The sequence below is a fragment of the Actinomycetospora sp. 2LY8.5 genome, from assembly GCF_057180585.1.
Genome location: NZ_JBXUHE010000039.1, coordinates 1 through 56,913, shown reverse-complemented (window position 1 = coordinate 56,913; position 56,913 = coordinate 1). Strand labels below are relative to the sequence as shown.

Here is a 56,913-nt window from a genome sequence, read left to right as displayed (position 1 = left end):
ACGGGCTCGCCGGCTACGTCGTCGAGAGGGTCAGCGGCACGCCCTACGCCGAGTACCTCCGACGCCACGTACTCGTCCCCGCCGGGATGACCTCGTCGAGCGCCGCGCAGCCGCTCCCGGCGCCGCTGCGGGGCCGCCTGTCGCAGGCGTACCCGACCGTCGACGAGCCCGCCGGCCCCGTCGAGACACTGCGGCCCTCGCCCGCCGGCTCGCTCACCGCGTCCCCCGACGACGTGGCGCGGTTCATGCTGGCCCAACTCGGCGACCCATACCTGCTCTCGCCGGCCGCCCAGGAGCTGATGCGGTCCCCGGCCCTGGGCGCCGAGGCCCTCGGCGCGCTCGCCGAAGGTCCGCGGATGGGGCTGGGGCTGTTCGACGAGAGCCGGAACGGGCGCCGGATCCTCGGCCACGGGGGCGACACACAGTTCTTCCACTCGCACCTGCAGCTCTACCCGGACGAGCGCACCGGGATCTTCGTGACGCTGAACGGCTCGGGCCGCGGCGCCATGGACAGCCACGAGCTGCGGGAGTCCGTGCTCCACGGGTTCACCGACCGGTACTTCCCCGCAACTGCCCCCGCAACCGCCCCCGCAACCGACCCCGCCCCAACCGGCGACGTCGAGCACGCGCGGCTGGCCGCGGGCACCTACGAGTCCGCGCGGGCGCCGTTCACCACGTTCCTGTCCGCGATGAACCTGTCAGGTCAGGTCACGACCGCCGCGCAGCCGGACGGGACCCTCGTGTTCTCGCCCGGGCCCCTGAGCGCCCACCCGGCCGTCTATCGCGAGATCCGGCCGTGGGTCTGGCAGGAGGTCGGCGGCCACCGGGTCGTCGCCATGCGCGTCGAGGACGGGCGGGTCGCCGCGCTCGGCGTCGAGGGCGCCTTCACCATGCTCCCGACCCCGCCGTGGCGCACCGCCGCTCTCGTGCTGCCGGTGCTCCTCGGCGCCGTCGTGGTGCTGCTCGGTGCCCTCGTGGCCTGGCCGGCGGGCGCGGCGATCCGTCGGCGGTACGGCCGGGCGGTCGTGGCCGATGTGGTCCCGCGGGCCGACCGCGTGGCCGTCGCCTCCACCCGTGCGGGCGCCGCGGCCGCGGTCGCCGCGCTCGGGGGGTGGGTCCTGGTCGTCCTCACGCTCACGGGCCTCGGTCAGGTCCCGACGGCCGTGCTCGCCGTGCTCGTCGGGCTGCAGGCCCTCGGCGTCGTGGCCGTGGTGCCGGCCGCGGCGGCGGTCGTGACGGGCCTGCGACGCCGCGTCGGGGCCTTCGGGACGACCGGGCGGGTGCTGGTCCTGCTGGCCCTGGTGGCCGTGGCGGGTGTCGCGGCGACCTATGGGCTGATCTCCCCCGACCTGAGCTACTGAGTCCTACGATCCCCCTGCTCGGCGATCACGAAGGCCCGGTGACCCTGATGACCCCGCCCGGCGATCCGTCGCACCCCGGCGACACCGCGAGCGCCGACGGGGTCGAGACCCGGGTCGACGCGCTGCTCACCCGTCTCGGCCTGACCACGCCCGGGCGCCGCGATGCCGCGCTCGCCCTCGGGATGGCGCTGGTGGCGGTCGTGCTGGTGCTGGTCGCTCGCGTCGACCCGGCGCTCGGCGGAGCGCTGGCCGTCGACCCCGTCACCGCCCCCTCGGTGCTGATCGTGCTCGTGGTCCAGGCCGGCGTGCTCGTGGTGCGCCGGACCCGCCCTGTGCTCTGCCTGGTGGTGACGATCGCCCTGCAGGTGGTGCTGGCCGGGCTGCTGGCACCCGCGGGCTACCTGCGCGGCCCGGCGCCGGTGGTCGCGGTCTACACCTGCGGGGCGTGGCTGCCGGTGCGGCGCGCGCTGGTCCTCGCCGGGGCCGCCGCACTGGTGGAGACGGCCGGATTCGTCGTGTTCGCGGCGGGAGAGACCACCGTCGGCCAGGTGCTCGCGCAGCTCCTGTCGTCCGTCCTGACCTACGTCGCGCTCACGGTCCTCGGCGGCTACGTCCGCACCCGTCGCCACTTCGGGGAGATGGCCCGGCTCCGGGCCGCCGAGGCCGTCGAGGCGCAGCGGGCCCGCGCCGATGCCGCGGTCGGCGCCGAGCGCACCCGCGTGGCGCGCGAGCTCCACGACATCGCGGCCCACCACCTCGCGGCGATGGTCGTCCAGGCCTCGATGGCGGAACGCCTGATCGACCGCGACCCGGAGGCCGCGCGCCGCACGATCGCCGAGGTCCGCAGCCAGGGCCGCTCCACGTTGCACGACCTGCGGTCGGTCGTGAGTGCGTTGCGGGAGCGGTCCGACGGGGTGGGCGACGAGGGGGAGCCCGTTCCCGGGCTGGCGGTGCTCGACCGGCTGGTGGCGAGGACGGCATCGGCCGACCTGGAGGTGGTCGGCACGCCGCGCGAGCTCTCGCCGGTCGCCGACGTCAGCGCCTACCGGGTGGCGCAGGAGGCCCTGTCGAACGCCCGGGACCACGCTCCCGGCGCCCGCGTGACCGTCCGCGTGGAGCACGGGGAGACTGCGACCGTGCTGGAGATCAGCAACGGGCCGGCGGCCGAGCCGCCCGCCGCCGAGCCGCCCGCCGCCGAGCCGGGCCCCGGTCGCGGTCTCGGGTTGCTCGGCATGCGCGAGCGCGCCGAGCTGATCGGCGCCGACCTCGAGGTCGGTCCGCGGTCCGGCGGCGGGTGGCGTGTGCGCCTGGAGCTGCCGCGGGGTGAGTCGTGATCCGTGTCGTGCTGGCCGACGACCAGGGCGTCGTGCGCGCCGGGTTCCGGATGTTCCTCGAGTCGGCCGGCGACATCGAGGTCGTCGGCGAGGCGACGAACGGCCCCGAGGCGGTGCGCCTGACCCGGCTCCTCGCCCCCGACGTCGTCTGCATGGACGTACGGATGCCCGGCGGCGACGGGCTCGCGGCCACCCGGGAGATCGTCGGCGGGCAGGCGCCGGTGCCGGCGGTGCTGGTGGTGACCACGTTCGACCTCGACGAGTACGTCTTCGGCGCGCTCGAGGCCGGGGCCAGCGGCTTCGTGCTCAAGGACACCGAGCCCGACGACCTCGTCGACGCCGTGCGGCACCTCGCCGCCGGGGAGGGGCTCGTGGACCAGACGGTCACCCGGCGGGTGATCGCCGAGTTCGCCCGTCGGCGGCCGGTCGCGTCGTCGGCTTCGGAGGTCGCGGAGGGACTCACCGCGCGCGAGACCGAGATCGTCCGGCTGCTCGCGGACGGGTTGTCGAACGCGGAGATCGCGGCGGAGCTCGTCGTCGAGGTCAGCACGGTGAAGTCGCACCTGGGGCGCGCGATGACCAAGATCGGGACGCGGGACCGCGTGCAGACCGTCGTCTGGGCCTACCGCAACGGAGTCGCGTCGGGGTGAGAGGTCGCCGGCACTCGTCCTCGGGGAGGGAGCCCTGCTCGCGACCGCGCCCCGGAGCACCCGCACGGGCTCGGCGGCGTGCGGGCAGCGCGCCGTGGACGGCGAGCCCCGGATCCGGTCCCGCCCTCGGCGTGTCGCGACACCGAGCGTGTGGCGATCCTGGCGTGTGACGCCAGCGATGCCGCATCGCTCGCACGCGCAGCGTGCGGTCCTACCCCAGCGCGCGGCCCACCTGCCGGCCCGAGAACAGGCAGCCGCCGAGGAACGTGCCCTCCAGCGAGCGGTAGCCGTGCACGCCGCCGCCGCCGAAGCCCGCGGCCTCGCCGGCGGCGTAGAGCCCGGGCAGGGGGGACCCGTCGGCGCCCAGGACGCGCCCGTCGAGGTCGGTCCAGAGCCCGCCGAGGGTCTTGCGCGTGAGGACGTGCAGCTTGACGCCGACCAGCGGGCCGGCGGCGGGGTCGAGGATGCGGTGCGGCGGGGCGACGCGCACCAGGCGGTCGCCGAGGTAGCCGCGTGCCGAGCGGATGGCGGCGAGCTGGCCGTCCTTGCCGTAGGGGTTCGCCAGCTCCGCGTCGCGGGCCAGCACCTCGCGCTCGACGGCCGCCGCGTCCAGCAGCGGTTCGGGGGTGAGGGCGTTCATCCGGCCGACCAGCTCGCCGAGCGAGTCGGCCTGCACGAAGTCCTGGCCCGAGCGCTGGAAGGCGGCCACCGGCTCGGTCGGCCCCGGACGGACGCGCTGGAGGGCGAGGCGGATGTCGCGGCCGGTGAAGTCGGGGTTCTGCTCGGACCCCGAGAGCGCGAACTCCTTCTCGAGGATCCGCTGGTTGAGCACGAACCAGGTGTGGTCGTGGCCGGTGCGGCCGATGTGCTCGAGCGTCGCGAGGGTGTCGAACCCGGGCCACAGGGGAGGGGGCAGACGGCCGCCCTCGGCGTCGAACCACAGCGACGACGGGCCGGGCAGGATGCGGATGCCGTGCAGCGGCCAGACCGGCGAGTGGTTGACGATCCCCTCGGTGTAATGCCACATCCGGTCGCGGTTCACGACGCGCGCGCCGACGGCCTCGCTGATGCCGATCATCCGCCCGTCGACGTGGGCGGGCACCCCGGAGATCATCTCGCGCGGCGGGGGGCCGAGGCGCTCCGGCCAGGCGGCGCGCACGGCGTCGTGGTTCCCGCCGATGCCCCCGGAGGTGACCACGACGCTGTCGGCCGCGAGGGTGAAGGTACCGACGCCCTCCCGCGAGCTCGACTCCCCGCGGGCGACCTCGGAGGGCTGGAGCACGGTGCCTGACACGCCGGTCACGGTGCCCGCGGTGATCTCCAGGGTGTCGACCCGGTGCCGGCAGCGGATGGTGACGCGCCCGTCGGCGACCGCGGCGTGGACCCGCCGCAGGAACGGCTCGAGGATGCCGGGGCCGGTGCCCCAGACGATGTGGAAGCGCGGCACGGAGTTGCCGTGGCCGGTGGCCGATGCGCCGCCGCGCTCGGCCCAGCCGACCACGGGGAAGAAGCGCACGCCCATCGCGTGCAGCCACGGGCGCTTCTCACCCGCCGCCCACTCGACGTAGGCGCGGGCCCACTCGCGGCCCCACCGGTCCTCGTCGGCGCGGTCGAAGCCGGCGCTGGAGGTCCAGTCGGACCAGGCGAGATCGAACGAGTCGTGGACGCGGAGGCGGCGTTGCTCGGGACTGTCCACGAGGAACAGGCCGCCGAACGACCACCACGCCTGCCCGCCGAGCGACGCCTCGGGCTCCTGATCGAGCAGGACCACCCGGCGTCCCGCGTCGGCGAGCTCGGCGGTGGCGACGAGACCGGCGAGACCGGCCCCCACCACGATGACGTCGGCGTCGGGCATACCGGGCATCGTGGCAGGAGCGCTCGCCCGGTGGGTTACTGCAGGCCGAGCTTCTCCGAGCAGGTCGGCCAGGCGTTCCAGCCCTGCTCGTCCTGCACCTTCTTGGCGACCTTGATCTGCTGCTCGCGGCTGGCCTCGTCGGGCGAGGAGGCGTACTGCTCGCCGCCGAACTCGCTCCAGGTCGAGTCCGTGAACTGCAGGCCGCCCTTGAAGCCGTTGCCGGTGTCGGCCTCCCAGTTCTGGGTGCTCTCGCACATCGCGAGGCGGTCCCAGGTGGCGTTCGAGTCCGGCGAGACCGACGGCGCGGCCATCGCGGTGCCGGTGACGGCCAGCGGACCGGTGACGGCGGCCGCGGCGACCACACCGGCCTTGAGCAGCGGACGGGACGGGGCGGACGGCAGGTGATGGCGACCAGACATCGGGGCTCCGGTTCGTCGGTTCGTCTCGGTGGGTGGGCGCCGCCCGGGGGGTGGTGCTGGGGAGCGGAACGGCGCGGTCAGGGACCGTAACCGAACTGAGACCTTTTGTGACAACCGGTGATCGCTACCTCATCGCCTGTCGCGGTGAGTGGTCGTCACCTCGCGTTGGGCGGCGAACGGAGTAGTGATAACCCGATGCGCGTTGGTCCTTTCGGTGCGACCGTGCGGGCGAGGATCGAGGCGAGCGGGGTTTGCGTCGCGCACGTGGCGGTCGCGAACCGGTCAGGCGGGGAGGAACCCGACGGCGGCGCGGTGCCCGCAGCACGGTTCGGCCAGCGGGCCGCGGTGCCGCCGCGGCTCGGGTCGCCACTGCGCGGCGTAGACGAGGCCCGGCTCGACGAGGTCCAGGCCCTCGACCAGCGCCGCGAGCTCACCGGCCGAGCGCGGGGTGGCCCGGCCGCTCGGATAGGCGCGGGTCGGGCCGCAGATCGCGTCCATGTCGATGCGCGGGTCGTCGGCGGTGAGGTGGGAGACGGCCAGCGCGCTGCCGGGCGCGACATGCGTGACGAACCCCGCGACCACCGCGGCCGGGTCGTCGGCGGCGGACACGTGCTGGAGCACGGAGAACATCAGCACCCCGACCGGTCGGGCGAAGTCGATGACGTCGGTGACCGCCGGCGCTGCGAGGACCTTCTCGGGGTCCCGCATGTCGGCGTGGGTGACCGAGACACCCCGGGCGGCCGCGCCGAGCAGCAGCTCGCCGTGGGCCACCGCGACCGGGTCGATGTCGACGTACGCGACCCGGGCGTCGGGGTTCACGCGGCGGGCGATCTCGTGGGTGTTGCCCATCGTGGGGATGCCCGAGCCGAGGTCGAGGAACTGGTCGATCCCCGCGTGCGCGAGGAACGTGACGGCGCGGCGCAGGAACGAGCGGTTCTCGCGCACGATCGACGCGACCAGCGGCTCGGCGCGGGCCATGTCCCGGCCCATCACGCGGTCGACGGCACCGTGGGACGTGCCGCCGAGCAGGAAGTCGTAGACGCGCGCGGAGCTCGGGAGGTCGAAGTTGGCGGCGCCGGGAGGCCCGAGCGGCCAGCGGACGTCGTCGACCACGCGTCCTCCCTCCGTTCGCCGGATGACCGGGGTTGCCGCAGGTCCGTCACACCTGCTGTCCAGTAGCCGACAGCACCACGGCGCTGTCAACACGAAGGAATCCCCCGACACGCGCAGCGGAGCGACCCTTCTCCACCGTCCGTGTCCGACACGCCGATGAAGACGGTCGTGACACGCCGGAACACGCGCGTCGCGCGGGTGCGTTCTGACCGTGGGTGATCTTTGAAGGGATCTTCAGGAGCCGGCCGAACGCAGTGTTGGGTCGGTGTTAGGACGAGGGACACGTCCTTGTCGGCGGAAAGGGCCCCCGAGACGGCCACCGTGCGGACGTGCGCGTCGCCGTCGTGACCGAGTCGTTCCTGCCCGCCGTCAACGGCGTCACCAACTCCGTGCTCCAGGTCGTCGCCCACCTGCAGCGCCGCGGCCACTCCGCGATGGTCATCGCCCCCGGGGCGGGGCCGGACGAGGTGCCGGGTGCGCCGCACGTGCCGGTGGTCCGGGTGCCCGCCGTCGACGTGCCGGGCGTCGACTCGCTGCCCGTCGGCGTCCCGACCCCGGCGGTCCGCGCGGCGCTCGAGGAGTACCGGCCCGACGTGGTGCACCTCGCCTCGCCGTTCGTGCTCGGGGCGCGTGCCCTCACCGTCGCGCGGCGCCTGGGGGTCCCGGCCGTCGCCGTGTACCAGACCGACGTCGCCGGCTTCGCGGCCTCGTACGGCGTCGGGCTCACCGCGCGGGCCGCGTGGCGATGGATCCGTCGGCTGCACAGCGGGGCCTCGCGCACCCTCGCGCCGTCGCGGTGGGCGGTGGACGCGCTGGAGACGCACGGCGTGCCCCGCGTGCACCGCTGGGGCCGTGGCGTCGACACCGACCGCTTCCACCCCGACCGCCGCGACGACGACCTGCGTGCCGAGCTCGCCCCGCACGGGGAGATGCTCGTCGGCTACGTCGGCCGCCTCGCCCCGGAGAAGCAGGTGGAGCGGCTCGCGGCGCTCGAGGGGCTGCCCGGCGTGCGCGTCGTCGTGGTCGGCGACGGGCCCGCGCGGGCGCGGCTGGGCGAGCTGCTGCCCTCGGCCCACTTCCTGGGCTTCCGCGGCGGCACCGAGCTCGCGCAGGCGTACGCGTCGTTCGACGCCTTCGTGCACACCGGCCCGCACGAGACCTTCTGCCAGGCCGTCCAGGAGGCCCAGTCCTCCGGGTTGCCGGTGATCGCTCCCGACGCGGGCGGTGTCGCCGACCTCGTCGACCCGGGCCGCACCGGCTGGCTCTACGACCCGGCCTCGCCGATCGCCGGCGCGGAGATCGTCGGCAGGATCGCCGCCTGGCGCGACGACCCGGCGTCGCGGCGGGCCGTCGGCGCGGCGGGGCGCCGTCGTGTCGCCGGGCGCACGTGGCCCTCGGTGTGCGAGGAGCTCCTCGGTCACTACGCCGCCGTCATCGCCGGCGACCAGACCGGCTCGATCACGCCCGACGTCGCGTCGCCCCCCGCCGCGTGAGGTGCACCGCGCGCACGTGAGTTCACCCGGACCACACCCGTCCGTCACGCCGGGGTGGGCCCCCGGGCGATCTCGGCCCGTAGACAGCGCCCCATGGCCACATCCCAGGTGCTGGCGAGGTCCGCCGGACCCGCCTCCGCGAGCCAGGACGAGCAGGAGGCGGTGGCCGCGGTGCCGCCCACCGGGCCCGTCCCGGTCGTCGACACCTCCGCCGAGACCGCCGACACCGCCGGCTACAGCCTGCTGCTCACCCGCGAGCCCGAGCACGTCGCGGCCGCGCAGCGGCTGCGCCACCGGGTGTTCGCCGGCGAGCAGGGCGCCCGCCCCGCCCCCGACGACGAGATCGCCCTCGCGGCGGCAGCCGAGGGACGCGACGCCGACGCGTTCGACGCCCACTGCGACCACCTCGTCGTGCGCGAGGACGCCACCGGGGCGGTCGTCGGCACGTACCGGATGCTCACTCCGGCGGGCGCCCGCGCCGCCGGCGGCCTCTACTCCGACACCGAGTTCGACCTCTCGGCCCTCGACGACCTGCGCGACGAGATCGTCGAGGTCGGGCGCTCCTGCGTGCACCCCGACCACCGCCACGGCGTCGTGCTCTCGCTGGTCTGGGCCGGGATCGGCCGCTACATGATGCTCACCGGGCACCGATGGGTCGTCGGCTGCGCGAGCGTGCCGCTGACGGGCGACGGCGCGATGCCGGGCGCGGTGTGGTCGCTCGTCGCCTCGAAGCACCTCGCCCCGGTCGCGCGGCGGGTCCGCCCGTGGCACGAGGCCCCGATCGCCGCGCACGACCCCGAGGTCCCCGGCGCGAACAAGGCCGCCCGCGCGGTTCTGCCGGCGCTGCTGCGCGGCTACCTGCGCCTCGGCGCCGAGATCGGCGGCGTGCCGGCGCTCGACCCCGACTTCGGCGTCGCCGACCTGTTCGTCCTCCTCGACCACACCGCGATCGACCCGCGCTGGCGCCGCCACCTCTTCGGGGAGGAGGCGTGAACGCCTGGTCGCCGACCTCCCCGTGCGACCCCGGCTGCCTGCCGGGGCCGCCGTCGGCGGACGCGCGAGCCCGGGTGCTGCGCGCGCTGCGCCTGACCGTGCGGGGCGCGGCGCTCGCCGCCGTGCTCCTCGGGGGCCTGCTCGCGGCGCTGGTGGTGCCGCTGCTCGGGCCCGCCGCGACGGCCTGGGTGCAGCGGCTCTGGGCGGCCGCGGTGCTGTCGGCCTGCGGGGTGCGGGTGCGCCGGACCGGCCCCGCCGCCCCGCCCGGTGCGCTCGTCGTCGCCAACCACGTGTCGTGGCTCGACGTGGTCGCGCTGCACGCCGTGGCGCCGGTCCGGATGCTCGCCAAGACCGAGGTGCGCCGGTGGCCGCTGCTGGGCCTCATGGCGGCGTGCGCGGGCACCCTGTTCCTCGACCGCGACCGGCTGCGCGACCTGCCCGGTGCGGTCGGCGGCCTCGCCGACGCGCTGCGCGCCGGTGTCCCGGTCGGCGTGTTCGCCGAGGGCACCACGCGCTGCGGCCGCGACCTCGGCCGGTTCCGGCCCGCCGCCTTCCAGGCCGCCCACGACGCGGGTGCGCCCGTGGTCCCGGTGGCCCTGCGCTACCGGCGCCGGGAGGACCCGAGCGCGGCTCCCGTCGACCCCACCGCGGCGTTCGTCGGCGACGACACCCTCGCGGCCTCGCTGCTGCGCGTGCTCACCGCGCGCGGGGTCGACGTCGACGTCACCGCGTGCCCGGTGATCGACCCCCGCACGGTCCCCGCCGGACCGGCGCGCGCGACCGCCCGGCGAGCCCTCGCGGCGCGCACCGCCCGGGCGATCGCCGCCGCCCTGCCGGGGCGCGAGCGGCACCCCGCCGTGCCGAGCTCGCTGCCCACCGTCCGGGAGCTCGACCATGCCGCCTGAGCCCCTGTCGCCCGAGCCCCTGTCGCCCGAGCCCCTGCCGCCCGAGCCCCCCTCCGAGGCCTCCCTCGCCGACCGGGCGGTGTTCGCCGCGCAGTTCGTCCGCGCGCCGGTGGCCACGGCCTCGGTGTGGCCCAGCAGCACGGCGCTCGCCCGCGCCATGGCCGACGCCGCGCTGAGCGGCGACCACCCGCATCCCGCGGTGGTCGAGCTCGGCGCCGGCAGCGGCGCGTTCACCGGGCTGCTCGCGCACCGGCTCGCCGGCCGCGGCCGCCAGCTCGCCGTCGAGATCAACCCGGTGCTCGCCCACCGCCTCACCGAGCGCTTTCCCACCGTCGAGGTGGTGCCCGCCGACGTCGCCGAGCTCGGGGCCCTCCTCGCGCTGCGGGGCATCCGCGGGGCGCAGGCCGTCGTCAGCGGCCTGGGCTGGTCGGCGACCCGCCCGGGTCGGGACGACTCCCTGGTCCCGGTCGTGGCGCGCGCCCTGGCCGACGACGGCGTGTTCGTGCAGTTCGCGTACCGGTGGACGGCCTGGGCCGGCCCGGCGCGGGCCCTGCGCACGGAGCTCGGCGAGTGCTTCGCCGAGGTCGAGACGTCCCCGGTGGTCTGGCGCAACCTGCCCCCGGCCGTCGTCTACCGCGCGTCGTCACCGCGGCGTTGACGGCTCCTCCCCTCGGCGGTGCCCAAGGGGCGCACGTGGGTGATCACGGACGCCCGGGTGTCACCACGACGGGTGCTGCGGAGGGCGGTGCGGTGATCCGCCCAGGTCAGGGGCAGGGCGCCCGTCGGGAGGGTGTACGGTCCCGCAACCATCGGCCCGGACGTCCGGATCGCGGCACTGTCGCGGCGTGGCGTTCCGTGTCGACCGACCGTCCGTGTGACCGTCTGTTGTGACCGGTCCGACCGCGTCGTGGTCCCTCCGCGACGAACCCGCACCACAGAGAGGGGAGACACCGCGATGGCCCTCCCGACGTTGACCCCCGAGCAGCGCGAGGCCGCCCAGGCCAAGTCGCGCGAGGCCCGCCAGGCCCGCTCGGCCCTCCTGGCCGGAATCAAGAGCGGCGAGGAGTCGATCCCCGCCGTGCTCGACCGCGGCAAGAGCGACCCGATCGCCGGCAAGACCAAGGTCTCGCAGCTCGTCCGGGCCCTGCCCGGCTACGGCCCGGCGAAGGCCTCCGCGGTCCTCGAGCAGGCCGGGATCCCCGAGGACCGACGCGTCGCCGGCCTCGGCTCCCGCCAGCGTGAGGCACTGGTCAGCGCGCTCGGCTGAGTCCGCGCGCCGCACCCGGCACGTACGACGACGGGGCGGTCGGTGGTCCGGTTCCCCGGACCACCGACCGCCCCGTCGTGTGTCGGGGTGACCGGAAGGGTCAGTAGCCGCCGCCGTACGCCGCGGCGCCGTCATCGGCGCGGTGGCGTCCGCCCTGGTCGTTCTGGCCGTTCTGCCGCTCGCCCTGCTGCTGATCGGCCTGGGGCACCGTCGCGGCCGCCGCCGCGCTCTCGGCGGCGTTCGCCACGTCGCCGACGCGGAGCTCGCCCGTGGTGGGCGTGGGGTCGGCCGTGAGGACGGCGTTCCCGCCGACCACGGCGACACCGCCGCCCGCGAGCGCGCCGACCAGGGCGAGCGCCCCGGCCGTGCGGGTCGGTAGCGGCACGCGCCGACCGGGGTCGCGGCGCCCGACGGCCGGGACCGCGTGCGACGGCGTCACCGGCGCCAGGGCGCTCGGGACGGCCGCGGGGAAGGCCGGGCGCGGCGTCCCGCCGGTCGTGGGGCCGCCCGGGAGCGCCGTGGAGCCGGTGGAGGGACCGGCCGGGCCCGCGCTCGCCGCCGCGAGCGCGATCGCCGCGAGGTCGAGCGCGGCGGTGTCGGCGTCGAGGGCCCGGTCGCGGGAGGTGCTGTCGCGGGAGGTGCTGTCGCGGGAGGTGCTGTCGCGGGAGGTGCTGTCGCGGGAGGTGCTGTCGCGGGAGGCGCTGCGGGCCGCGCGGGGCATCGGCCCCGACGGGTGTGCCTCGGTGGGGCCCTGGCGGGGCAGGGCGGCGGCGAGGTCGATGGCGCGCTGCCCGCCCGTCATCACAGCGGTGCCGGTGGGTGCGGCCGGGGGAGGCGCTGCTGCCGCTCGGGCAGGCGCCGCACGGTGTCGTGCCATGCGAGGTCTCCGTCGCGCCGCCGGTCGACCTGGCGCGAAGGGGAGCGAGCCAGGTGCCGCGTCGCCGGTTGGGGAGCCCGGCGCGTGGCGTTCGGCCTGTCACCGCAGGGGTCGGGGGCCGCGCCCGCCGGACAGGCCCGGGCGGGACGAGCGCGGGTCCGGCACCAGCTGCCACGGGTGACCGGACATCCCCGAGACTAGGTCGCGGGGGAAGACCCGTCACCGGACGGAGCGAGGCCCGGACGCTGGGTGTCCACGCGCGTCGCGGCTGCTCAGGCCGCGGATGTCCGGTCACGACCGCGCCGCGGCCGGGTCTCGGGTTCATCACGAAGTGATGTACATCACAGACAAGTGCGGCTGTTCGGCCCACTCCCTGTTCGCGGGCCGCTCATCCCGGTTGCGCCGAGCGAGGGTTGCGCTACCCAGCGGGTCGACAGCACCCGGACGAAAGGGTTCCATCGGGGCGGTCCCCGACCGCAGCGGCTCCGGGGGCGGGTGCTGCCCCGGCGACCCGCCCGGTCCACCGCCCCGACACGGCGGCCCCGAGCGGGCCGCGGAGAGGCGTCGATGAGCGACCGGGTCACCCCCCAGCCCGATCAGCCCGACCCCCACCGTCCCGGCTCCGACGGCGAGCGCGCCCTGCAGGACGCCCTCGGGACGTCCGCACGGGCCGAGCGCTTCTACGGCGACCAGATGTGCGACCGCCTCGTGCCCGCCATGCAGGACTTCATGGCGCGGATGACCATGGCGTTCGTGGCGACGGCGGACGCCCACGGCGAGTGCGACTCGACGCTGCGAGCCGGGCCGCCCGGGTTCCTGCAGGTCCTCGACGACCGGCACGTGGCGTGGCCGGAGTACCGGGGCAACGGGGTGATGGCGAGCCTCGGCAACATCACCGAGAACCCGCACGTCGGCCTGATGATGATCGACTTCACCGACGAGCTCATCGGGCTGCACGTCAACGGGGCGGCGCGCATCGTCGACGACGCGGTGCTGCGCGCGGAGCACCCCGAGATCCCGGAGGAGACCGCGCCGGGGCGGCGGGCCGACCTGTGGGTGGAGGTCACCGTCGAGGAGGCCTACATCCACTGCCGTAAGCACATCCCGCGGATGGTGCCCGTCGACCGCAGCCGCTCCTGGGGCACCGACGACGTCAAGCGCAAGGGCGGCGACCACTTCGGCGTCGCCGGGGCCCGACGCGCCGAGGCGCGTGAGCGAGCCGACACCCCCGCGAGGGACCCCCGGGCGGCGGAACACGCGGGGGCAGGGGCATCCTCCGGAGAGTGATCTCCGACCGGCATGCGTGGACCAGACCCGAGCTCGAGACCGTCGCTCCCGGCGTCCACCGCCTGCCGCTGCCCCTGCCGAACGACTCCCTGCGCGCGGTCAACGTCTACGCGCTGAGCCCCGAGGGAGACGACGGCGAGCTCACGCTCGTCGACGGCGGCTGGGCGATCGACGAGTCGCGTGACGTCCTGGCGCGGCTGCTCGCCGGCATCGGCGCGGAGATCGGCGACATCCGCCGCTTCCTCGTCACCCACGTCCACCGCGACCACTACAGCCAGGCGATCGCGCTGCGCCGCGCCCACGGCGCGCGGGTGGCCCTCGGCGCGGGTGAGGCCGAGTCGCTCGAGGCCGTGCGCGGTCGCGACACCGGCCTGCAGGCCCAGGTGGTCGGCCTCGAGCGCGCCGGGGCCCCGGAGCTCGCCGGCGAGATCCGCGCCTGGCTGGGCGCGGAGGAGGCGCCGCCGGTCGACGACTTCGCCGACCCCGACGAGTGGCTCGCCGATGGGCAGGAGCTGCGGGCGGGCGGGCGCTCGCTCGTCGCCCGGGAGACGCCGGGCCACACGCGCGGGCACCTCGTGTTCGTCGACGAGTCCGGCCCCGACGGCCCGATGCTCTACGCCGGCGACCACGTCCTGCCGCACATCACGCCCTCGATCGGCTTCGAGCCGGCGGCGCGGCCGGGGGCGCTGATCCGCTACCTGACGTCGCTCGCGGCCCTGCGCGCCGAGCCCGACCGGCTGCTGCTGCCCGCGCACGGGCCGGTCGCGCCGAGCGTGCACGAGCGCGTCGACGAGCTGATCGCCCATCACGACCATCGCCTCGAGGAGATCGCCACGGCGGCCGGGAAGGGCCTGTCGACCGCGGCCGAGATCGCGGGCGCGCTGCGGTGGACGCGCCGTGAGCACCGCCTCGAGGACATGGAGACCTTCAACCGGATGCTCGCGGTGCTCGAGACCGACGCGCACCTGGAGGTCCTCGCCGCGCAGGGGCGGGTGACGCGCACGTCCGGCGAGGACGGCGTCGTCCGGAGCACGCCCGCCTGACCACCCGGCCGACCCGGGACGGACACCTCCCGTGCGCCCAGGATCGCCCCTGCCGGCGGCGCGCGGTCGGTGTGCCGGGCTACCGTGGAGGGTCGTCCCGGCACACCAGGCGCCGGACCGTCCGCTGGAGAAGGCCCGCGTGACCCGTACGTCCCCGTCCGCCGCCGACACCGCGCGCGGCGCGCACGACCCCGACGGCGATCCCGGGGCCGTCGACCCCGTCGCGGCCGAGCAGCCCTACGTGAGCATGCTCTACGGCAAGCTCGACGAGCGCCGGGCCGAGACCGCGGCGCTGCTCGCCCGCGTGCTGCGCGACGAGACCACCGGCACCCCGCAGGCGGTCTCCGAGCGCGACGCCGCCGCCCAGATGTACTCCGAGCAGCTGGCCACGCTCTCCGCGGTCGAGAACGGCCTGTGCTTCGGGCGCCTCGACCTCGACCCGGACCGTCCGCCGCCCCCGCCGATCGACGGCGACCCGGAGCCGGTCGAGGGCGGCGACGGCAGGGATCAGGACGTGCTCTACGTGGGGCGCCTCGGGCTGCTCGACGACCACCACGACTACGAGCCGCTGCTCGTCGACTGGCGCGCGCCCGCGGCCCGCCCGTACTACACCGCGACGGCCGCCTCGCCCGACGGCGTGCGCCGCCGCCGGCACATCCGCTCGCGCAGCCGGCGCGTCACGGCCGTCGACGACGAGATCCTCGACCTCGATGAAGCAGCAGCGGCCGCCTCGACACGCGCCACCCAGCGCACCGGGCTCACCGGCGAGGCGGTGCTTCTCGCCGCGCTCTCGGCCGGGCGCACGGGGCGCATGGGCGACATCGTCGCGACCATCCAGAGCGAGCAGGACCGGGTCATCCGCTCCAGCGCCAACGGCGTGGTCGTCGTCGAGGGCGGGCCCGGGACGGGCAAGACGGCCGTGGCGCTGCACCGCGCGGCGTACCTGCTCTACACCCACCGGCGCCAGCTGGCCCGCCGCGGCGTGCTCGTCGTCGGGCCCAACCCGACGTTCCTGCGCTACATCGAGCAGGTCCTGCCCTCGCTCGGTGAGACCAGCGTGCTGCTCTCCACGGTCGGGGAGCTGTACCCGGGCCTCGCCGCGCATCGGCCCGAGCCGGCGACCGCCGCCGCGCTCAAGGGCCACGTCGACATGAGCAAGATGCTCGCCACGGCCGTCCGTGACCGCCAGGAGCTGCCGCGGCGCCCGATCCGGCTGCACGTCGACGGCGAACCCGTCGTGGTCGACCGCGACACCGTCGCCCAGGCCCGCACGCGCGCCCGGCGCACCCGCCGGCCCCACAACGACGCCAAGCGGACCTTCGTGCGCGAGGTCGTCGACCAGCTCGCCCGCCGCGAGGTCGACCGAGTGGGCCGCGACCTCGACGGGCAGGGCAACCTGCTCGACCGCGGCGACCGCGCCGACGTCCGGGCCGGCCTGCGCGCCGACCCCGACCTGCGCGCCGTGCTCGACGAGCTCTGGCCCACGCTGACGCCCCCGCAGCTGCTCGCCGACCTCTGGACGACCCCGGCGCGCCTCCGGGCGGCCACGCGCGGCTGGTCCGACGCCGACCGCGCCCTGCTGGCCCGCGACGCCCCGCCGACCGACCTGCTCGACGGCGCCTGGTGGAGCCCCGCCGACGCCGTGTTGCTCGACGAGGTCGCCGAGCTGCTCGGCGAGGACGACACCGCCGCCCGCGAGGCCGAGGAGCGCAAGCGCGAGGCCGACGAGGCCTACGCCGCCGGCGTGCTGGAGATCCTCGCGATGGAGGAGGACTGGGACCCCGAGCTCCTGCGCCCCACCGACGTCGTCGACGCCAGCGTGCTCGCCGACCGCACCCGCGAGGCCACCTACGCCTCGGCCGCCGAGCGGGCCGCCGACGACCGGACCTGGACCTTCGGGCACGTCATCGTCGACGAGGCCCAGGAGCTCTCGCCGATGGCGTGGCGCGTCCTGATGCGCCGCTGCCCCAGCCGTTCGATGACGTTGGTCGGCGACGTCGCGCAGACCGGCGCGCGGGGCGGGGCCTCGTCGTGGGGCGAGGTGCTCGCGCCGTACGTGAAGGCGCGCTGGCGCCGCGAGGTCCTCACGGTCAACTACCGCACGCCCGCCGAGATCATGGCGGTGGCGGCCGACGTGCTCGCCGCGATCGACCCCACGGCGACGCCGCCGGAGTCGGTGCGCGCGTCCGGGGTGGCGCCGCGCGCGGTGCCCACCGACGAGTCCGGGCTGGTCGCGGCGGCTGTCGAGCAGGCCCGGCGGGCGCGCGAGGCGGTCGTCGACGCGGAGGGCGCCGGGCGCGTCGCGGTGCTCGCGCCGGGGGCGCGGGTCGACGAGCTCGCCGCCGCCCTGGGCGTCGCGGCCGGGCCGACCGGGGCCGCCGACGGCGGGCGGTCGGGCGATCCGACGGTCGACCTCGGCGCTGAGATCGTCGTGTCCGAGGTCGCCGACGCCAAGGGCCTCGAGTTCGACGCCGTCGTGCTCGTCGACCCCGAGGGCGTGGTGAGCGCCTCACCCCGCGGGCTCAACGACCTCTATGTCGCCCTCACCCGTGCCACCCGGTCGTTGGTGGTCGTGCACCCGGACGTCGTACCGCCCGTTCTCGGTCGCCTGCTCGGGTAACGCGGGCACGCCCGGCATCGAACCACCGGGCAGGGGCCGTCCGTGGAATCGGCCGTGGGCGTCGTCGACCACCGGCCGCTCGCGGCGGGCAACCCGCCGTTCGGGCGACGCGCCGCCCGGGACGTCACGCAGACGAGGGACCCCGTCGTACGGGATGATCGGGTCGACCGCGCACCGGGAGGAGGGCGGGCAGTGAGCACCGAGACCGGTCCGCCCGCGATGGTGGGCGGGCGATACACCCTCGGCGACCTCATCGGGCGCGGCGGCGCCGCCGACGTCTTCCGGGCGCGTGACGAGCTGCTCGGCCGCGACGTGGCGATCAAGATGTTCAACGCGGCCGGCTCCGTGGTGTCCTCCGACGTCGAGCCGGGCGACCCCGCCGACCCGGCCGAGAAGATCGGCGACATCGAGGAGGGCCAGGAGGCCCGCCACCGCCGCGAGGTGCTCACCCTCGCCGGCCTGTCCCACCCCGGGCTCGTCACCGTCTACGACGTCGGCGACGAGGACGGCCGCGCCTACTTCGTCATGCAGCTCATCGAGGGCGACACGCTCGCGCAGCGGGTGCGCGCGGGCCCGCTCCCGGTCGTCGACGTCGTCGCGCTGGGCGCCGCGCTCGCCGACGCGCTGGCCTACGTGCACCGCCGGGGCGTCGTGCACCGCGACGTCAAGCCCGGCAACGTCCTGCTCGACACCGAGGGTCGCGCCCACCTGTCGGACTTCGGCATCGCCGCGGTCCACGACGCCGCGCCCGTCACGGCGGCCGGCATGGTCATCGGGACGGCGTCGTACCTCAGCCCCGAGCAGGTGCGCGGCGAGCCGATCGACGGCGCCGTCGACATCTACGCCCTGGGCCTCGTGCTCATCGAGTGCCTCACCGGACGCCGCGAGTACCCGGGCAACGCGCTCGAGGCGGCCGTCGCCCGCCTGCACCGCCGCCCCGTCGTGCCCACCGGCCTCTCACCCGGCCTCGAGGCGCTGCTCACCGCCATGACCGCGGACGACGCGGCCGACCGGCCGACGGCCGAGGAGGTCGTCGCCGGGCTGCGCGGCGTCTCCCGCGAGGTCGGGATGGACGCCGAGACCGTGCTGTCGCCGGTGCTCATGACCGCGCCCACCAGCGTCGTCGGCCCGGGCGCGTACGCCGTCGGGCCGGCCCCCGAGCCCGAGCCGACGGGAGCCTCGTCGCTGGCGCGGCCCGAGCCTCGCCGGCGCCGCCGCCTCGCCGCCGCCGTGGCCGCCGCGGCCGCGACGCTGCTCGTCGCGGGCTCCGCGGTGGCGTACGCGGTGCTCTCCGACGAGCAGCCGCTGCCGCCGGTGCCGGCCGCGACCCTCGCGCCGCCCCCGCCGCCACTGCCCGTCGCCCCGCAGGTCACCACCACCGACGAGACCGAGGCGGCCACGGCGCCGCGCACCCGGCGCACCACCACCCCGCGCCGCACGACGACCACCACCACGACCACGACGACCACCACCACGACCGTGCGCCCGCGCGTGGTCGTCCCGCCGCCGGTGGTCGAGGAGCCCGAAACGACGACCACGACCGAGGCGCCCCCGCCCGGGCAGCCCGTGCCCAACGCCCAGTAGCGGTCAGCCGCCGCCCGGCAGCGGGTTGAGCGCGGCGGCCACCGAGAGCACCGGCCCGGCGGGCAGCAGGCCCACCACCGCGCCGGGCGCGGGCGGGAACGCCTCGCCCAGCCCCAGCGCCGCCGCCGTCTCCGGGTCGGGCACCGCGGACGCGAGGCCGGACCCCGAGATCACCGTGGGGCTGCCGAGCGCGTCGTCGCGGCCGATCGGGACCGCGCGGACGGCGACGCCGCCGCCGGGCACGGCGACGGCGTCCACCCGGTCGCCGGAGCCGTCGGCCTGGGCGAGGGTCGTCGGCGGTGTGCCGGTGGCCGGCGGGTCCACGCCGACGGTGAGCACGACCGGGCCGCCGCCCTGCGCGCTGGCGCAGGTGGTGGGCGCCTCGGCCATGGGTACGGCGCGAGGCACCGGGTCGGGGTAGGCGGCGACCGCGATCCCGCGGGCGGTCGCGAGCGCGCGCAGCTGGCCCGGCGAGACGATCGGCACCGGAGCGTCGGCGCGCGCCGGGTCGTCGAGGCGGACGAGCCGGGCGACGACCTCGGGCACCTCCTGCACGCCCTCGCGCTGCACGACGTACCAGCGGTCCGGGGTCCCGGGTCCGACGAGGCGCACGACGCCGCCGACCGGCTCGCCCGCGAGCAGCCCCGCCGGTGGCACCTCGCCCCGTCCGGCGATCTCCGGCGCGACGATCGGCGGTCCCTCGGTGAGCGTGTTGAGCAGGCTCGTGCTCACCGGGCGCGGGATCTGGCCCGCGAGGTCGAAGGCGAGGACCACCGCCCGGTCGCCCAGGTCGAGGCGCGAGCGGACGCCGTCGTGCACGAGCCAGGTGCCGTCGAAACGGTCGCGCAGCAGCAGCCCGCGGCCCGGGTCGAGCGGCCGGGCGGGCGGCGCCGGACCCGCGAGCACGGTGGTCCAGACGCGCGGCTGCTCCCACGGACGGGCGGCCCCGGGCTGCGGGCTCCCGGTGTCGCACACCGACCACACCGGCGGGACGGGCGTGCCCGCCGGGGGCAGGGGCGGCGCGTCGACGATGCCCACGCCGCGCTCGCGGGGTGCCGTGGCGATGTCGGCGTCGGCGACCTCGACGGGCTGTGCGTCGCCCGCCCGCCCGCCGGGCTGCCCGCCCGCGGCCGCCAGCCCGGCGAGCACGAGGCGCGCCGAGGCGAGGTTGGCCACCGGCACCAGGCGGTCGGGCTGGTGCACGACGACGTAGAGCGCCCCGGTGCCCTCGGCCACGACGATGTCGGCGCCGCGCCAGTCGGCCGGCTTGTCCAGCAGCCCCCACACCGCCGCGACGCCGAGGGCGAGCGCGGCGATCAGCACCCCGGCGACGGTGGCCCGGTGCTGCGAGCGCAGCGGATCGGCGGCCGGCACGGCCTGCCGCCGGACCAGCGCCGACTGCAGGCGGCGCAGCCCGAAGCGGTACGCGTGGACCTGGTCGGAGGTCGTCGTCGGGGGAGGCATCTCGCCGCGGATCGTGGCACGTCGCGGCGCCGCCGGTGACGCGTTCCGGTCAGGCGGCCACGGGCACCCGCGCGGGGCGCGGGGAGATCCGCAGGGTGATCGTCGCGCGCACGACCTCCTGCCCGCGGGCGTCGGTGATCGTGATGTCGGCGTCGACGTCCTCGCGCTCGTCGGAGAACGCGGGCGGCGCCGGGAACGTCGCGACGGCGAGGAGGTCGGTGTCGGCCTTCGCGAGGTACTGCACGGTCATGCCGCGCGGGATCCAGCGGTGCGTCGAGGGCGTCGTCGCCTCGGCGAGCACACCCATCGCGTACTCGGCGAGGGTGCACGACGCGATGGCGTGGACGGTGCCGAGGTGGTTGTGCACGAGCCACCAGTTGCGCAGCGACACCTCGGCCCGCCCCGGCTCCAGGGTCCGGATCATCGGCGCGGCGGTCAGGAAGTACGGCGCGCGCAGCCACACGGCCGCGCTGACCAGCAGGCGGCCCGGCCACGAGCCGGAGAAGCGGCGCCACGTGCCCAGCACGCTCGGGGTGCTCATGGCAGGTACGTTACCGGGCGGTAGCGGGCTCGTCGTCCCTCCGGGAGCGGACGATCACCGACGCAGGGGTGACGTAGCGGATTCACGAACGGGCGTTCGGGGAATCCGTGGGTCTGCGCGACCAGGCGCTCCTGCTCGGAGGAACCGATGACCGCTCAGTCCGGACGGCCCGTCCCGTCCTCTCCCGGGGCCTCGGGCCTCCCCGACCGGCTCGCCGCGGTGCTCGGCGACCTGTCCCTCCCGGCTCACCGCTGGCAGGTGCTCACCACCGCGGAGATGTACGGGGTCGACACGGTCACGCGCACGATGCTCGAGCGCCTCCCGGAACGCCGCTACCACTCGCTGGGCGAGGTCGTGGCCGTCCTCGCCGCCGTCCTGTCGGGGCGCCCGGTCGCCGCGGTGGGCCGGGCCGGGCCGCCGCGGATCCCGCGCGCGGCGCCGCGGAGTGGCCCCGTGGTCGCGCGTCCGACGCGGCCGGTCGCACACCGGCCCGTGCGCCCCGTCGCGTAGGTGTCCTACCCCTGCTCCTCGAGGTCGAAAGCGTCGTCGCCGACCCAGACCCGCAGGCCGTCGCCGTCGTCGGTGATCGCGCCCTCCTCTTCCTCGGAGAGCTCGCGGGCCGCGCCGAGCGAGCGTTCGTCGTAGCCGACGCGTCCGTGGCCGAGGTCGCGCGGCCGGTACTCCGAGGCGAGGACGGCGGTGCGGCTGCGCGTCGCGAGGAACGCGGCGTTCTCCGGTCCGACCTCGGCGACCCACTGCTGCTTGCGCACGGGTGTGGGTCTACTCGGTCTCTCGCGCGCACGGCAAGGAAGCGGCAAGGAATCGGGTGGACCTCCACCCCGGTCGAGGACCTACCGTCGCGGCTGCCACTCAACATCGTCAGGAGGTCGAGTCCCATGCGCGCCCTGCGCCCGCTGCGCCGGTCCGCCTACCGGCGCCTGGCCGCCGCGCTCGCGCTCTCGGTGCTCGCCGAGGGCCTGTGGACCCTGGCCGTGGTCTGGCAGGTGATCGAGCTCGGCGGCGGCCCGCTGGAGCTCTCGCTGGTGTCGGGCGCGCTCGCGCTGGGCCTGATCGTCACCGCGCTGCTCGGCGGCGTGCTGGCCGACCGGGTGCCGCAGAAGCGGATCCTCGTCGGCGTCATGTCGGTGCTCGCGGTGTCGATCGGCCTCGTCGCGGGGCTCTCGGCGCTGGGCGCGCTGACGGTGGCGCTGCTGGTGGTCGTGGCGGTGGCGATCGGCTTGTCGATGGGCCTGTTCTTCCCGGCGTACTCGGCGCTCGTGCCGGCGATGGTCGACGACGACGAGCTGCTCGCGGTCAACGGGCTCGAGGGCGTCGTGCGCCCGGTACTGCTGCAGGGCGCCGGTCCGGCGCTCGCGGGCGCGCTGGTCGCCGCGTACTCGCCGGCCGCGGCGCTCGGGGCCACGGCGGTGGCGTGCGTCGCGGGGCTCGTCGCGGCGCTGTCGCTGCCCCGGCGGGCGCTGCGCCGCGAGCTCGACGGGGGGAGCAAGGGCGTGTCCGCGGTGGTCCGCGACCTCGTCGAGGGGTTCCGCTACATGGTCGCGACGCGGTGGCTGCTCGTGACGCTGGTGTTCGCGTCGCTGATGGTCCTCATGGTGCTCGGGCCGCTCGAGGTGCTCGTCCCGTTCGCGATCATCGAGCGCGCCGGCGGCGGACCCGGCGGGCACTCGCTCGTGCTCCTCGCGCACGGCGCCGGCGGGGCGATCGCGTCGATCCTCGTCGCCTCGCTGCGCCTCCCGCGCCGGTACCTCACGGTCATGATCGTGATGTGGACGGCGGCCTGCGTCCCGATGGTCGTCTTCGGGCTCGCCGACACGCTGTGGCCCATGATCGTCGCGGGGTTCGTCGTCGGCGGCCTGTTCAGCGCGCCGCAGGTCATCTGGGGAACCCTGCTCCAGCGCCGCGTCCCGCCGGCCCTGCTCGGGCGCGTGACGAGCCTCGACTTCTTCGTCTCGCTCGCCTTCATGCCCGTGTCGATGAGCCTCGCGGGACCGGTCAGCGAGGTGGCCGGTCTGACGCCGGTGTTCCTCGCCGCGGGGCTCGCGCCGCTCGCCTTCGGGGCGCTGGCGCTGATCGCGGGCCGGCTGGGCCCGGACGAGATCGCGCACCCGCTCGACGTCCCGGCGACGGACGACGACGCCGCCAGCGGTGCACCGCGGGCGGCGTGAGGTGCGCCTCCGGCGCATGTGAGCACTTTCCCGTGCTGAAGCACGGGAAAGTGCTCACATGCCCACAGGCACCGGGCTCAGCTCGTGGGCTGGGTGAGGTCGTAGACCGTGGTGCCGCCGACCGTCGTCGCCGTGTAGTGCGCGGCGACCCACTCGCTGATCTGGGTACCCACGCTGTCCTCGCCGCCCGCGGGGCGGCCGCCCTGGCCACCCTGGCCGCCCGATGCGACGAAGTAGTGGATGTCGCCTGCGGCCACGTAGGCCTGGAACTGGGCGAGGCTCGGCGCCGCGTCCGAGCCGGAGAATCCGCCGATCGCCATCACCGCGGTGCCGCTGGCGAGCTCGAGATCCGACGCGCCCTGCGCCGAGACGGTGGCCGCCGACCACCGGGTGTCCGTCGCCGTCAGCAGTGCGGTGAGCTCGGCGGACGTCGTCACCTCACCCGGACCGCCACCCGGACCGCCACCCTGGCCGCCACCCGGGCCACCCTGCCCACCGTCCGGCGGCGCCTGCCCGGTCGGCATCTGCCCGCCACCGGGAGGACCGCCCTGTCCGCCACCGGGCCCGCCACCCGCCTCCTGACCGGTGGACGGCCCGGCGCTGACGATCGAGCCCTGGTGCGCGGTGGCCGCCGTCTGCACCGCGTAGGCCGTCGCCCCGCCGGCACCCGCCAGCAGCGCCCCGAGCAGCGCGACCGGCAGGACCCGCCGGCCGGTGTCACGCCCGATCCGCTGCCACACGGAGGCCGGGACGACCAGCGCGATCGCGGCCACGATCCCGGCGATCGCCACGACCCAGCGCAGCCAGGGCAGGAACTCCGGCGTGCGGCGCAGGAGCACGACGCTCCAGGCAGCGGTCAGGGCGACCATCAGTGCGAGGGTCGCGTCGGCCGCCAGCACGCCGCGGCGTCGCCACACCTCGCGGCCGCCGACGACGAGCGTGCCGACCAGCCCGGGCGCCAGGGCCACGGCGTAGTAGGCGTGGATCGTGCCGCTCATGAAGCTGAACACCAGGCCGGTGACGAGCATCCAGCCGCCCCAGAGCACGAGCGCGGCGCGGGCGCGGTCGGTGCGCGGGGCCCGGCTGGTCAGCCAGAGCCCGGCGACCAGCGCCACGAGCGCGGCGGGGAGCAGCCAGCTGATCTGGCCGCCGAAGGAGCTGTTGAACAGGCGCGTGATGCCGGTGGAGCCGCCGAACCCGATGCCCCCGCCCCCACCACCACCGCCGCCGCCACCACCACCGCCGCCACCACCACCGCCGCCCCCGTTGCCCTCGCCGCCGAGGAGGCGACCGAGGCCGTTGTAGCCGAGGACGAGGTCGAGCAGCGTGTTGTCGGTCGAGCCGCCGACGTAGGGGCGGGAGACGGTGGGCCACAGGTCCACGAGCAGCACGTACCAGGCCACCGACGCGACCAGCGCCAGCGTGCCGGCGCCGAGCAGAACCAGCCGCCGGCGCAGCGGCGCCGCCGAGGCGAGCAGGAGCACCGCGGCCAGCGCGGGCAGCACGAGGAACGCCTGCATCATCTTCGTGAGGAAGCCCAGCCCGATCAGCGCGCCGGCCGCGACCGTCCACCACGTGCCGGCACGCGTCGCCGCGGCGTCCACCGCCCGCACGATCGTGTAGGCCGCCGCCACCAGACAGAGAACGAGCAGCGCGTCCGGGTTGTTGAAGCGGAACATCAGCACCGCCACCGGCGTCAGCGCGAGCGCCGCTCCGGCGAGCAGGCCGGCGCCGGGCCCGGACCAGCGCCGCACGGTCAGGTAGAGCAGCCCGACCGCCGCGACGCCCATGAGTGCCTGCGGCGCGAGCATCGACCAGGAGCTGAACCCGAAGATTCGCCCGGACAGGCCCATCACCCAGAGCGAGGCGGGGGGTTTGTCGACGGTGATGAAGTTCGACGAGTCCATCGACCCGAACAGCCATGCCTTCCACGACTGCGTCCCGGCCTGCACCGCGGCCGCGTAGTAGGTGTTGGCGAAGCCCGAGGCGCCGAGGTTCCACAGGTAGAGCACGGCCGTCGCGACGAGCAGGGCGATCAGCGACGGGCGCGCCCAGCGCGGGTCGTCGGGGCGTCCGGTGAGCAAGGTCGGCAGCCGGCGGGCGGCGGCGTGACGCGCGGTGCCGCGAGTGGGGGCGGGGGCGGGTGCGCGTCGGGGCACCCGCAGCTCGGTCGTCAAACCGTCGTGGACCGTCATGGTGCCGACTGTCCGGCCGCACCGTGTCCGTCCGGTGGGCGACGATTGTGAGCGAGCTGTGAACGCGAGCCGAGATCTCACTCAGCCGGCACATTCGGCTCCGGAGACGACCTCGAAAGCCCCGGACGGGTAACGATCACTGAGACGCCCTGCACGTGTAGGTGACGGGCGCCTCGGAACCGGGAACGCTATTCACGTGATCGGTCCCGTGCTGCGTTCGCGGCGTCTGCGCTTCATCGCGCGCCTCGCCGTGAGCGCCGTGTCGGTAGGGATCTTGGTCCTTTCGGCGGTCGGCTGGACTCAGCTGCGTGCACTGGATCGATCCACGCCCGCGGCGGCGGTGATCGACGGCCCCGAGCCCGCGCCGACCGGCGAGCAGAACATCCTGCTCGTCGGTCTCGACAATCGGACCGACGCCCAGGGCAACCCGCTGCCCGAGAACGTCCTCGCCGCGCTCAACGCGGGCGACAGCGAGTCCGGCGGCGGCACGGCCGACTCGCTGACCGTCGTGCACGTCCCCGCGGGCGGCGGCCGCGCCACGGCGATCTCGGTGCCGCGCGACGCCTACGTCGACCTGGGGTCGGGCCTGGGGCGCCACAAGATCAATTCGGCTTGGTCGCGCGCGGCGGCCCAGGCCACCGAGGCCATGACCGGCTCCGGCCCGACCGGCACCACGAGTCTCTTCGCCGCCGAGTCCCCCGGCCCGCCGTCACCGAACGACCCCGCCGTCGTGCGCGCCGCCGGCGCCGCGGGCGCCCGGGCCACGATCGGCGCGGTCCAGCAGCTCACCGGGCTGCCGATCTCGCACTTCGCCGCGGTCAACCTCGCCGGCTTCGCCGACCTCAGCACCGCGATCGGTGGGGTGCCGGTGTGCGTGCGGGGGCCGGTGCAGGACCCCTACTCCGGGCTCTCGCTGTCCGCCGGCCCGCAGGAGGTCAGCGGCGCCCAGGCGCTCGCGTTCGTGCGGCAGCGCCACGGCCTGCCGGGCGGCGACCTCGATCGGATCGCCCGCCAGCAGGTGTTCCTCGCCGGCGCGACCGAGACCCTGCTGTCGGCGAACACGCTCACCGACCCGTTCGCGGTCGGGCGCATCACCGAGGCGGTGTCGCGGTCGGTGACGCTCGACGCCGGTTGGGACGTGCTCGGCTTCGCGCGACAGATGCAGGGGCTCTCCGCCGGTGCGGTCACGTTCCGCACGATCCCCACCGGCTCCACCGAGCTCAGCACCCCGTACGACGGGACGGCGGTCCAGATCGACGCGGGCGAGGTGCGCTCGTTCGTCGCGACGGCCATCGCCGCCGACGCCGGCAACCCCGCGGCCGTGGCCGCGCTCGCCCCGCCGCCCCCGGTCGGGGCCACCGACGCCTCGGTCAGCGCGGGGCTCGACCGCCTCGACGCGTCCTCGTCCGCACGCGACGAGGACGACGCGAGCTCCTCGGACGACGAGTACGCGTCCTCCGACGACGAATCCTCGTCGGACGACGGGGGAAGCTCCTCGAGCAGTGGCCAGCGGGCCGGCTCGCCGAGCAGCACCCCTCCGGTCTCGCCGACTCCGCCGATCACCGCCGCCGCGCCCGGCTGTGTCAACTGACGAGCCGCCCACGCACGGCGGCACCCCGGTACTCCGGCACCCCGAACCGACGAACGGCGCCTTCGCTGCATCGCGCAAGCAGCGAAGACGCCGTTCGTCCACTCTGCGCACCGGGCCGGCACCCGCGCACCCGCGCACCCGGGTGGCTCAGCTCGAGCGCTCAGAGCCCAGCGTCACCGGGACCTCGCGGGGCTGGCCGCCGGGCGAGGCGACGGTCAGCGTCACCTGCGCGCCGGGCTGCTGCGAGCGGATCGCGGCGACGAGGCTGTCGGCGTCCTGGATCACGCGGTCGTTGACCCGGGTGACGACGTCGCCCTCGTTCAGGCCGGCGGAGGCGGCCGCCCCGCCCGGGGCGATCTGGCCGAGCGTCGCGCCGTCCTGTCCGTCGGCCACGCTCACGCCGAGCACCGCCCGGGTGGCGAAGCCCTGCGTCACCAGCTCGTTGCCGATGCGGGCGGCCTGGTCGATCGGGATCGCGAAGCCCAGGCCGATCGAGCCGGACTGGGACTGCTGGCCGCCGGAGGACTGGCCTCCGAGCGAGGCGATCGCCGAGGTGATGCCGACGACCCGGCCCTGCATGTCGACCAGTGCGCCGCCGGAGTTACCGGGGTTGATCGCGGCGTCGGTCTGGATCGCGTCGAGCACCGTCGCCTGTCCGCCCTGGGCGCCGCCGCTCGCGACGGGACGCTGGAGCGCGCTGACGATGCCGGTGGTGACCGTGCCCGACAGGCCCAGCGGCGACCCGACGGCGACGACGTCCTGGCCGACCTGCAGCTGCGAGGAGTCGCCGAGCGTGGCCGGCTGGAGACCGCCGACACCCTGCGCGCGGACGACCGCGAGGTCGGCGCTCGTGTCGGTGCCGACGACCTCCACGGGCGCGCGGTTGCCGTTCTGGAACACCGCGGTGAGACCCTGCGCCTGCCCGGTGGTCGCGCCTCCCTCGGGGGACTGCTCGAGACCGCCGAGCGGCGACTGCTGCTGCGCGGACCGGCCCGCCTCGAGCACGTGGGCGTTGGTGAGGATGAGGCCGTCGGCCGAGATCACCACGCCGGAACCCTCGCCCGACGGGCCCTCGAGCTGGACGACGCTCGGGAGCACCGTGTTGGCGACCTGCTCGACCGACCCGGCCGGCGCGGCCTCGGCGGGCGCGGAGCCCGAGTTGCCGGGGGCCGAAGAGAGCACGGAGCTCCCGCCGTCGTTCGACGACGCGGCCTCGTAGCCGACCACTCCGCCGACACCGCCGGCGACGAGCACCGCGGCGAGTGCTCCGGCGACCAGGGTGGCCGACCGGCGGCGGCGCGGCGGACCGGGCGGCGGACCGGTCGGCGGGGCCGCGTGGCTGGGTGGCGTGGGAGGGGGACCGGGTGGGGAGCCCGGGACGTCGTGCCGGCTCCAGGGGGCGTTCGGGCCGGCGGGGTGGCCGCCGGCGGGGAGGCCCGAGCCGTACGGCGCGGTGGGGTAGCCGCCGGGACGCTCCCCGGCCGGATGCCCGACGGTCGAGCGCCGCTGCGCTGCGTCTGCGACGGGCAGCGTGCCTGTGCCGGACGATCCGCCCGCGGGACGCGCCGTCGGGTCCGCGGCGTGGGACGGGGAGGTGGGGCTGTTGTCGCTCACGCGAACAAGGGTCGGGCCGTCCCCTGTGCTGAGCCTGCGGCATGTCTACGTGGTTCCTGAGAGACCGCTCTGAACTCCGATCGGAACCGGACGAACAGGTCGGCGCGCCTTCCTCAGGGGCGCGCGTGCAGGTCGAGCAGCCCGTCGACCAGTGCGTCCCACGAGTCCCGCGGCGGAAGCTGATGGCCCATCGCCGGGATCTCGAGCAGGTGGGCGCCCGGGATCGCGGCGGCCAGGGCGCGGCCGTGCTCGGGCGGGAAGAGCGGGTCGGCACCACCGTGCACGACGAGCGTCGGCAGGCCGGCGAGCGCGCCGAGATCGGTCGGCCCCATCGGTCCGGTCTCGATCATGAAGTGATTGGCCGCGGCCGCGACATCCCTGCTGCGGGCGACGACCCGTGTGGCGATCGCGCGCACGCGCGCCTCGTCGAAGGCATCCGGCCCGGCGAAGGGACGCTCACCCTCGACGAGCGCCTCGACGGGGTCGGCAGGGCCCGGGCCCTCGTCGGCGAAGACCCCCGCGATCGCGGGGGTCGGCTCGGGAAGGTCGCCGACGGCGGGGTCGATCGGCGAGGTCGCGATCAGGGTCAGGGCGGCGACGCGGTCGGGGTGGGCAAGCGCGAGCCGCTGGGCGAGCCCGCCGCCCATCGACAGCCCGGCGACGTGGGCGCGCTCGACGCCGCACGCGTCGAGCACGGCGACGGCGTCGGTCATCAGGTCGTGGCCCGTGTAGCCGGGTGACCCGGCGGGCCACGACGTCGAGACCCCGGTGTCGCGGTGGTCGTACCGGATCACCCGCAGCCCGCGGTCGACGAGCTGAGCGCACAGGTCGTCGTCCCACCAGTCCATCGACCAGCCCCCGCCGGCGACGAGCAGCAGCGCCGGGGCGTTCGCGTCACCGAGCGACTCGACGCCGAGCCGCACCTCCCCGTCCACGTCGACCAGCACGGCGGACCCCTTCCGGTGGCGTTCTCGAACCTGGAGCGAAGCGGGCGAACCGAGTGATTGTCAAGTGCAACCGGTTCTCCTGCACAGTTCGCGCACAGGTCGCCTCCAGCCTCGGGACAGCCGGACGGACGAACGTGTTCGATCATGGCGCCCCCCAACCTCGCCGCGTTGCGCTCCCCGCTGCGCCCGTCCGTTCCCGCCGCGCCCCCGACACCGACCCGGGCGCTTGCCCAGGCCGATCGCGGTCCGGGGTGGGCTCGGTGGTGCCTGCTCGCGCTGCTCGCCGGGACCGCGGTGCTCTACCTCTGGGGGCTCGGGGCGTCGGGGTGGGCGAACGCGTACTACTCGGCGGCCGCCCAGGCGGGCGCGACGAGCTGGAAGGCGTGGTTCTTCGGGGCCTCGGACGCGCCGGGCCTGATCATGATCGACAAGCCGCCGGTGTCCGTCTGGGTCATGGGGCTCTCGGCCCGGCTGTTCGGGGTGAACGCCTGGGCGATCCTCGTCCCGCAGGCGCTCATGGGCGTCGCATCGGTCGGGCTGCTGCACGCGACCGTGCGCCGATGGGCCGGTCCCGCCGCGGGCCTGCTCGCCGGGCTCGTGCTCGCGCTGACGCCGGTGGCGACGCTGATGTTCCGGTTCAACAACCCGGACGCGCTGCTCGTTCTTCTGCTGGTCGCGGCGGCCTGGGCGCTGACCCGGGCCGTCGACGCCGGCACGCCGCGCGGGGCGTGGCGGTGGCTCGCGCTCGCCGCGGTGCTCGTCGGCACCGGTTTCCTCACCAAGTCGCTGCAGGCGTTCCTCGTGCTGCCGGGGTTCGCCGCGGTCTGGCTCTTCGCCGGCCCGGGGCGGGTGCGCGGGCGGCTGCTGGCGCTGCTCCCGACGGCGGCGGCGCTCGCGGTCGCGTCCGGCTGGTGGGTGGCGGTCGTCGAGCTGTGGCCGGCCACCTCGCGGCCCTACGTCGGCGGGTCGCAGACGAACTCCGCGCTCGAGCTCGTGCTCGGCTACAACGGCCTCGGGCGCCTGACCGGCGACGAGACGGGCAGCGTCGGTCCCGGCGGCGGGGGAGGCGGCGGGGGACGGTCGAGCGGTTCGATGCTGCAGCTGGTCACCGGGGAGATGGCGAGCCAGGTCAGCTGGCTGCTGCCGGCGGCGCTCCTGCTGCTCGTCGCGGTCCTCGTGCTCACCGCGCGCGCGCCGCGGACCGACCGCACCCGAGCCGCGACGATCCTCTGGGGCGGCACCCTGCTCGTCACCGCGGCGGTGTTCACGCTGTCGCGCGGGATCATCCACAGCTACTACGCGGTCGCGCTCGCCCCGCCGATCGCCGCGCTCGTCGGCATCGGTGCCGTGACGCTGGCGCGCCGCCGCGACCGTCTCGGCCACGTGCTGCTGGCCGTGGCCGTCGCCGTCACGGCCGTGTGGTCGTGGGCGCTGCTGCGGGAGACGCCGACGTTCGTGCCGTGGCTCCGGACAGTGGTGCTGGTGTGCGGGCTGGTCGTCGCGGCCGGGCTGCTGGTGCCGGCGGCGCGGGCGGGCCGTGCGCTCGTCACGGCGCTGCTCGCCGGGGCGGTGCTGGTCGGAGTCGCCGGGCCGGCCGCGTCGTCGGTCGTGACGGCCGCGACGACCCACGAGGGTGCTGTCCCGACCGCGGGCCCGGAGAGCGGGCGCGGGCCGGGCGGCTTCGGTGGGGGGCCCGGCGGCGGCCCGGGCCGCGGCGCGGACGGCCCGGGCGTCCCGGACGGCCCGGGCGTCCCGGACGGCGGGCCGGACGGTGGTCCCGGTGGCGCACCGCCCGGCGTTGCGCCCGCTCGTGACCGCGGTGGTCCCGGCGGAGGTCGGGCCGGCGGCATGATGACGTTGCTGCAGGCCAGCCGGCCGTCGGAGGAGCTGACCGCGCTCCTGCGCGACGGCGCGGCCGGGTACACATGGGTCGCTGCGGCGGTCGGGTCGAACGCGGCCGCGGGCTACCAGCTCGCGTCGGGGGCGCCGGTGATGGCGCTCGGCGGGTTCAACGGCACCGACCCGGCGCCGACGCTCGCCCAGTTCCAGAGCCACGTCGCGGCCGGGGCCGTGCACTACTTCGTCGGCGACGAGAGCTCGGCGTCGATCTCGACGACCGACAGCGGCGGCAGCGACGACGCGGCGCGGATCGCCGCGTGGGTCGCGGCGAACTACCGGGCCACGACCGTCGGCGGGACCACCGTCTACGACCTCACCGCGCCGGTGGCGGCCTCATGAGCGATGACCGACGTCACCCGGGCGAGGGCCGCCCGCACAGCGCCGCCACAGGTTCGGCACACGGCCCGTCCACGAACGGCTCCGACGCTGCGATCATGACCGCAGCGACCCCGCTCCGCTCCTCCCCCTCCGCCGCCCGCGAACCCGTCGAGGCGACCGGAGGCGCCGTGCTCGACGTCGTCGTCCCCGTCCACAACGAGGAGCGTGACCTCGCCCCGTCGGTGCGGGCTCTGCACCGGCACCTGAGCGCCGACTTCCCCTACCCGTTCCGGATCACCGTCGCGGACAACGCCAGCACCGACACCACGCTGGCGGTCGCCGAGGCGCTGGCCGACGAGTTCGCCGAGGTCACCGTCGTGCACCTCGACGAGAAGGGCCGGGGGCGGGCTCTGCGCACGGTGTGGTCGGCCTCGGACGCGCCGGTGCTGGCCTACATGGACGTCGACCTCTCGACCGACCTCAACGCCCTGCTCCCGCTGGTCGCCCCGCTGATCTCCGGACACTCCGGCCTCGCGATCGGCTCCCGGCTCGCCCCGGCCTCGCGGGTCGTGCGCGGGGTGAAGCGGGAGGTGATCTCGCGCTGCTACAACGTGCTGCTGCGCGGCACGCTGCGGGCGCGGTTCTCCGACGCGCAGTGCGGGTTCAAGGCGATCCGCGCCGACGTGGCCCGCCGGCTGCTGCCGCTGGTCGAGGACACCGGCTGGTTCTTCGACACCGAGCTGCTGGTGCTCGCCGAGCGCTCGGGGCTGCGGATCCACGAGGTGCCCGTCGACTGGGTCGACGACCCCGACTCGCGCGTGGACGTCATGTCGACCGCGATCGCCGACCTCAAGGGTGTGGCCCGCGTCGGGCACGCGCTGGCCACCGGCGCGCTGCCGGTGGCCCGGCTGCGCGAGGAGTTCGGTCGCGAGCCCCTCTCGGCGGAGCCGTCGCCGGACGAGATGGCCGGCGTCACCCCGGGCCTGACCGGGCAGATGGTGCGCTTCGCCGCGATCGGCGTGGTCTCCACCCTCGCGTTCCTGCTGCTCTACACGCTCTTCCGGGGCGTGCTCGGGCCGCAGCCGTCGAACCTGCTCGCGCTGGTGATCACCGCGGTGGCGAACACCGCGGCCAACCGGCGGCTGACCTTCGGCATCCGCGGGCGCCGCCACGCCGGGCGCAGCCAGATCGAGGGCCTCGCGGTCTTCGGGCTCGGGCTGGCGCTGACCTCGGGCTCGCTGGCCCTGCTCGGCGTGCTCGCGCCGGCAGCCTCCCACGGGGTGGAGCTCGCCGTGCTGGTCGTGGCCAACCTCGTCGCGACCCTCCTGCGCTTCGTCGCCTACCGCGCCTGGGTCTTCCACCCGCGCCGCCAGCGGAGGTGACCGGAGATGTCAGCGACGTGGCGTCGCTGACACCCAGTGTCCGAAATCTTCCGTCGATCATGAACTCGGAGCACCGATGACCACCGCGACCGACCCCGACGTCGACCCACCCGTCGGCGCGGCCCCGACCGATCCGCCGAGCCCGGCCCCTGGCGGCTCGCGGGTCCGGCGGTTCTGGCGCGGCCGGGCCGAGGACCCGCGGTGGGTGCGCCCGGCGCTGCTCGGCCTGCTCGTCGCGACCGCCGTCGCCTACCTGTGGAACCTCGGCGCGTCGGGGTACGCGAACTCGTTCTACGCAGCGGCGGTGCAGGCGGGCACGCAGTCGTGGAAGGCATGGCTCTTCGGCGCGCTGGACGCCCCCGGTCTGATCACGGTGGACAAGCCGCCGGCCTCGCTGTGGGTCATGGTGCTGTCCGGGCGGATCTTCGGGTTCAGCAGCTGGTCGATGCTCGCGCCACAGGCGCTGATGGGTGTCGCCTCGGTCGGCCTCGTCTACCTCACGGTGCGGCGCTGGTCGGGCCCGCGCACGGCGCTCGCCGCCGGGGCGCTGCTCGCGGCGACGCCGGTCGCGGTGCTGATGTTCCGCTTCAACAACCCTGACGCGATGCTCGTGCTGATCATGGTGGCCGCGACCTGGTCGACGACCCGCGCGATCGACGCCGCGGGTCGCCGGGCCGGCACGGGGTGGCTGGTCGTGACGGGCGCGCTCGTCGGGCTGGGCTTCCTCACCAAGCAGCTGCAGGTGCTGCTCGTCGTGCCGGCGCTCGCGCTCGCGGTGCTCGTCGCCGCGCGGTCGCGTCCGTGGCGCCGGATCGGTGACCTGCTCGCCGGCGGCGCCGCCATGGTCGTCTCGGCGGGCTGGTACGTCGCGCTCGTCGAGCTCTGGCCGGCGTCGTCGCGGCCCTATATCGGTGGGTCGACGAACAACTCGCTGCTCGAGCTCGCGCTCGGCTACAACGGGCTCGGCCGCATCTTCGGCGAGGGTCAGGGACGCGGCGGGGGCGGTACGGGTTCGGGCGGGCCCGGCGGCGGGATGCCGGGAGGTGGCTTCCCCGGCGGCGGGATGCCGGCCGGGGTGGGCCCCGGCGGGATGGGCGGTCCGGGCGGCTTCGGAGGCTCCGCCGGGCTCCATCGGCTGTTCACCGGCCAGTTCGCCGGCCAGGCGTCGTGGCTGCTCCCGGCCGCGCTCGTCCTGCTCGTCGCCGCGCTCTGGGCGCTGCGCCGTGCCCCGCGCACCGACCGCACGCGGGCCCTGCTGATCCTTGCCGGCGGTTGGACGCTCGCGCACGTCCTCGTGTTCAGCTACATGAGCGGGATCATCCACGAGTACTACACGGTCGCCCTCGTGCCCGGGATCGCGATCACCACCGCCGTCGGCGCCTCGGTCCTCTGGCGGCGCCGGGACCAGCTGTGGTCGCGGATCGTGCTCGCGGTCGTCGTGGCCGGCACCGCCGCGTGGAGCGCGGTGGTGCTCACCCAGAACGACTGGTTGCCGTGGGCACGCTGGGTGCTGCTCGTCGTCGGTGTGCTCGGCACGGTCGCGGTGCTCACCCCGCCGGCTCGCTGGGGTCGGGCGGCGACGGTCGGGACCGTCGCGGCGCTCGTCGCCGTCCTCGGTGGGTCCACGGCGTTCGCCGCCCAGACGGTGGTGACGCCGCACCAGGGCTCGATCGTCAGCGCCGGCCCCGGCGGCAGCATGGGTCCCGGCGGGATGCCCGGCGGACGTCGTGACGGCGACGGAGCCCGCGACGGCGGCGGCGCGCGGGGCGGGATGGGCGGTCCCGAAGAACAGACGCCGTCGCCCCAGCTCGTCGCGCTCCTGCAGAACGCGGGGACGCGCTGGGCCGCGGCGACCGACGGCGCCATGAACCAGGCGTCGCTGCAGCTCTACAGCGGCGTGCCGGTGATGGCGATGGGCGGCTTCATGGGCAGCGACCCGGCGCCGACCCTCGCCGAGTTCCAGGCGTACGTCGCGTCCGGACAGGTCCGTTACTACGTCGAGGGCAACGGTCCCGGCGGTGCCGGCGGTCCCGGGGGCATGCCGGGCGGCGACACTGGTCGTGACGGCGGTCCGTTCGCACGGGGGGCGAGCGGTGAGATTCGTACCTGGATCGAGTCGAACTTCACGCCGATCGACGTCGGAGGGCGCACCGTGTACGACCTGAGCGCTCCACGTCCCTGAGCGCTGCGCCACGACCGGCTCCGCCGGTGCGCGCGAGGGCCGCGCGGACTCTCCCCCCGAGTTCGCGCGGCCTTCGCCTGTCGGCGCCACCCGCCGTGATCGAAGGCCTGGTCGGTCTCGCGGGAGGGGTGATCTCCATCGCCCTCCGGCCGGCGGTGGTCGAGCCTCGCATCGCGGCCGCCCTGCTGTTCGCCCGGACCTACGCGCCGCAACGGCTGGTCGCCCGGGAACCGGTTCTTCGACCGGCACCTGCGGCGTCAGTCGGCACGACCCTCGCGGTAGGCGCTCGTGAGGTGGCCGTACACGACGATGTTGTCCTCATAGGTGATCATGCGGTGGTCGAAGACGCCGCCGCAGGTGATCAGGCGGATCTGGCTGTCCGGAGTGGGGGAGTAGACGGCCTCGGTGGGGAAGGCGTCCTTCGCGACCTGTTCGACGCGGTCGACCGTGAAGACCGCGGTGGTCTCGTCGTCGCGGTGCACCGCCACCGTCTCACCGGGCGCCATCAGCCCGATCCGGGCGAACGCGCCGTACTCGCCACGGAGGTTGACGTGCGCCGCGAGCACCGCCGGGCCGATCGCCCCGGGGCTCGCGCTGTCCTCGTACCAGCCCACCGTCGAGGCGCGGCGGGGGACGTCGAGGGAGTTGTCGGCGCGCAGACCGAGGTCGGTGGTGTCCTCGGTCGACAGGCCGATCGACGGGATGTCGACGCCGGTGATGTCGGCGGGCGGGAGCGGCCCGGGCACCTCCACCCGTTGGCCCGGCGCCAGCGCCGGAGCCGGCGGGGCGGCGTCGCTCTCGCCGCCGACGACCGCGACGAGCACGCCGATCGCCAGCACGGCGAGGACGAAGGCGGTCAGGCGGCCGGTCACCCGATCGAGGATGCCCCGGGGACCGGGCCGAGTTCACCTCGGCGCGCGGGGGACGGGCGAGATCGGGCGAGCGGTCACGTCGAGGGAGTTGTCGTCGCGCAGGCCGACGCTGGCAACGCACTCCGGTCGGAGACGCACCGTGATCGACCACCTCGATCCGGTGGCGAGGTCTGCACGCCGCGTTCGAGCAGGCGGGTCGCCTGGAGATCCTCCCGAAACCGCGCGGCGCGATGCGGGTCCGCGCCGAGTGCCCGTGTTCTTCGAGGTCACAGCCGAATAACACAACGTGCTCATGGCGTTCGGGGTTCCGCGACCGCAGCGCGTCCACCGTTCGAGTGGTCTCGCGGCTCGTGGGCGCGGGATCTCCGAGGGCGGGTAACGGCAGTGACTCTCCGTGCGACGTGTGGAGCGAACGGTCGAACGCACTCGGCCGCACACGCTCGAAGGGGAGTACCGATGAGGGGTCGACGGAGCAGCCGCAGCGCCGCGGTCGTGTTGGCCGGCTGCGTGGGACTGGCGGTGATCGCTCCGGGACTCGCGCTCGCGGCTCCGATCCCCGGGCCGACGACGGAGGCCGAGTGCGAGGCGCTCGGCTCCACCTACACCTGGGCCAACGGCGTCTGCGATGACGGCTCGAGCTCGAACCCGACCGTCGGTGACACCGACACGGACACCTCGGGCGGCTCCTCCGGCTCCGGCTCGGGTGACTCCGACTCGGGTGACTCCGGCTCGTCCGGCTCCGACTCGGGTGACTCCGGCTCGGGTGACTCCGGCTCGGGTGACACCGCCTCGGGTGACACCGGCGCGCCGGCCGTCACGCCGTCGATTCCCGCGGTCACCCCGGGCGGATCGACTCCCGATGTCGGCGGCGGCGAGCAGACCGGCGGCGAGCAGACCGGCCGCCAGCAGGGCAACGACGACGCGGTCGTCGACCCGAACGCCGGTCGGCCCGGTGACACCGGCCACGTCGCGCCGGAGGGCAACACCGAGCAGACCCCGGCACCCACCGCCGCCGACGTCGACGAAAAGCTCGACGGCCTCCAGAAGGAGATCGACAAGATCGTCCCCGCCGCCGGTGCGAACCCGGTCAAGCTCCCGGGTCTGCCGGTCAACATCCCGCAGCCCGGTGCGGACGGGAAGTTCGAGAGCGTCAACGACGCCTGCCTCAACGCGCTCTCGCAGCTGGAGTTCCCCGCCGGCACCGACGAGGCCGTCCTCCAGAACATCAGCGGCGAGCTGCAGAGCTTCTGCGCCGGCCTGAACACGACCGACGTCCGCGTCTGCTTCGACCACCTGCGTGACGTCCTGAAGCACCTCTGCCCGACGATCATCGAGCACAACACCACGGTCAACATCGTCAACTGGAACGTCCCCGACGAGTGGTGGGGCGCCTACTGGCACAACCGCTACGACGTGGACTGCGACGAGCTCACCTACGACGAGGCCAACGCCATCCTCGACTGGGACCGCTCGGACCCGTTCCGTCTCGACCGTGACGACGACGGCGAGGCCTGCGAGCGGAACGCCCACGACGAGGAGGTCGACTACGCCAGCTACCCCGAGGGTGGTGTCTCGACCGGCGACGGCAGCACGTCCACCGGTGCCTCGCCCGCCGAGATCGCTCTCGCCGCGGGTGCGCTCGGTGGCCTCGGCGCCACCGGCCTGGTCGTCGTCCGCCGCTACGCGAAGCAGAGCTGATCACCATGGCCGTCACGAACGACAAGAAGCCCGGCACGAGCACCACCACCCGCGCGACCATCGGTGTCCTCGTCGTCCTCGCCCTGCTCGCGGCGGCGGCCTACCTCTCCGGCGACTTCTCGCAGCGCACCGGCCCGGCAGTCGCCGAGCGGCCGGCCGGGCGCACCGAGGTCGCGATGCCGCTCGACGCGGCCGGGACCGCGAACCTGCGGATCCCCTCGATCGGCGTCGACACCCGGCAGCTGACCGAGCTCGGGCAGACGGAGGACCGCCGGCTGGAGGTCCCGCAGGACGCCACGACCGTCGGCCACTACCGCGGCGGCGCGGCGCCCGGCGAGACCGGCCCGGCCGTCTACGCCTCCCACGTGAACTACCACGGTGTCGAGGGCGGCTTCGCCCGCCTCGCGGACGTCGAGGCCGGCGACCAGGTGGTGATCGAGCGCACCGACGGCGTCACCGTGGTCTACGCGGTCGACCGGGTCGACACCGTCTCGAAGGACGCCTTCCCGACGGTGCAGGTCTACGGCCCGACCACGGGCCCGGAGCTGCGGCTGATCACCTGCGGCGGCGAGTTCAACAGCGACGTCCGGAGCTACGAGGACAACGTCGTCGTGTACGGCCACGCCGTGGAGGCCTACCGCGCGTAGCCTCCCGGCTCCCGAGAACGGCCGGACTCCGCACGGTGCGGGGTCCGGCCGTCGTCGTTGACGGGGGTTCTCAGCCTCCCCACAGGCGGCCGTCAGCCCGCCCACACCGCCCGCGCGCAGCGTGGATCGCATGATCCCCCTCGCGGCGGTGAAGACCGGGCCCACGGTCCCGCTCCTCGAGGCGCCGCCCCGGCGCACCGGGTCGCGAGGGCGGATCGCTGCGGTGCTCGCGATCGTCCTCGGGACCGCCACCGTGATCGGCTCCTACGCCCTCGCCGTGCTCGACCCGACCGGCCGGGCGCTCGACGACGCCGTCATGGACGCGGCCACCGGTGTGGGCCTGCGCGGTGAGGGCCTCGACGTCCTCGATCTCGTCGGCATCCCGACGGTCGCGCTGGCGGTGGTCGTGCTGGCCGGCGTGGCGCTCGCCCGCGGGCGGGGTGATCGCGCCGTGGAGGTCGTGGCGTTGGTGCTCGGGGCGCAGCTGGTGACCCAGGTGCTCAAGGCCGGGCTCGTCCGCCCCGACTCGCTCGAGGGCAACTCGCTGCCGAGCGGGCATGTGACGCTGGTGGCCTCGCTGGGTCTGGCGCTCGTGCTCGTGGTGCCCCGCGCGATGCGCCCGCTCGCGGGCCCGGCCGCCGTGGTCGTCACCGGGGTCGCCGGCGTCGCCACGATGGTCGCGGGCTGGCACCGGCCCAGCGACGTGCTCGCCGCGGTCGGCGTCGTCGTCGCGACCGGTGGCGTCGTCACCCTCGCGGGGGCGCTGCTCCGGGGGCGACAGCGTCCACGACCTGCATGACCGAGTCCCACCGCGTCCCGACCCGCACGAACCCGTGCCGCACGAGGGCGTCGGCGAGCTCGCCGCGACGGAACAGCCGCGCCTGTCCGCCGCGCGCCAGCGCCTCGGTGAGCACCCGGAACGGCCCGCGGCCGTGGGCGGGCACGGCGACGGCGATCCGGCCACCGGGGCGCAGGACCCGGCGGATCTGCGCGAGCGCGGTGTCGAGATCGGGGACGAGCTGCAGGAGCAGCGAGCAGCAGACCGCGTCGAGGCACGCGCCCCGCAACGGCAGCGCCATCGCGTCGGCGCGCACGAACACCGTGTTCGGCGCCGTGATCGTCCTCGCGGCACGGGTGAGCATCGCGGGCGAGAGGTCGGCGCCGATCACCAGCCCGTCCGGTCCGACGGCGTCGGCGAGGTGACGCGTGAGGGTCCCGGGTCCGCACGCGAGGTCGAGCACGGTCTCGCCGCCGACGAGGTCGAGGCGCGGCACGACGCCGTAGAAGTCGCGGAACAGCCCGCCGAACGCGAGGTCCGGGACACTGTTGCGGACGCGGTCGCCGGCGCCGACCAGCCGGTCGTAGAACCCGGCGCCGCCCCCGGACTCCCACAGGTCCTGGATGCGCCCACGCGAGCCCGGCAGGCCTTCGACGAGGTCGAACCACGGGGCCGCCGGGTCGTCGGGCAGGGCGACGTCGAGCAGCGGGGCGAGGCGCTCGGCGGCGGTCACGCGCTCGCCTCCACCGCCGACCGCAGCGCCGCGAACTCGGCGGTCATCGCGTCGGCGAGATCGTCGAGGTCCGGCAGGAGCTCGGCGCAGGCCAGCAGGCCGAAGTCCAGCTGGTCGACGTAGCTCTGCACCGTGACGTTGAGCCCGACGCCGTCGGCCACCGCGGAGACCGGCACGTAGTGGGTCATCGCGGCGGGCCCGACGTACAGCGGCTCGGTCGGGCCGGGGACGTTGGAGACGATGAGGTTGAACGGTGCGCGCCCGACGGTGGACCAGCGGGTCACCGCGCGGCTGAACGCCGTGGTCATCAGGGGTGCGCCCAGGTCGGCGGCCTCCGGCGTGAGCTCGCCGGGCAACGCCTTGAACACCTGCTTGGCGAGATCCAGCGCCGCGTGCGCGGCGCGCACCCGCTCCAACGGCCCGTCGACGTCGGTCGGCAGCGCCGCGATCGTCCCCGAGACGCGGTTGGTCCAGCGCTCCTCTTCGTCGCCACTGCGCAGCGACACGGGGATCATCGCCGTGAGCGGCTGGTCGGGCAGCTCGCCGCGGTCGAGCAGCCATCGGCGCAGCCCGCCGCCGCAGAGGGCCACGACGACGTCGTTGATCGTCGCGCCGGACGCCTGGCCGAGCGCCTTGACCTCGGCCAGCGGCACCGACCGGTGGGCGAAGCGCCGGTACCGGCTGATCGGATGGTTGAACGGTGTCGGCGGCGACGTGAGCGGGGGCAGCCGCGGCAGCCGGTCGTCGTCCTCGCGGGCGCGGCCGGTGTTGAGCAGCGAGCCCAGCGGCCCACGCAACGTCCCCCGGACCGCGTCGGCCAGGTCGATCACCGCCGGGTTGCGGGTGGCACGGGCGAGCTTCTGACCGGCGCGGGCGGCGAGGAGCAGGCCGCGACCCGGTCGCCGGACGCCGTTGACCGCGGCGCGGGCGAGCACCTCGGTGGTCGACGGCGGGGTCTCGCCACGCCACCGTCCTGCCTCGGCGGGACGCTCGGCGTCCGGGGTGTCCTCGAGCATGAGCTCGAGCAGCTCCGCGCCCGCGGCCCCGTCGACGGCGCTGTGGTGGATCATCGTGAGGATCGCGAAGCGGTCGCCGGCGAGGCCCTCGATGACGTGCGAGACCCACAGCGGGTGGTCACGGTCCATCGGCGCCGCGACGAGCCGGCCGACCAGCTCGTCGAGCTCCGCGTCCCCGCCGGGCGGCGGCACCGCGCTGCGGCGGACGTGGAAGTCGAGGTCGAAGTCGGGGTCCGCGATCCAGTACGGGTGGTCGAGCCCGAACGGCACCGGCACCAGGCGCCGGCGCAGCGGCTCGAGCTGGTGGATGCGGTCGGCGAGCTGACGACGCCAGGCCGGGAAGGGCTCGACGTCGGGATCCGGCCGTTCGAGGATCAGCAGCTGGCTGATGTGGGTGAACTGGTGCTCGTCCTCGGCGTCCAGGAACACCGAGTCCAGGCCCGACAGCTGCTTCACTCCGGTGGCCTCCTCGCCGACGCCGGTGACGACCGTCGAGTCTGAGGCCGGACGGTCGGCGCGGCCACCTGACCGCGCTACGGCCGGACGATCCCACGTTCACCTCATCGATGGACTCAAGCTCGGATGGCCGATGTCCGTAACCTCCCGTCGTCACGACCGTTGAGCGTTCCGGAGGGCTGCTCACCCGATCGGTGGTGCCTTCCCGAACCGGACCACCTGGCCGGACGAACGGACGGAGAGCCACCGCATGGGCAGGCACCAGATGGCGGCGTCCTCACGGCGCGCTCGGGTCGCGCTCGGGGCGCTCCCGCTGGTCGCCACCGTCGGCGCCATCGGCATCGGGTCCGTGGTGTTGAGCCCCGTCAGCTCCGACGCGCCCCTGGAGCCCCCGAACGTCGGTGCCGGCAGCTTCGGCGGCGGGTTCGCCGCGGCAGCGCCGGCCTCCCGGCCGCTCGGGCCCGGCGTCGCTCCGGCCCCGGCCCAGGTGCTCGACCTCGCCTCGACCGGTGGCTCCGTCACGGCCGACCGGGACACCTCCGGCGGCACGATCGGCACCGCCCGTTCCGGCGGGGGCGACACCGCGCCGACCCGTCGCGCTACCCGGGCGAGCGCCGACGACGACGCCCCCGCGCGTGGCACGACCGCTCGGGCGACCGGCACGTCGTCCTCGGACGGCGGTTCCTACGGCGGCAACTCCGCCGGCGGTGGCGGCGGGAGCACCGGCAGCGGCGGCGGGAGCACCGGCGGTGGCGGCGGGAGCACCGACAGCGGCGGCGGGAGCGCCGACAGCGGCGGCGGCGGGGGCTCCGGCGGCTCGGGCGAGCCCGGAGGATCCGGGAGCTCGGGTGGCTCCGGCGGCGCGAACGGGGGCCTGCTCGGCGGAGTCGTCGGTGGCCTGTCCGACACCGTCTCGGGGACGACGTCCCTGCTCTCGTTCGGTGAGTCGTCCCCGAGCGTGCTCTCCTTCGACTGACGACGCCCACCGCGGGCCTGCGGCGGTCACCACATCGACCGGAAATATAGTTAGGTGATACAACGGTCTGGTGACCGCACGGCCCGACACGCGCCTGGCGACCGCGGCCGCCCTCGACGCCTTCGCGGCGTGGGCGATCCGCTCCACCGCCGACCGTGAGCTGAGCCTGACCACGGCGTCGACGCTCGCCACCCTCGATCGGAGCGGACCGCAGCGGCTCTCCGACCTCGCGGCGAGCGAGGGCGTCACGCAACCGAGTATGACCGCGCTGGTCACGCGCCTCGAGCGCGACGGTTTCGCCACCCGCGGCGACGATCCCACCGACCGGCGTGCCGTGATCGTCACGCTGACCGACGCGGGTCGCGACGTGCTCCTGAGCCGCCGGACCCGGCGGGCCACGCGGCTCGCCGCGCTCCTCGACCACCTCGGCCCGGAGGACCGGGAGGCGGTCGAGGCCGCCGCCGGTGCCCTGGCCCGCCTGACCCTGACCCCTGTCGACCCCTCTCGAGGAGAGTCGTGAGTACGGACACGAAGCGTCCAACGGAGCGCGCCGACAGGCGAGCGGGACCACACGGCAGCGCTCCGGCGAGCCCGTTCCGTCAGCCGAAGGCCGTCTGGGCGGTGGCGTTCGCCTGCGTCATCAGCTTCATGGGCATCGGGTTGGTCGATCCGATCCTGCCCGCCCTGGCCACGCAGCTGCAGGCGTCGCCGGCCCAGGTCTCGCTGCTGTTCACCAGCTACCTGCTGATCACCGCGGTCATGATGCTCGTGACCGGGTGGGTCTCCAGCCGCATCGGCGCGAAGGCCACGCTGCTCACCGGGCTGACGATCATCGTCGTGTTCGCGGCCCTCGCGGGGGCGTCCGGATCGATCGGCGAGATCGTCGGCTTCCGGGCCGGCTGGGGGCTGGGGAACGCGCTGTTCATCGCGACCTCGCTGGCGGTGATCGTCGCGTCGGCCAGCGGCGGCTTCGCGGGCGCGATCATCCTCTACGAGACCGCACTGGGCGTCGGGATCGCGCTCGGGCCGCTGGTCGGCGGCCTGCTCGGCTCGGTGAGCTGGCGTGCCCCGTTCTTCGGCGTCGCCGTGCTCATGGCGATCGCCCTGATCGCGACGCTGGTCCTGCTCGACAAGACACCGAAGCCCGCGAAGAAGATCAGCCTGCTCGACCCGATCAAGGCGCTGCGCCACCGCAGCCTCGCGACGATCGCGCTGACCGCCTTCGCCTACAACTGGGGCTTCTTCACGCTGCTCGCGTACTCGCCGTACTCGATGGGCGGGCTCGACGAGCTCCAGCTCGGCGCCGTGTTCACCGCGTGGGGCGTGCTCGTCGCGATCTTCGCGGTGTTCGTCGCGCCGGCGCTCGAGCGGCGGTTCGGCACGGTCCGGGTGCTGTACTTCGTGCTCGGGCTGCTCGCGGTCGACCTGGCCGTCATCGCCTTCTGGAACGACACCCCCGGCGTCGTCATCGGCGCCGTGATCGTCGCCGGCGCGATGATCGGGCTGAACAACACCCTGGTCACGCAGGCCGTCATGTCCGTGGCGCCGGTCGAGAGGCCGGTCGCGTCGGCGTCCTACAGCTTCGTGCGGTTCCTGGGTGGCGGGCTCGCCCCGTGGATCGCGGGCCTGCTCGCCGAGGCGTTCCTGCCGGACACGCCGTTCTGGGTCGGCGCGGTCGTGGTGGCCGTCGGCATCCTCGTCCTCGCGACCGCCCACCGGCTGCTGAGGCGGGTGGAGACGGGTGAGGTCGAGGTCTCGTCGGTGGCGTCGTCGTCGTCGGAGCCGGACGAGCCGGTCGCCCGCCCGGTCCTCGTCGCGGTGGACGCCGCGCCGCACGCCCCGGCGGTCGCGGCCGCCGGCGGGCGGTTGGCGAGGCTGCTCGACGCCCCGCTGGTCGTGGTGCACGTGCCCGAGAGCGCGGTCGTCGACGCGGCGGCCGCCTCCGACGCCGACGCCGGGCTGGGTCTCGACCGGTCGGCGGCCGCGGCGCGCGAGGCGCTCGGTGCGGAGGCGTCGGTGACGACCGAGACCCTCGCGCCGGCCGGGAGCCACGACGACGTGGGCAGCGAGCTCGTGGCGGCGGCCCGGCGCCTCGACGCCCGTGTGGTCGTGGTGGGACGCCCGCGGGGTGGTGCGCTCGCCGGCCTGGCCTCGCCGAGCGCCGACCGTGCGCTCTGGACCGAGGGCCCCTGTCCGATCCTCGTCGTGCCCGACGGCGCCGGTGATCGACGTGGCGATACGGACACTCAACGTCAGCGGCGCCACGCCGCTGACACTTCGGGAGCCTCGGTGCGGGGGCAGGTGCGGGACGGCGAGGGGCGGCCGCGGCGCGCCGTCGTCACCCTCATCGACCCCGACGGGCACCAGCTCGCTCGCGCCGAGGCCGGCGTCGACGGGAGCTACCGGCTCGACGTGGGGCGCGTGCGTTCCGGCGCGGGCCTGCTGCTCGCGCGGGGCCGCGACGACGCCCACGGTCACGCCGAGCCCACGGTCGTCCCGGTGGCGCTGGACGGTGAGGTCGTGCACGACGTCGTGCTGACCGCGACCGGCGCCCCGGAGCCCGTCGGGCGCTGACCCCGCTGAACCCCCGGACACACGAACGGGCCCGGCCCACCGCGAGGGGTGGACCGGGCCCGTTCGTCGTGGGTGCGGCGTCAGGCGGGAACGCCCGGAATCTCGAACTGGCTCGGCAGCTCGGGAAGGAAGTCGGACACCGCGGGCAGCTGCGGCAGCGCGGGGGCGTCCGGCAGGCCGGGCAGCTCCTCGCCGTTGAACGTGTTGCCCTGGCCGTTGCCCTGGCCGATGACGTTGCCGGCGTCGACGCCGACGTTGCTGCCCTCGGACGTGACGTTGTTGTTCTCGTCGACATGCGACTCGGCGGACGCGAACGGTGCAGCGGCCAGCAGGCCGGCGGTGACGCCGACGGTGACGACGCCCAGTTTCTTCAGCACGAGAACTCCCTGTGATGGTCGGGGGATCAGGCGCCGGCGGCCGAACGGCTGAGGAGCGCGACGCCTCGGACAGGTCAACGAGTCTGTGATGTGCTCGTGACCTCAGGGGTGGTTTCGGCCCCGAAAGGGGGACGACAGGTCGGTCGTCCTGAGGAACACGTCGGCCCGGCCACCGAAGGATGGCCGGGCCGTCGTCCGTGGTGGGGAGCCTCAGATCGGGAGCGAGCTCTCGGCCTCGGGGGTCTCGGCCTCGGGGGTCTCGGGGACCGCGACATCCGGGGTCGGGATGGCCGCCTCCTCGCCGAGCACGCTCACGGCGACGTTATTGCCACTGAGGTTCCCGTTGAGGATGTCGTTGCAGACGATGTTGGCGGCGTTGGCCCCGCCGACCGGCGCCTGGGCGAGCACGTCGCCCAGCACCGCGTCGCCGCTGATCCCGCCGTCGGCCTCGGCCGATCCGCCGGTCACGTTGCAGTCCGAGCTGCCGTGGTGCTTGCCGTGGTGGTCGTGGCCCGACTCGTGGGCGGACGCGAACGGTGCGGCGGCCAGCAGGCCGGCGGTGACGCCGACGGTGACGACGCCCAGCTTCTTGAACACGAGAACTCCTGATGGTCTGTCGGGGAGCGGCGTGGACCGAAGGACAACGAACAGCGCGGCCACGCCCGCACCACTCAACGAAGCCGTCATGGGCGTGGTACTCCGGTCGGCGCTGGAGCCCCCGAACGGGCGGCGGGCGCCACGTCCGGGTACGGCCCGACATGGAGCAGCGGTCGCCCGGGACCCGGCCACCTTCGGACGCAGGCCGGTGGTCTCCGTACCGCCGATAGACGAGAGCCCGGCCACCGATCGGATGGCCGGGCTCTCGTCGGGTGGAGCAAGGGTCGATCAGGCAGCCGCGTCGGCGGTGCCGTCCTCGTCGATGTCCTCGTCGTCGATGGTGACGGGGGTCTCGTCGTCGCTCCCGAGAACGCTGACCGACACGTTGTTGCCGCTCAGGTTGTCGTTGAGGATGTCGTTGCAGACGATGTTGGCGACGTTGGCCCCGCCGAGCGGTAGCTGGGCGAGCGCGTTGCCCAGCACCGCGTCGCCGCTGATCCCGCCGTTGGCCTCGGCCGAGCCGCCGGTCACGTTGCAGTCCGAGCTGCCGTGGTGCTTCTTCTTGTGGCCGTCGTGGTCGCCGTGGCTGTGCGAATGACCGCCGTCGTGCGGGGCCTCGCCGGCCGACGCGAGCGGAGCCGCCGCGAGGAGACCCGCGGTGACGCCGACCGTGACCATCCCGAGCTTCTTGAACACTGTTCCCCCTGGGGACGATGTCGCGTGGTGATCGAACAGGCGGGAGAGCACTTCGGGCCCGACCGCCGAAAGGGTGAGCCGCCTCGGCGGGGGCCCACGGTCACGTCGGTACCGGCACGGCCGGTCGCGGCGTGTCGCCTCGGACGGGCCGCTACAGCAGGCCGCTGGCCACGTCGACGTCGACGTCGTTGTCGCTCAGGTTGTCGTTGAGGATGTCGTTGCAGACGATGTTGGCGGCGTTGGCACCGCCCACCGGGACCTGGGCGAGGACGTTGCCGGCGAACGAGTCGCCGTCGATGCCGCCGTTCGCCTCGGAGCTGCCGCCGGTCACGTTGCAGGAGCCCGAGCTCTTGTGGTCACTGTCGTGGCCACCCTCGGTGGCGGATGCGAACGGCGCGGCAACCATGAGGCCGGCGGCCACGCCGACCGTCACGACGCCAAACTTCTTGATCACATGAACTCCTCGAAGAGCTTCGTCGGGGGAGCGGGACCGCCGGATGGGTCCGCCCGCCACGGCGGGCAAGGACGCGGACGGCGTGTCCTCGAGATGTCACCGCTCGGACCGGATCGGTCCCGGGGCGACATCACGATTCTCAACGAGGGGGTCACAGGGCGGTTACGCAGGGAATCGGAGCGGTCGGAATCAGTGACTCTCGGTCGTCACGGAGGCCGACTCGGTCCACCGCGCTGCACCCCGAAAGAGGGGGTTACGGGACCCGAACGGCGTAGTGAATGTTCGGCGCGTCGAGGTGTGATCCGATCACGCCCCTCGTTCGGGGGTCGCGATGTCGCGAGCACCACGCTCGTGAGTGGCGGCCGCGCTCCCGTGCACGGGCGGGGTCCGCGGTGCGCGACGATGTCCCGGTTCCGGGCCGGAGGGGGAGGGTGACGTGGGTCAGGCGCTGCGGGAGCTCGTCGACGACGTACTCGACCTCGAGCGCATCGAGCGCGACATCTTCCGAGGTCGGAGCCCCAGGGAGTCGCTGCTGCGCGTGTTCGGGGGCCAGGTGGCCGGGCAGGCGATGGTGGCCGCGGGGCGCACCGTCGACGAGGACCGCGACGTGCACTCGCTCCACGGGTACTTCCTGCGGCCCGGCGACCCGTTCGCCCCCATCGTCTACGAGGTCGACCGCACCCGCGACGGGCGTTCCTTCACCACGCGGCGCGTCACGGCCGTCCAGCACGGCGAAACGATCTTCACGATGTCGGCGTCGTTCCAGCGCGCGGAGGAGGGCGTCGAGCACCAGGCGCCGATGCCCGCGACGCCCGGACCGGACGGGTTCCAGCGCCGCGACATGGCCCCGATCCCGGGGGACCGGCCGGCGCACACCACCACGGGTCGTCGCCTGACCTGGCCACTGGACATCCGCTACGTCGACCACTCGCCCTGGGACGAGACCGAGGACCGCGACCCGTGCAACCGCGTCTGGGTTCGCGCCGACGGCGAGCTCCCCGACCCGTCGTCGGCGGCCGGGCGGCTGCTGCACGTCTGCGTCCTCACCTACGCCAGCGACCTGACCCTGCTCGAGGCGGCGGTGTTCCCGCACGTGGTCGACGGCGCGGCGTCCGAGGAGGTCAGGCTCGCGAGCCTCGACCACGCCGTCTGGTTCCATCGCCCGTTCCGCGCCGACGAGTGGCTGCTCTACGTGCAGAAGTCGCCCAGCGCCGGCGCCGGGCGCGGGTTCGCGAGCGGGCGCTTCTACACACAGGACGGGGTGCTCGTCGCGTCCGTGGCGCAGGAGGGGCTCATCCGGCAAGGTCGGGGCTGACCGCGAGTCCGTGCTCCAGGTACGGCCCGTCGCCGGCGGCCGTGCTGCCGACGCGCCGGGCGAGCGGCGGGGGCAGGAAGTCGGCGAGATCGCCCGTCGCGACCCAGGCCCAGCGGTCGAGCTCGTCGGCCTGCAGGACGATGAGACGCTCGTCGTCGCCGAGACGGCCGCCGTCGAAGAGGAACAGGAGCTTGTCCCAGCCGTCGCCGTGGGTCCAGTCCACCGAGAGCAGTGGCCCCGGGAGCCGGTCCAGCCCGAGTTCCTCGGCGATCTCGCGGCGGCACGCGACGGCCGGCGACTCGCCGGCCTCGACGACCCCGCCCGGCACGTCCCAGCCCGGCTTGTAGACGGGGTGCACGAGCAGCACCCGCCCGCCGTCGTCGCGGAACACCGCCCCGGCGGCGACCAGCGGACGGGCGGCACCGGGCGGCGGGTACGGCACGCCTCGAGACTCTAGGGGCCTCGGTGCGAGCGATGCGGCATCGCTGGCCTCTGACGCCAGGATCGCCACACGCTCGCGGCACGACACGCCGAGAACGGGGTGCACGGCGCGCCGACGCGCCTGTCAGGCCACGGGCACGGGGACGGGTTCCGCTGCGAGGGGAGGGGTCGCGTCGGCCGCGTCGGCCGCGCGTCCGAAGAACTCGAAGTCGGTCGGGTCGAAGTGCCGCGTCTCCCACCAGTACCGCACCGTGAACCCCGGCCAGATCGTCCGGTTCACGCCTGCCGCGTCCAGGTACCAGCTCGTGCACCCGCCCCGCGTCCAGATGCCCTTGTCCAGGCGGCGCTGCACCGCGGTGTTGGAGCGCTGCTGCACCGCGGCGCGCACGTCCAGCCCGCCCATCCCGGTGGCGTGCACCGTCGAGATCGCCTGCGCGACGTAGCGCGTCTGGCACTCGATCATGAACACCACCGAGTTGTGCCCGAGCCCCGTGTTGGGACCGAGCAGGAAGAACAGGTTGGGGAAGTCGGTGACCGTGATCCCCAGGTGCGTCGCCATGCCCTCGGCGGCCCAGGTCTCGCGCAGCGTCCGCCCACCGCGACCGGTGATCTCGAGACCGTCGAACGCGTCGGTGACGTGGAACCCGGTGCCGTAGATCATCACGTCGGCGTCCCGCTCCACCCCGTCGCCGTCCACGATCGACGCGCCGCGCACCTCGTGCACGCCGCCGGTGATGACGTCGACGTCGGGCCGCGCGAGCGCCGGGTAGTAGTCGTTGGAGACGAGGATGCGCTTGCAGCCGATCGAGTAGTCGGGCGTCAGCTTGGCGACGAGGTCGGGATCGTCGATCGAGGCCTTGATGTGCTGGGTCGCCAGCCACTCGACCGGCTTGAGCAGCGCGGGGTTGGTGTTGAAGCCGACCGCCCGCGACTCGAGTGCGGCGTACACCGCCGCCCGGTAGGCGCGGTGCGCCCTCGGGTGCCGGGCGAGGAACTCGCGGCGCCGCGACGACAGCGGCTTGTCGCCCTTCGGCAGCACCCACGCCGGCGTGCGCTGGTAGAGCTGGACCTCGGCGGCGACCCCGGCGATCTGCGGGACGAACTGGATGGCGCTGGCCCCGGTGCCGATCACCGCGACCTTCTTGCCGCGCAGGTCGACGTCGTGGTCCCACCGCGCGGAGTGGAACGACGGCCCCGCGAACGACGCGGCGCCGGGCAGGTCGGGGGTCTTCGGCAGGTGCAACGCGCCGACCCCGGAGACGAGGAACCGCGCGGTCCAGTCGCGCCCGGCGCGGGTGTGCACGGTCCAGGTGCGGCGCTCCTCGTCCCACGTCGCGCCGGTCATCTCCTGGCCGAAGCGCAGGTGCCCGCGCAGGTCGTGGTCGTCGGCGACCCGCTCGAGGTAGTCCCGGATCTCCGGCTGCGGTGAGTACGACCGCGACCAGTCCGGGTTGGGATCGGTGGAGAGCGAGTACATGTGCGACGGGATGTCGCACGCGCAGCCGGGATAGGTGTTGTCGCGCCAGGTGCCGCCGAGCGACTCGGCCTTCTCGAGCAGCACGACGTCGGTGATCCCGGCTTTCCGTAGAGCCAGGAGCTGCCCGAGCCCGGCGAAGCCGGAGCCGACGACGACGACCTCGTGCACCCGTTCATGCCCCGACACGGGCGGCCTCCTGCGGGATCACGTCGGTGAGGGTCGCGGGCACGGCGAGCAGTCCCCCGACGTGCGCGGCGACCTCGTCCGCACGCTCCAGGTTGATCATGTGGCCGGCCCCGGGCAGCAGCACGATCCGCGCGTCGGGCAGCGACGACGCGATCGCGCGCGCGTGGCGCTGCGGGCAGAGCCGGTCGTGGTCGCCGACGAGGACGACGGTCGGCGTCCCCCGCAGTGCGGCGAGGGACTCGCGGCGCCGGTGCTCGCCGATCGACAGACGGAACGCCGCGACGCTCGGCGGGTGCGCGGCCAGCGCCTGCTCGGCGACCGAGAGGACGTCGGCGCGCCGGGGCCGGCGACCGAAGACGAGCGCGCGCACCACGCCGGAGATCGCGGTGGCGCGGGCACGGGGGCGGGCATGCCCGGCACGTCCGACGTCGCCGATCTCCCCGGCCGGCGCGCGGTGGCCGAGTCGGGCGGTCAGCGGGATGAGCACGTGCTCGCCGCGCGCGACGAGCCGTCCGCGCCGCCCCGGCAGGCCGAGGTCGAGGCGGTCCATGTCGTCGCTCGCCGTGGCGACGAACGCGACCCCGGCGATGCGCTCGGCGACCAGCGCGGGGTGGCGCTCAGCCAGCGCCATGATCGACATGCCGCCCATGGAGTGGCCGGCGAGCACGATCGGGCCGTCCGGGACGCGCTCGCGCAGGAGCGCCGCGAGGTCGTCGGCGGCGGTGCCGATGGTCGCCGTGCCCTCGGGGGCGTTGTCCGAGCCGCCGTGGCCGCGGTGGTCGTACCGGATCACACGTGACGTCACGCCTGCGCGGCGCAGGTCGTCGAGCACCCGGTCCCAGGTCCGCAGGTCCTGTGACCACCCGTGCACCAGCACGAGGGTCGGTCCGGGAGCATCACCGGACTCGGCGACACGTAACCGCGTGCCGTCGGGGGTGATGAACCGGTCGACCTTCTCCGACACCGCCGTGCTCCTCTCGTCCCGGTCCCTCAGTCGTCCCCGAGGAGGAACGACCGGCGCCACCAGGTCATGCCCGGACGACCGACGAGTCCGGCCTCGTCGAGGAACGGCATGATCTTCTCCCCGGCCCAGCGGATCATCTCCCGGTGATGGGGGTTGCCCAGTGCGGCGCGCCGGCCCACGGCGGGGTCGATGCCGACCGCCTCGTAGACCTTCGGATTGATCAGGCTGCGGACCACGAACATCGAGATGTAGGCGATGATGAAGCGCTGGTAGGCCTTCTCGGCGCGCGAGAGGGTCGCCATCCCGCGGGTGACCTCGTCGCGGGCGAAGGAGACGTGACGCGCCTCCTCCATGATGTGGATGCGGTTGACCTGGCGCATCAGCGGCTGGATGCGGTCGTCTCCGGCCTGCTCGCGCTGGAGGCGGTCGAGCACCTCCTCGGCGACGAGGATCGCGCCGTAGGCCGCAGGTCCCCAGCTGACCAGCGAGAACAGCTTGCCGAGCTGGCGGATTTTCTCTTGCGGCCCGTACGGCTCGACGCCCGCGGTGTGGACCATGCGCGCGAACATCTGCGAGTGCCGGCACTCGTCGGCGACCTCGGTGAGCGCGAACTGCGCCCGCGGCGTCGTCGGGTCCTCGGCGTAGAAGTCCTTGAGCAGGCGCTGCATGAGCAGCACCTCGAACCACAGGCCGACCGAGGCGACGCTGCACGCCTCGTGCTTGCCGAGCTCGACGCGCTGCTCGGGTGTCATCCGCTCCCAGAGCTCGGTGCCGTAGAGCGACACCCGGTGCTCCGGCATCCAGATCTTGTCCGCGGGCAGGGGGGCGTCCCAGTCGATGTCGACGGACGGGTCGTAGGACTTCTTCGCGGACGACTTGAGGAGACGCTCGGCCGTCGCGTGGCGGTCGGCCTTCGGGGTCGAGCTCTGCTGCCCGTCGTCTCGCGGGCCGGTCTTCTCCGCCGTGGGCGCGCTCATGGCTGGGTGTCCTCCCGATCGCCGGTGTCTGGCCCGAACATCCGGTAACCCGCACCTGGTGTACGTCTTACCGTTGGTAACTGTAACCAGTGGTAGCGTGCGGACCTGTGCCGGACGATGTCAAGCCGAACCGCCCCGGGAACGCCCCCTCGCGTGACGGGCGTCGCACGCGCTGGGAGAAGCACCGGGCGCAGCGTCGCGCGGAGTTCGTCGAGGCCGCGATGCGCGTGCTCGCCGACGTCGGGCCGGACTTCGGGATCGAGCAGGTCGCAGTCGAGGCCGGCGTCACCAAGCCGGTGCTCTACCGGCACTTCTCCGACAAGGCCGACCTCGTCGAGGCGATGGGTGAGCGGGCGACGGAGATCCTCCTCGACCGGCTGATCCCGGCGCTGAACAGCGAGGAGGCGCCGCTCCCTCGCATCCGCAAGTCGATCGACGCCTTCTTCGGGACGCTGGACGACTACCCCAACCTGTACTGGGTCCTCGCCCGCCACACCCCGATCGACGGCCGCGGCCCGGACGTCGTGCGCGAGGACAAGGAGATCATCGCGACCGCGCTGTCGGCGATGCTCGGCGACTACCTGCGCGCCTTCGGGCTCGACTCCGGGCCCGCCGAGCCGTGGGCCTACGGCGTCGTCGGCTTCGTCCAGAACACCGCGGAGTGGTGGCTCGAGCGGCAGTCGATGAGCCGGGAGAGCGTCACCGAGTACCTGACGATGCTGGTCTGGGCGGCCATCGACGGCTTCGCCCGCCAGCAGGGCGTCACGATCGATCCCAACGTCCCGCTCGAGATCAACAAGGTGGTCCAGCTGCGAGCGGGGGACAGCAGGTCGAGTACCGATCGAGCAGTGAGGAGCCCGGAGCGATGACGCCAGCGGCAGCACCCGAGCACGACGGCACCCATGACAGCTCCCACGATCGGGAGCACGACGAGGACGGCTACACGGGCCCGGCGACCTTGGCGGTCGACGACGCCGAGTACGCCGTCGAGGTCACCCTCGTCGGGCACTTCGAGCCCCTCGACGGCCGGTACCACTGGTACGGGCGCGTCGCGGTGCACGACGAGCTGCACGCCGCGCTGGGCGGGAAGAAGCGCCCGGCGCGCGTCACGACCCCGGTCGGCGCGGCCGACGGCGAGCTCTCCGACGTCGACCCGTGGGGCCGCTACCGGCTCGCGGGGACGTCGACGCCGCCGTTCGCGGTGGAGTCCGCGGGCGAGCTCGAGACGGCCGGGTGATGGCGGCCCTCGGCGAGGAGGGGCGTGAGATCGCCGAGCGTGAGGCGGCGGCGCACGGGCTCGACCTCGACACGGTGCTGTCGGTCGCCACTCCCCGGCGCGCGGTCGACGTCATCGCCGGGCTGATCGGCCCGACGGTGACGTTCGGCCCGGTCCCGGCGGGGCCGCACGACATGGCGACGGCGTCGGCGACCGGCTCGGTCGGCAAGCTGCGGGCCTGGCGCGACGGCGTGACCCGCGTCGTCGTGTGCATCCCGGTGGCCCTCGACGTCGTGGTCGAGATCGGGACCCGGCGGATCCCGGCGGAGGTCGACCTCCAGGTGCGCGTCGGGCTCGCCGGGCGCGCGGCGGCGGGCGCTGTGGAGATCGACGTCGACCCCGTGCGGCCTGGGGACATCGACGCGGACATCCGCACCCGCGGTGTCGGCGGGGTGTTCCTGCGCCGCCTCGGCGACCTCGACGCGGAGATCCGGCACCACGTCGGCGTCTACGTCTCGGCGGTGCTCGCGACGCCCGAGGCCGCCGCCGAGTGCCGGATCGCGGTGGCCTGATCGTCCTATGTGAGCACTTTCCGGGCCTATAGGCCCGGAAAGTGCTCACATGCGGGTCAGGCGGCGGAGGAAGCGCCTGCCGCGGGGTCGGGCGCCGATGACGTGGTCCTTGCCGTCCTCGATCAGCGACCCCACGGTCTCGGCGGCGTCCCGACGGTTGCGGCCGATGCCGCCGCCGGGACCGCGCTTGATCCAGCCGACGACGTAGGTGCCCGGGTGCCCGTCCACCCGCCCGGCGTCGTTCGGGATCGTGCCGGTGCCCTCGTCGAACGGCAGGCCGGGTGTCGGTCGCCCGCGGTGGCCGATGGCGCGCACCACGAGCCCGGCGGGCAGGTCGGTCCCGCCGGCGCGCACCCCCGCCACGCGGTCGTCGCCCAGCAGGGCCTCGACCGGCGCGTGGAAGCGGAGCACGACGCGACGCCGGCCACCGGCCTCGGGGATCTCGGGGACCTCGGAGAGCCGTGGCACGTCGCAGAGCAGCGCGGCGTGGTCGGCGGGCGCCGCCGCGTCGATCGTCTCGGCCACGCGCGGGTCGCGGTCGTCGACGACGACCTCGAGGTCGTCGCGACGCAGCAGCGCGAGCAGCTCGCCACGCGTCCACGCGGCGTGCTCCGGACCTCGCCGCCCCAGCAGCGTCACCTCGCGCAGCCGGCTCGCCCGCAGGCGCGCCAGCGCGCCGGGGGCTATCGCCGACCCGACCAGGCGGTCCGGGTCGGCGGCGAGGATGCGGGCGATATCGAGCGCGACGTTGCCGGTCCCGACGATCACGGCGCGCTCGGCGTCCGTCGGCACGGCGTCGGCGGCGATCTCGGGGTGACCGTTGTACCAACCGACCACGGTGGTCGAGGGCAGGTGCCCCTCGAGCTCCTCGCCGTGCACGTCCAGCGGGCGCGAGGTCGGCGCCCCCACCGCGTAGACGACGGCGTCGTGACGCGCCGCCAGCTCGTCGGCGTCCACGTCGCGGCCGACCTCGGTGCCGAGGCGCAGCCGCAGGCGGTGGTGATCGAGGTAGCGGCCGAAGGATTCACCGATGCGCTTGGTGTCGAGATGGTCGGGCGCGACACCGAACTGCACCAGGCCCCCGGTGACCGGGAGCCGGTCGTAGAGCGTCACCCGCGCCGTGGTGTGCAGCAGCAGGTCCTGCACCGTGTACATCCCGGCGGGCCCGCTGCCGACCACCGCGACGTCGAGGCGCGGGAAGTCAGCCGGCAGGACCCGGTCGAACCGCACCGGGCCCCAATCGTGGAACAACGGTGAGCCCTCGTCGGGCGCGGCGGGCTCGGTGCCGGCGAAGTGCTCGGCGTTGATCGCCGGGTAGTCGGCGAGCGGGCCGGTGAGCTCCTCGACCGGGAACACGGCGTCGACCGGGCACGCCTCCGCGCACGCCCCGCAGTCGATGCACGTCCGCGGGTCGACGTAGAGCATGTCCGTCGTCCCGAAGTCGGGCTCGTCGGGCGTCGGGTGGATGCAGTTGACCGGGCAGGCCGCCACGCACGAGGCGTCGGTGCAGCACAGCTGGGTGATCGCGTAGGGCATGGCGGCCCGCGCCCTCTACAGGACGTGCGCGGCGCGGTAGAGCGCCTTGGCCGGGCGGGTCAGCAGCCCGGCGGAGTCGAGGAACTCCATGAGCCCGGCGCAGCTCGAGCGCAGCAGAGCCCGATGGTTCTGGTTGCGCCGCGCCTCGCGCCGGGCGCGCTTCGGGTCGAGGCCCGCGTTCTCGTAGACCTTGCCGCTCCACATGCTCGTGACGATGAAGTACCCGGCGAAGGCGACGACGAGGGCGTTGAACTGCCGGCGCGCGGCGCTCGCGCCCTGCAGGCGCTCGAGGGTCTCCTCGCGGGCGAAGCGCATGTGCCGCGCCTCTTCCACCACGTGGATGTTGTTGATCGTGCGCGCGAACGGGGCGACGCGCTCGTCACGCATCCAGTCGCGCTGCATGACGTCGAGAACCTCCTCCGCCACGAGGATCGCGGCGTAGGCGGCCTCGCCCTTCGCGAGGGTCTTGAAGACGCGCCCGCCCTCGATGACGTGGCGCGGCGGCCGGTACGCGGGCGCCCCGAGCTTCTTGGCGCCGCGCGCGAACATGATCGAGTGCCGGCACTCGTCGGCGATCTCGGTGAGCGCCCACTGGAAGGCCGGATCGGTCGGGTCCTTCGCGTAGAAGTCCCGGATCATCATCTGCTGGAGGATCATCTCGAACCAGATGCCGGTGCTCGCGACCGACGCCGCCTCCTGGCGGGTCAGGGCCGCGCGCTGCTCCTCGGTCATCTCGTCCCAGTAGGCGGTGCCGAAGAGGGTGCTCCACTCCGGCGAGGTGCCGTGGTGGCGCGGGTCGACCTCGCCGTCCCAGTCGACCTCGCGCAGCGGGTCGTACGAGAGCTGGTCGGACGAGTCGAGCAGCCGATTCGCGACGTCCGCCCGGTGCGTCGTGCTCTGCTCCGCGGTCGTCATGATTCCTCCTGGCCGGACCTCGGGTCACTGTTACCTGTAGTATGCGATACCCAAGGTAGCGGTAACAGCATGTCCGGCCGGAACCGGGTGTGGCTGCGGTCACGGAGGCGGCTGTCACGCGACCCGTGTGAGCGGAGTTCCCGGCTGTCGCCGGGAACTCCGCGCACATGTCTACGGGCGGGAGAGCTTGAGGAGCTCGTCGCGGTCGACGACCTTGACGCGGGGTCGGCCGTCGGGCTCGCCACGGCCGCGCTCGTGGGCGTCGATGGCCTGCCAGCCGGCCTGGTCGACGAGGTCGGGGCAGCGCTCGCGCAGCCAGG

Annotated in this window: 51 protein-coding genes (1 of these 51 only partly in view); 28 read left to right on the top strand and 23 right to left on the bottom strand. The window is 74.8% G+C overall.

Going from position 1 to position 56,913, the window contains the following annotated elements; all coding sequences use genetic code 11:
• The 3 genes in view from AC2A1K_RS29035 to AC2A1K_RS29025 are tightly spaced (at most 47 nt apart) and all read left to right on the top strand, a layout consistent with a single transcriptional unit that may run on beyond the window.
• On the top strand, nt 1-1,361 hold the 3' portion of the coding sequence (locus AC2A1K_RS29035) for a serine hydrolase domain-containing protein (protein WP_483899827.1). 619 nt of this gene lie to the left of the window's left edge; 1,361 of the gene's 1,980 nt are visible here — the last part of the coding sequence; its start codon lies beyond the left edge, outside the window; the stop codon is at nt 1,359-1,361.
• A 47-nt stretch (nt 1,362-1,408) separates the two neighbouring features.
• Nucleotides 1,409-2,695: a sensor histidine kinase gene (locus tag AC2A1K_RS29030; RefSeq protein ID WP_483899838.1), complete on the top strand. Its 1,287-nt coding sequence runs from the start codon at nt 1,409-1,411 to the stop codon at nt 2,693-2,695.
• Complete coding sequence (locus tag AC2A1K_RS29025) at nt 2,692-3,345, top strand: response regulator (protein WP_483899826.1); 654 nt, start codon at nt 2,692-2,694, stop codon at nt 3,343-3,345. The genes AC2A1K_RS29030 and AC2A1K_RS29025 overlap by 4 nt, the downstream gene beginning before the upstream one ends.
• Before the next feature lie 211 nt (nt 3,346-3,556).
• On the opposite strand, the gene AC2A1K_RS29020 is transcribed toward AC2A1K_RS29025, so the two are convergent.
• The 3 genes from AC2A1K_RS29020 to AC2A1K_RS29010 all read right to left on the bottom strand — a co-directional run bounded on the left by AC2A1K_RS29020 (nt 3,557) and on the right by AC2A1K_RS29010 (nt 6,732).
• Nucleotides 3,557-5,200: an FAD-binding dehydrogenase gene (locus AC2A1K_RS29020; RefSeq protein ID WP_483899825.1), complete on the bottom strand. Its 1,644-nt coding sequence runs from the start codon at nt 5,198-5,200 to the stop codon at nt 3,557-3,559.
• Between the two features lie 35 nt (nt 5,201-5,235).
• Nucleotides 5,236-5,619, bottom strand: a complete 384-nt coding sequence (locus AC2A1K_RS29015; protein ID WP_483899824.1) for a transglycosylase family protein — start codon at nt 5,617-5,619, stop codon at nt 5,236-5,238.
• A gap of 282 nt (nt 5,620-5,901) precedes the next feature.
• Nucleotides 5,902-6,732 (bottom strand): SAM-dependent methyltransferase, encoded by an 831-nt coding sequence (locus tag AC2A1K_RS29010; protein WP_483899823.1) that lies wholly within the window; start codon nt 6,730-6,732, stop codon nt 5,902-5,904.
• A 329-nt stretch (nt 6,733-7,061) separates the two neighbouring features.
• Here AC2A1K_RS29010 and AC2A1K_RS29005 point away from each other — a divergent pair, with 329 nt between their 5' ends.
• From AC2A1K_RS29005 to mihF, 5 genes are all read left to right on the top strand, one after another.
• Nucleotides 7,062-8,225, top strand: coding sequence for a glycosyltransferase family 4 protein (locus AC2A1K_RS29005; protein ID WP_483899822.1), 1,164 nt, complete (start codon nt 7,062-7,064; stop codon nt 8,223-8,225).
• A 93-nt stretch (nt 8,226-8,318) separates the two neighbouring features.
• Entirely contained in the window at nt 8,319-9,218 is a 900-nt protein-coding gene (locus tag AC2A1K_RS29000) for a GNAT family N-acetyltransferase (protein WP_483899821.1), read from the top strand.
• Nucleotides 9,215-10,123 carry a lysophospholipid acyltransferase family protein gene (locus AC2A1K_RS28995; protein WP_483899820.1) on the top strand — a complete coding sequence of 303 codons (909 nt, stop codon included), beginning with the start codon at nt 9,215-9,217 and terminating at the stop codon, nt 10,121-10,123. Before AC2A1K_RS29000 ends, AC2A1K_RS28995 begins: the two co-directional genes overlap by 4 nt.
• On the top strand, nt 10,113-10,781 hold the full coding sequence (locus tag AC2A1K_RS28990; protein WP_483899819.1) for a class I SAM-dependent methyltransferase: 669 nt from the start codon (nt 10,113-10,115) through the stop codon (nt 10,779-10,781). The genes AC2A1K_RS28995 and AC2A1K_RS28990 overlap by 11 nt, the downstream gene beginning before the upstream one ends.
• Nucleotides 10,782-11,078: 297 nt before the next feature.
• Nucleotides 11,079-11,390, top strand: a complete 312-nt coding sequence (mihF, locus tag AC2A1K_RS28985; protein ID WP_274284601.1) for an integration host factor, actinobacterial type — start codon at nt 11,079-11,081, stop codon at nt 11,388-11,390.
• A 100-nt stretch (nt 11,391-11,490) separates the two neighbouring features.
• Here mihF and AC2A1K_RS28980 read toward each other — a convergent pair whose 3' ends face one another.
• Nucleotides 11,491-12,267, bottom strand: a complete 777-nt coding sequence (locus AC2A1K_RS28980) for a hypothetical protein (protein WP_483899818.1) — start codon at nt 12,265-12,267, stop codon at nt 11,491-11,493.
• Nucleotides 12,268-12,834: 567 nt separating this feature from the next.
• Here AC2A1K_RS28980 and AC2A1K_RS28975 point away from each other — a divergent pair.
• The 4 genes from AC2A1K_RS28975 to AC2A1K_RS28960 all read left to right on the top strand — a co-directional run bounded on the left by AC2A1K_RS28975 (nt 12,835) and on the right by AC2A1K_RS28960 (nt 18,801).
• On the top strand, nt 12,835-13,554 hold the full coding sequence (locus tag AC2A1K_RS28975) for a pyridoxamine 5'-phosphate oxidase family protein (protein ID WP_483899817.1): 720 nt from the start codon (nt 12,835-12,837) through the stop codon (nt 13,552-13,554).
• Nucleotides 13,551-14,597: an MBL fold metallo-hydrolase gene (locus AC2A1K_RS28970; protein ID WP_483899816.1), complete on the top strand. Its 1,047-nt coding sequence runs from the start codon at nt 13,551-13,553 to the stop codon at nt 14,595-14,597. The genes AC2A1K_RS28975 and AC2A1K_RS28970 overlap by 4 nt, the downstream gene beginning before the upstream one ends.
• 139 nt (nt 14,598-14,736) lie before the next feature.
• Complete coding sequence (locus tag AC2A1K_RS28965) at nt 14,737-17,217, top strand: HelD family protein (RefSeq protein ID WP_483899815.1); 2,481 nt, start codon at nt 14,737-14,739, stop codon at nt 17,215-17,217.
• A 192-nt stretch (nt 17,218-17,409) separates the two neighbouring features.
• Nucleotides 17,410-18,801, top strand: a complete 1,392-nt coding sequence (locus AC2A1K_RS28960) for a serine/threonine-protein kinase (protein ID WP_483899814.1) — start codon at nt 17,410-17,412, stop codon at nt 18,799-18,801.
• Nucleotides 18,802-18,804: 3 nt separating this feature from the next.
• Here AC2A1K_RS28960 and eccB read toward each other — a convergent pair whose 3' ends face one another.
• Nucleotides 18,805-20,265 carry a type VII secretion protein EccB gene (gene eccB / locus AC2A1K_RS28955; protein ID WP_483899813.1) on the bottom strand — a complete coding sequence of 487 codons (1,461 nt, stop codon included), beginning with the start codon at nt 20,263-20,265 and terminating at the stop codon, nt 18,805-18,807.
• A gap of 49 nt (nt 20,266-20,314) precedes the next feature.
• Nucleotides 20,315-20,806: a hotdog fold domain-containing protein gene (locus AC2A1K_RS28950; RefSeq protein WP_483899812.1), complete on the bottom strand. Its 492-nt coding sequence runs from the start codon at nt 20,804-20,806 to the stop codon at nt 20,315-20,317.
• Nucleotides 20,807-20,953: 147 nt separating this feature from the next.
• Between AC2A1K_RS28950 and AC2A1K_RS28945 the strand changes: the two genes are divergently transcribed.
• Nucleotides 20,954-21,316, top strand: coding sequence for a DUF2795 domain-containing protein (locus AC2A1K_RS28945; protein WP_483899811.1), 363 nt, complete (start codon nt 20,954-20,956; stop codon nt 21,314-21,316).
• A gap of 5 nt (nt 21,317-21,321) precedes the next feature.
• Here AC2A1K_RS28945 and AC2A1K_RS28940 read toward each other — a convergent pair whose 3' ends face one another.
• Nucleotides 21,322-21,576: a hypothetical protein gene (locus AC2A1K_RS28940; RefSeq protein ID WP_483899810.1), complete on the bottom strand. Its 255-nt coding sequence runs from the start codon at nt 21,574-21,576 to the stop codon at nt 21,322-21,324.
• Nucleotides 21,577-21,702: 126 nt separating this feature from the next.
• Between AC2A1K_RS28940 and AC2A1K_RS28935 the strand changes: the two genes are divergently transcribed.
• Nucleotides 21,703-22,992, top strand: a complete 1,290-nt coding sequence (locus AC2A1K_RS28935) for an MFS transporter (protein ID WP_483899809.1) — start codon at nt 21,703-21,705, stop codon at nt 22,990-22,992.
• A gap of 77 nt (nt 22,993-23,069) precedes the next feature.
• Here the strand turns inward: AC2A1K_RS28935 and AC2A1K_RS28930 are convergent, their stop codons facing one another.
• Nucleotides 23,070-25,187: an ArnT family glycosyltransferase gene (locus AC2A1K_RS28930; RefSeq protein ID WP_483899808.1), complete on the bottom strand. Its 2,118-nt coding sequence runs from the start codon at nt 25,185-25,187 to the stop codon at nt 23,070-23,072.
• 196 nt (nt 25,188-25,383) lie between these two features.
• Here AC2A1K_RS28930 and AC2A1K_RS28925 point away from each other — a divergent pair, with 196 nt between their 5' ends.
• The gene (locus tag AC2A1K_RS28925) at nt 25,384-26,778 is read left to right on the top strand and encodes an LCP family protein (RefSeq protein WP_483899807.1); all 1,395 of its coding nucleotides are present in this window, start codon (nt 25,384-25,386) and stop codon (nt 26,776-26,778) included.
• Nucleotides 26,779-26,925: 147 nt separating this feature from the next.
• On the opposite strand, the gene AC2A1K_RS28920 is transcribed toward AC2A1K_RS28925, so the two are convergent.
• Nucleotides 26,926-28,392, bottom strand: a complete 1,467-nt coding sequence (locus AC2A1K_RS28920; RefSeq protein WP_483899806.1) for a S1C family serine protease — start codon at nt 28,390-28,392, stop codon at nt 26,926-26,928.
• Between the two features lie 113 nt (nt 28,393-28,505).
• Nucleotides 28,506-29,339, bottom strand: coding sequence for an alpha/beta fold hydrolase (locus AC2A1K_RS28915; RefSeq protein WP_483899805.1), 834 nt, complete (start codon nt 29,337-29,339; stop codon nt 28,506-28,508).
• A gap of 144 nt (nt 29,340-29,483) precedes the next feature.
• On the opposite strand from AC2A1K_RS28915, the gene AC2A1K_RS28910 reads away from it, so the two are divergent.
• From AC2A1K_RS28910 to AC2A1K_RS28900, 3 genes are all read left to right on the top strand, one after another.
• A complete protein-coding gene (locus AC2A1K_RS28910; protein WP_483899804.1) occupies nt 29,484-31,577 on the top strand; it encodes an ArnT family glycosyltransferase in 2,094 nt (697 codons plus the stop codon).
• 95 nt (nt 31,578-31,672) lie between these two features.
• The gene (locus AC2A1K_RS28905) at nt 31,673-32,938 is read left to right on the top strand and encodes a bifunctional glycosyltransferase family 2/GtrA family protein (RefSeq protein WP_483899803.1); all 1,266 of its coding nucleotides are present in this window, start codon (nt 31,673-31,675) and stop codon (nt 32,936-32,938) included.
• Between the two features lie 76 nt (nt 32,939-33,014).
• The gene (locus AC2A1K_RS28900; RefSeq protein ID WP_483899802.1) at nt 33,015-35,120 is read left to right on the top strand and encodes an ArnT family glycosyltransferase; all 2,106 of its coding nucleotides are present in this window, start codon (nt 33,015-33,017) and stop codon (nt 35,118-35,120) included.
• Nucleotides 35,121-35,377: 257 nt separating this feature from the next.
• On the opposite strand, the gene AC2A1K_RS28895 is transcribed toward AC2A1K_RS28900, so the two are convergent.
• Nucleotides 35,378-35,992, bottom strand: a complete 615-nt coding sequence (locus AC2A1K_RS28895) for a class F sortase (protein ID WP_483899801.1) — start codon at nt 35,990-35,992, stop codon at nt 35,378-35,380.
• Nucleotides 35,993-36,448: 456 nt separating this feature from the next.
• On the opposite strand from AC2A1K_RS28895, the gene AC2A1K_RS28890 reads away from it, so the two are divergent.
• From AC2A1K_RS28890 to AC2A1K_RS28880, 3 genes are all read left to right on the top strand, one after another.
• Nucleotides 36,449-37,690, top strand: coding sequence for a hypothetical protein (locus AC2A1K_RS28890; protein WP_483899800.1), 1,242 nt, complete (start codon nt 36,449-36,451; stop codon nt 37,688-37,690).
• Nucleotides 37,691-37,695: 5 nt separating this feature from the next.
• Complete coding sequence (locus AC2A1K_RS28885; RefSeq protein ID WP_483899799.1) at nt 37,696-38,337, top strand: sortase domain-containing protein; 642 nt, start codon at nt 37,696-37,698, stop codon at nt 38,335-38,337.
• Between the two features lie 130 nt (nt 38,338-38,467).
• A complete protein-coding gene (locus tag AC2A1K_RS28880) occupies nt 38,468-39,136 on the top strand; it encodes a phosphatase PAP2 family protein (protein WP_483899798.1) in 669 nt (222 codons plus the stop codon).
• Here the strand turns inward: AC2A1K_RS28880 and AC2A1K_RS28875 are convergent.
• Entirely contained in the window at nt 39,084-39,848 is a 765-nt protein-coding gene (locus AC2A1K_RS28875; protein ID WP_483899797.1) for a class I SAM-dependent methyltransferase, read from the bottom strand. The genes AC2A1K_RS28880 and AC2A1K_RS28875 overlap by 53 nt on opposite strands.
• Nucleotides 39,845-41,320: a WS/DGAT/MGAT family O-acyltransferase gene (locus AC2A1K_RS28870; RefSeq protein ID WP_483899796.1), complete on the bottom strand. Its 1,476-nt coding sequence runs from the start codon at nt 41,318-41,320 to the stop codon at nt 39,845-39,847. The genes AC2A1K_RS28875 and AC2A1K_RS28870 overlap by 4 nt, the downstream gene beginning before the upstream one ends.
• A 250-nt stretch (nt 41,321-41,570) precedes the next feature.
• Between AC2A1K_RS28870 and AC2A1K_RS28865 the strand changes: the two genes are divergently transcribed.
• The 3 genes from AC2A1K_RS28865 (at nt 41,571) to AC2A1K_RS28855 (ending at nt 44,870) form a co-directional block, all read left to right on the top strand.
• A complete protein-coding gene (locus AC2A1K_RS28865; RefSeq protein WP_483899795.1) occupies nt 41,571-42,296 on the top strand; it encodes a hypothetical protein in 726 nt (241 codons plus the stop codon).
• Between the two features lie 70 nt (nt 42,297-42,366).
• Nucleotides 42,367-42,816, top strand: a complete 450-nt coding sequence (locus tag AC2A1K_RS28860; RefSeq protein ID WP_483899794.1) for a MarR family winged helix-turn-helix transcriptional regulator — start codon at nt 42,367-42,369, stop codon at nt 42,814-42,816.
• A gap of 101 nt (nt 42,817-42,917) precedes the next feature.
• Nucleotides 42,918-44,870 carry an MFS transporter gene (locus AC2A1K_RS28855; protein WP_483899793.1) on the top strand — a complete coding sequence of 651 codons (1,953 nt, stop codon included), beginning with the start codon at nt 42,918-42,920 and terminating at the stop codon, nt 44,868-44,870.
• Between the two features lie 80 nt (nt 44,871-44,950).
• Here AC2A1K_RS28855 and AC2A1K_RS28850 read toward each other — a convergent pair whose 3' ends face one another.
• From AC2A1K_RS28850 to AC2A1K_RS28835, 4 genes are all read right to left on the bottom strand, one after another.
• Nucleotides 44,951-45,247, bottom strand: coding sequence for a hypothetical protein (locus AC2A1K_RS28850; RefSeq protein ID WP_483899792.1), 297 nt, complete (start codon nt 45,245-45,247; stop codon nt 44,951-44,953).
• Between the two features lie 210 nt (nt 45,248-45,457).
• Nucleotides 45,458-45,844 carry a hypothetical protein gene (locus AC2A1K_RS28845; RefSeq protein WP_483899791.1) on the bottom strand — a complete coding sequence of 129 codons (387 nt, stop codon included), beginning with the start codon at nt 45,842-45,844 and terminating at the stop codon, nt 45,458-45,460.
• A gap of 288 nt (nt 45,845-46,132) precedes the next feature.
• Complete coding sequence (locus AC2A1K_RS28840; protein WP_483899790.1) at nt 46,133-46,540, bottom strand: hypothetical protein; 408 nt, start codon at nt 46,538-46,540, stop codon at nt 46,133-46,135.
• Nucleotides 46,541-46,691: 151 nt separating this feature from the next.
• The gene (locus tag AC2A1K_RS28835; protein ID WP_483899789.1) at nt 46,692-46,994 is read right to left on the bottom strand and encodes a hypothetical protein; all 303 of its coding nucleotides are present in this window, start codon (nt 46,992-46,994) and stop codon (nt 46,692-46,694) included.
• Between the two features lie 436 nt (nt 46,995-47,430).
• On the opposite strand from AC2A1K_RS28835, the gene AC2A1K_RS28830 reads away from it, so the two are divergent.
• Nucleotides 47,431-48,309, top strand: a complete 879-nt coding sequence (locus AC2A1K_RS28830; protein WP_483899788.1) for an acyl-CoA thioesterase — start codon at nt 47,431-47,433, stop codon at nt 48,307-48,309.
• Here the strand turns inward: AC2A1K_RS28830 and AC2A1K_RS28825 are convergent.
• From AC2A1K_RS28825 to AC2A1K_RS28810, 4 genes are all read right to left on the bottom strand, one after another.
• Nucleotides 48,287-48,751 (bottom strand): NUDIX domain-containing protein, encoded by a 465-nt coding sequence (locus tag AC2A1K_RS28825; protein ID WP_483899787.1) that lies wholly within the window; start codon nt 48,749-48,751, stop codon nt 48,287-48,289. The two genes, AC2A1K_RS28830 and AC2A1K_RS28825, sit on opposite strands and share 23 nt — an antisense overlap.
• 123 nt (nt 48,752-48,874) lie before the next feature.
• On the bottom strand, nt 48,875-50,413 hold the full coding sequence (locus AC2A1K_RS28820; RefSeq protein ID WP_483899786.1) for a flavin-containing monooxygenase: 1,539 nt from the start codon (nt 50,411-50,413) through the stop codon (nt 48,875-48,877).
• Entirely contained in the window at nt 50,400-51,377 is a 978-nt protein-coding gene (locus tag AC2A1K_RS28815; RefSeq protein WP_483899785.1) for an alpha/beta fold hydrolase, read from the bottom strand. Before AC2A1K_RS28815 ends, AC2A1K_RS28820 begins: the two co-directional genes overlap by 14 nt.
• A gap of 26 nt (nt 51,378-51,403) precedes the next feature.
• Nucleotides 51,404-52,354, bottom strand: coding sequence for an AurF N-oxygenase family protein (locus AC2A1K_RS28810; RefSeq protein ID WP_483899784.1), 951 nt, complete (start codon nt 52,352-52,354; stop codon nt 51,404-51,406).
• 107 nt (nt 52,355-52,461) lie between these two features.
• On the opposite strand from AC2A1K_RS28810, the gene AC2A1K_RS28805 reads away from it, so the two are divergent.
• The 3 genes from AC2A1K_RS28805 to AC2A1K_RS28795 are packed head-to-tail and all read left to right on the top strand — an operon-like array spanning nt 52,462 to nt 54,142.
• The gene (locus AC2A1K_RS28805; protein ID WP_483899783.1) at nt 52,462-53,223 is read left to right on the top strand and encodes a TetR/AcrR family transcriptional regulator; all 762 of its coding nucleotides are present in this window, start codon (nt 52,462-52,464) and stop codon (nt 53,221-53,223) included.
• The gene (locus AC2A1K_RS28800) at nt 53,220-53,591 is read left to right on the top strand and encodes a DUF4873 domain-containing protein (protein ID WP_483899782.1); all 372 of its coding nucleotides are present in this window, start codon (nt 53,220-53,222) and stop codon (nt 53,589-53,591) included. The genes AC2A1K_RS28805 and AC2A1K_RS28800 overlap by 4 nt, the downstream gene beginning before the upstream one ends.
• Complete coding sequence (locus AC2A1K_RS28795; protein WP_483899781.1) at nt 53,591-54,142, top strand: hypothetical protein; 552 nt, start codon at nt 53,591-53,593, stop codon at nt 54,140-54,142. The genes AC2A1K_RS28800 and AC2A1K_RS28795 overlap by 1 nt, the downstream gene beginning before the upstream one ends.
• Nucleotides 54,143-54,187: 45 nt before the next feature.
• Here AC2A1K_RS28795 and AC2A1K_RS28790 read toward each other — a convergent pair whose 3' ends face one another.
• Nucleotides 54,188-55,678, bottom strand: a complete 1,491-nt coding sequence (locus AC2A1K_RS28790; protein ID WP_483899780.1) for an FAD-dependent oxidoreductase — start codon at nt 55,676-55,678, stop codon at nt 54,188-54,190.
• A gap of 15 nt (nt 55,679-55,693) precedes the next feature.
• Nucleotides 55,694-56,593, bottom strand: a complete 900-nt coding sequence (locus tag AC2A1K_RS28785; RefSeq protein WP_483899779.1) for an AurF N-oxygenase family protein — start codon at nt 56,591-56,593, stop codon at nt 55,694-55,696.
• Between the last annotated feature and the right edge of the window lie 320 nt (nt 56,594-56,913).

Bases quoted from the DNA above. Each gene is read 5' to 3' on its own strand.
- AC2A1K_RS28800 (WP_483899782.1), top strand. From the start codon at position 53,220: ATGACGCCAGCGGCAGCACCCGAGCACGACGGCACCCATGACAGCTCC.
- AC2A1K_RS28900 (WP_483899802.1), top strand. From the start codon at position 33,015: ATGACCACCGCGACCGACCCCGACGTCGACCCACCCGTCGGCGCGGCC.
- AC2A1K_RS28865 (WP_483899795.1), top strand. From the start codon at position 41,571: ATGGGCAGGCACCAGATGGCGGCGTCCTCACGGCGCGCTCGGGTCGCG.
- AC2A1K_RS28910 (WP_483899804.1), top strand. From the start codon at position 29,484: ATGGCGCCCCCCAACCTCGCCGCGTTGCGCTCCCCGCTGCGCCCGTCC.
- AC2A1K_RS28980 (WP_483899818.1), bottom strand. From the start codon at position 12,267: ATGGCACGACACCGTGCGGCGCCTGCCCGAGCGGCAGCAGCGCCTCCC.
- AC2A1K_RS28795 (WP_483899781.1), top strand. From the start codon at position 53,591: ATGGCGGCCCTCGGCGAGGAGGGGCGTGAGATCGCCGAGCGTGAGGCG.
- mihF (WP_274284601.1), top strand. From the start codon at position 11,079: ATGGCCCTCCCGACGTTGACCCCCGAGCAGCGCGAGGCCGCCCAGGCC.
- AC2A1K_RS28930 (WP_483899808.1), bottom strand. From the start codon at position 25,187: ATGACGGTCCACGACGGTTTGACGACCGAGCTGCGGGTGCCCCGACGC.
- eccB (WP_483899813.1), bottom strand. From the start codon at position 20,265: ATGCCTCCCCCGACGACGACCTCCGACCAGGTCCACGCGTACCGCTTC.
- AC2A1K_RS28880 (WP_483899798.1), top strand. From the start codon at position 38,468: ATGATCCCCCTCGCGGCGGTGAAGACCGGGCCCACGGTCCCGCTCCTC.
- AC2A1K_RS28905 (WP_483899803.1), top strand. From the start codon at position 31,673: ATGACCGCAGCGACCCCGCTCCGCTCCTCCCCCTCCGCCGCCCGCGAA.
- AC2A1K_RS28785 (WP_483899779.1), bottom strand. From the start codon at position 56,593: ATGACGACCGCGGAGCAGAGCACGACGCACCGGGCGGACGTCGCGAAT.
- AC2A1K_RS28790 (WP_483899780.1), bottom strand. From the start codon at position 55,678: ATGCCCTACGCGATCACCCAGCTGTGCTGCACCGACGCCTCGTGCGTG.
- AC2A1K_RS29020 (WP_483899825.1), bottom strand. From the start codon at position 5,200: ATGCCCGACGCCGACGTCATCGTGGTGGGGGCCGGTCTCGCCGGTCTC.
- AC2A1K_RS29000 (WP_483899821.1), top strand. From the start codon at position 8,319: ATGGCCACATCCCAGGTGCTGGCGAGGTCCGCCGGACCCGCCTCCGCG.
- AC2A1K_RS28935 (WP_483899809.1), top strand. From the start codon at position 21,703: ATGCGCGCCCTGCGCCCGCTGCGCCGGTCCGCCTACCGGCGCCTGGCC.
- AC2A1K_RS28945 (WP_483899811.1), top strand. From the start codon at position 20,954: ATGACCGCTCAGTCCGGACGGCCCGTCCCGTCCTCTCCCGGGGCCTCG.
- AC2A1K_RS29015 (WP_483899824.1), bottom strand. From the start codon at position 5,619: ATGTCTGGTCGCCATCACCTGCCGTCCGCCCCGTCCCGTCCGCTGCTC.
- AC2A1K_RS28890 (WP_483899800.1), top strand. From the start codon at position 36,449: ATGAGGGGTCGACGGAGCAGCCGCAGCGCCGCGGTCGTGTTGGCCGGC.
- AC2A1K_RS28975 (WP_483899817.1), top strand. From the start codon at position 12,835: ATGAGCGACCGGGTCACCCCCCAGCCCGATCAGCCCGACCCCCACCGT.
- AC2A1K_RS28990 (WP_483899819.1), top strand. From the start codon at position 10,113: ATGCCGCCTGAGCCCCTGTCGCCCGAGCCCCTGTCGCCCGAGCCCCTG.
- AC2A1K_RS28950 (WP_483899812.1), bottom strand. From the start codon at position 20,806: ATGAGCACCCCGAGCGTGCTGGGCACGTGGCGCCGCTTCTCCGGCTCG.
- AC2A1K_RS28885 (WP_483899799.1), top strand. From the start codon at position 37,696: ATGGCCGTCACGAACGACAAGAAGCCCGGCACGAGCACCACCACCCGC.
- AC2A1K_RS28810 (WP_483899784.1), bottom strand. From the start codon at position 52,354: ATGAGCGCGCCCACGGCGGAGAAGACCGGCCCGCGAGACGACGGGCAG.
- AC2A1K_RS29030 (WP_483899838.1), top strand. From the start codon at position 1,409: ATGACCCCGCCCGGCGATCCGTCGCACCCCGGCGACACCGCGAGCGCC.